General features: G+C 67.1%; 56 protein-coding genes and 1 tRNA gene. 36 read left to right on the top strand and 21 right to left on the bottom strand.

Annotation, left to right across the window (positions count from 1 at the left end; all coding sequences use genetic code 11):
- Positions 1-22 precede the first annotated feature (22 nt).
- Positions 23-217: a DUF1127 domain-containing protein gene (locus tag LX81_RS22035; RefSeq protein WP_170133804.1), complete on the top strand. Its 195-nt coding sequence runs from the start codon at positions 23-25 to the stop codon at positions 215-217.
- Positions 218-268: 51 nt separating this feature from the next.
- Here the strand turns inward: LX81_RS22035 and LX81_RS00545 are convergent, their stop codons facing one another.
- The 4 genes from LX81_RS00545 to msrA form a co-directional block, all read right to left on the bottom strand.
- Positions 269-1,138, bottom strand: coding sequence for a 50S ribosomal protein L11 methyltransferase (locus LX81_RS00545; RefSeq protein ID WP_111535630.1), 870 nt, complete (start codon positions 1,136-1,138; stop codon positions 269-271).
- Between the two features lie 67 nt (positions 1,139-1,205).
- Entirely contained in the window at positions 1,206-2,816 is a 1,611-nt protein-coding gene (locus LX81_RS00540) for a sodium:solute symporter (RefSeq protein WP_111535336.1), read from the bottom strand.
- Positions 2,817-2,947: 131 nt separating this feature from the next.
- The gene (locus LX81_RS00535) at positions 2,948-3,523 is read right to left on the bottom strand and encodes a DUF421 domain-containing protein (RefSeq protein WP_111535335.1); all 576 of its coding nucleotides are present in this window, start codon (positions 3,521-3,523) and stop codon (positions 2,948-2,950) included.
- Between the two features lie 186 nt (positions 3,524-3,709).
- On the bottom strand, positions 3,710-4,363 hold the full coding sequence (msrA, locus tag LX81_RS00530) for a peptide-methionine (S)-S-oxide reductase MsrA (RefSeq protein WP_111535334.1): 654 nt from the start codon (positions 4,361-4,363) through the stop codon (positions 3,710-3,712).
- Positions 4,364-4,753: 390 nt separating this feature from the next.
- Between msrA and LX81_RS00525 the strand changes: the two genes are divergently transcribed.
- The gene (locus LX81_RS00525) at positions 4,754-5,689 is read left to right on the top strand and encodes a SurA N-terminal domain-containing protein (protein WP_111535333.1); all 936 of its coding nucleotides are present in this window, start codon (positions 4,754-4,756) and stop codon (positions 5,687-5,689) included.
- 27 nt (positions 5,690-5,716) lie between these two features.
- On the opposite strand, the gene LX81_RS00520 is transcribed toward LX81_RS00525, so the two are convergent.
- Positions 5,717-7,912 (bottom strand): primosomal protein N', encoded by a 2,196-nt coding sequence (locus tag LX81_RS00520; protein ID WP_111535629.1) that lies wholly within the window; start codon positions 7,910-7,912, stop codon positions 5,717-5,719.
- A gap of 93 nt (positions 7,913-8,005) precedes the next feature.
- Here LX81_RS00520 and fsa point away from each other — a divergent pair, with 93 nt between their 5' ends.
- The 3 genes from fsa (at position 8,006) to LX81_RS00505 (ending at position 10,390) form a co-directional block, all read left to right on the top strand.
- Positions 8,006-8,659, top strand: a complete 654-nt coding sequence (fsa, locus tag LX81_RS00515) for a fructose-6-phosphate aldolase (RefSeq protein ID WP_111535332.1) — start codon at positions 8,006-8,008, stop codon at positions 8,657-8,659.
- A 121-nt stretch (positions 8,660-8,780) separates the two neighbouring features.
- Positions 8,781-9,479 (top strand): DUF484 family protein, encoded by a 699-nt coding sequence (locus LX81_RS00510; protein WP_111535331.1) that lies wholly within the window; start codon positions 8,781-8,783, stop codon positions 9,477-9,479.
- Positions 9,476-10,390 carry a tyrosine recombinase XerC gene (locus LX81_RS00505; protein WP_111535330.1) on the top strand — a complete coding sequence of 305 codons (915 nt, stop codon included), beginning with the start codon at positions 9,476-9,478 and terminating at the stop codon, positions 10,388-10,390. Before LX81_RS00510 ends, LX81_RS00505 begins: the two co-directional genes overlap by 4 nt.
- Positions 10,391-10,399: 9 nt before the next feature.
- Here the strand turns inward: LX81_RS00505 and LX81_RS00500 are convergent, their stop codons facing one another.
- Positions 10,400-11,233 carry a prephenate dehydratase gene (locus LX81_RS00500; protein ID WP_111535329.1) on the bottom strand — a complete coding sequence of 278 codons (834 nt, stop codon included), beginning with the start codon at positions 11,231-11,233 and terminating at the stop codon, positions 10,400-10,402.
- A gap of 113 nt (positions 11,234-11,346) precedes the next feature.
- Between LX81_RS00500 and LX81_RS00495 the strand changes: the two genes are divergently transcribed.
- From LX81_RS00495 to LX81_RS00465, 7 genes are all read left to right on the top strand, one after another.
- A complete protein-coding gene (locus LX81_RS00495; protein WP_111535328.1) occupies positions 11,347-11,874 on the top strand; it encodes a c-type cytochrome in 528 nt (175 codons plus the stop codon).
- A 148-nt stretch (positions 11,875-12,022) separates the two neighbouring features.
- A complete protein-coding gene (locus LX81_RS00490; RefSeq protein ID WP_111535327.1) occupies positions 12,023-13,930 on the top strand; it encodes an extracellular solute-binding protein in 1,908 nt (635 codons plus the stop codon).
- A 10-nt stretch (positions 13,931-13,940) separates the two neighbouring features.
- On the top strand, positions 13,941-15,035 hold the full coding sequence (locus LX81_RS00485) for a microcin C ABC transporter permease YejB (protein ID WP_111535326.1): 1,095 nt from the start codon (positions 13,941-13,943) through the stop codon (positions 15,033-15,035).
- A gap of 1 nt (position 15,036) precedes the next feature.
- Complete coding sequence (locus tag LX81_RS00480; RefSeq protein ID WP_111535325.1) at positions 15,037-16,257, top strand: ABC transporter permease; 1,221 nt, start codon at positions 15,037-15,039, stop codon at positions 16,255-16,257.
- Complete coding sequence (locus LX81_RS00475) at positions 16,257-17,870, top strand: ABC transporter ATP-binding protein (protein ID WP_111535324.1); 1,614 nt, start codon at positions 16,257-16,259, stop codon at positions 17,868-17,870. Before LX81_RS00480 ends, LX81_RS00475 begins: the two co-directional genes overlap by 1 nt.
- Before the next feature lie 78 nt (positions 17,871-17,948).
- On the top strand, positions 17,949-18,857 hold the full coding sequence (locus tag LX81_RS00470) for a diacylglycerol/lipid kinase family protein (RefSeq protein ID WP_111535323.1): 909 nt from the start codon (positions 17,949-17,951) through the stop codon (positions 18,855-18,857).
- Complete coding sequence (locus tag LX81_RS00465; protein WP_111535322.1) at positions 18,854-19,651, top strand: metallophosphoesterase family protein; 798 nt, start codon at positions 18,854-18,856, stop codon at positions 19,649-19,651. Before LX81_RS00470 ends, LX81_RS00465 begins: the two co-directional genes overlap by 4 nt.
- Here the strand turns inward: LX81_RS00465 and LX81_RS00460 are convergent.
- On the bottom strand, positions 19,648-20,925 hold the full coding sequence (locus LX81_RS00460) for a D-alanyl-D-alanine carboxypeptidase family protein (RefSeq protein WP_234822450.1): 1,278 nt from the start codon (positions 20,923-20,925) through the stop codon (positions 19,648-19,650). The genes LX81_RS00465 and LX81_RS00460 overlap by 4 nt on opposite strands.
- 649 nt (positions 20,926-21,574) lie before the next feature.
- Here LX81_RS00460 and clpS point away from each other — a divergent pair.
- The 3 genes from clpS to LX81_RS00445 are packed head-to-tail and all read left to right on the top strand — an operon-like array spanning position 21,575 to position 23,695.
- Positions 21,575-21,898 carry an ATP-dependent Clp protease adapter ClpS gene (gene clpS / locus LX81_RS00455; protein ID WP_373280257.1) on the top strand — a complete coding sequence of 108 codons (324 nt, stop codon included), beginning with the start codon at positions 21,575-21,577 and terminating at the stop codon, positions 21,896-21,898.
- Positions 21,899-21,914: 16 nt separating this feature from the next.
- Positions 21,915-22,889, top strand: coding sequence for a class I SAM-dependent methyltransferase (locus LX81_RS00450; RefSeq protein WP_111535320.1), 975 nt, complete (start codon positions 21,915-21,917; stop codon positions 22,887-22,889).
- Entirely contained in the window at positions 22,886-23,695 is an 810-nt protein-coding gene (locus tag LX81_RS00445; RefSeq protein WP_111535319.1) for an SDR family NAD(P)-dependent oxidoreductase, read from the top strand. Before LX81_RS00450 ends, LX81_RS00445 begins: the two co-directional genes overlap by 4 nt.
- A gap of 9 nt (positions 23,696-23,704) precedes the next feature.
- On the opposite strand, the gene LX81_RS00440 is transcribed toward LX81_RS00445, so the two are convergent.
- Positions 23,705-24,094 carry a putative periplasmic lipoprotein gene (locus tag LX81_RS00440; protein ID WP_111535318.1) on the bottom strand — a complete coding sequence of 130 codons (390 nt, stop codon included), beginning with the start codon at positions 24,092-24,094 and terminating at the stop codon, positions 23,705-23,707.
- Between the two features lie 95 nt (positions 24,095-24,189).
- On the opposite strand from LX81_RS00440, the gene hemF reads away from it, so the two are divergent.
- From hemF to LX81_RS00425, 3 genes are all read left to right on the top strand, one after another.
- Positions 24,190-25,086, top strand: coding sequence for an oxygen-dependent coproporphyrinogen oxidase (gene hemF, locus LX81_RS00435; RefSeq protein ID WP_111535317.1), 897 nt, complete (start codon positions 24,190-24,192; stop codon positions 25,084-25,086).
- Positions 25,077-25,514 carry a gamma-glutamylcyclotransferase family protein gene (locus LX81_RS00430; RefSeq protein WP_111535316.1) on the top strand — a complete coding sequence of 146 codons (438 nt, stop codon included), beginning with the start codon at positions 25,077-25,079 and terminating at the stop codon, positions 25,512-25,514. The genes hemF and LX81_RS00430 overlap by 10 nt, the downstream gene beginning before the upstream one ends.
- Positions 25,515-25,597: 83 nt before the next feature.
- On the top strand, positions 25,598-26,620 hold the full coding sequence (locus tag LX81_RS00425) for a sensor histidine kinase (RefSeq protein ID WP_111535315.1): 1,023 nt from the start codon (positions 25,598-25,600) through the stop codon (positions 26,618-26,620).
- 18 nt (positions 26,621-26,638) lie between these two features.
- Here the strand turns inward: LX81_RS00425 and hemE are convergent, their stop codons facing one another.
- Positions 26,639-27,670 (bottom strand): uroporphyrinogen decarboxylase, encoded by a 1,032-nt coding sequence (gene hemE / locus LX81_RS00420; RefSeq protein ID WP_111535314.1) that lies wholly within the window; start codon positions 27,668-27,670, stop codon positions 26,639-26,641.
- A gap of 100 nt (positions 27,671-27,770) precedes the next feature.
- On the opposite strand from hemE, the gene hemC reads away from it, so the two are divergent.
- Entirely contained in the window at positions 27,771-28,721 is a 951-nt protein-coding gene (gene hemC, locus LX81_RS00415; RefSeq protein ID WP_111535313.1) for a hydroxymethylbilane synthase, read from the top strand.
- Here the strand turns inward: hemC and LX81_RS00410 are convergent.
- The 3 genes from LX81_RS00410 to LX81_RS00400 are packed head-to-tail and all read right to left on the bottom strand — an operon-like array spanning position 28,712 to position 32,063.
- On the bottom strand, positions 28,712-29,917 hold the full coding sequence (locus tag LX81_RS00410; protein WP_111535312.1) for an MFS transporter: 1,206 nt from the start codon (positions 29,915-29,917) through the stop codon (positions 28,712-28,714). The genes hemC and LX81_RS00410 overlap by 10 nt on opposite strands.
- The gene (locus tag LX81_RS00405; protein ID WP_234822433.1) at positions 29,914-31,350 is read right to left on the bottom strand and encodes an FAD-binding oxidoreductase; all 1,437 of its coding nucleotides are present in this window, start codon (positions 31,348-31,350) and stop codon (positions 29,914-29,916) included. The genes LX81_RS00410 and LX81_RS00405 overlap by 4 nt, the downstream gene beginning before the upstream one ends.
- Before the next feature lie 32 nt (positions 31,351-31,382).
- Complete coding sequence (locus LX81_RS00400) at positions 31,383-32,063, bottom strand: arylesterase (protein WP_111535311.1); 681 nt, start codon at positions 32,061-32,063, stop codon at positions 31,383-31,385.
- Here LX81_RS00400 and LX81_RS00395 point away from each other — a divergent pair.
- The 6 genes from LX81_RS00395 to LX81_RS00370 all read left to right on the top strand — a co-directional run bounded on the left by LX81_RS00395 (position 32,062) and on the right by LX81_RS00370 (position 38,230).
- Positions 32,062-32,757 (top strand): ABC transporter ATP-binding protein, encoded by a 696-nt coding sequence (locus LX81_RS00395; RefSeq protein WP_111535310.1) that lies wholly within the window; start codon positions 32,062-32,064, stop codon positions 32,755-32,757. The genes LX81_RS00400 and LX81_RS00395 overlap by 2 nt on opposite strands.
- 4 nt (positions 32,758-32,761) lie before the next feature.
- Positions 32,762-35,275, top strand: coding sequence for an ABC transporter permease (locus LX81_RS00390; protein WP_111535309.1), 2,514 nt, complete (start codon positions 32,762-32,764; stop codon positions 35,273-35,275).
- A gap of 57 nt (positions 35,276-35,332) precedes the next feature.
- Positions 35,333-35,409: transfer RNA gene (locus LX81_RS00385), tRNA-Met, on the top strand.
- Positions 35,410-35,475: 66 nt separating this feature from the next.
- Complete coding sequence (gene rimO, locus LX81_RS00380; RefSeq protein ID WP_111535308.1) at positions 35,476-36,864, top strand: 30S ribosomal protein S12 methylthiotransferase RimO; 1,389 nt, start codon at positions 35,476-35,478, stop codon at positions 36,862-36,864.
- A gap of 211 nt (positions 36,865-37,075) precedes the next feature.
- Entirely contained in the window at positions 37,076-37,717 is a 642-nt protein-coding gene (locus LX81_RS00375) for a VPLPA-CTERM sorting domain-containing protein (RefSeq protein WP_111535307.1), read from the top strand.
- Between the two features lie 303 nt (positions 37,718-38,020).
- Entirely contained in the window at positions 38,021-38,230 is a 210-nt protein-coding gene (locus LX81_RS00370) for a hypothetical protein (RefSeq protein WP_111535306.1), read from the top strand.
- 19 nt (positions 38,231-38,249) lie between these two features.
- Here the strand turns inward: LX81_RS00370 and LX81_RS00365 are convergent, their stop codons facing one another.
- Positions 38,250-38,537 carry a hypothetical protein gene (locus tag LX81_RS00365; protein WP_111535305.1) on the bottom strand — a complete coding sequence of 96 codons (288 nt, stop codon included), beginning with the start codon at positions 38,535-38,537 and terminating at the stop codon, positions 38,250-38,252.
- Between the two features lie 167 nt (positions 38,538-38,704).
- Between LX81_RS00365 and LX81_RS00360 the strand changes: the two genes are divergently transcribed.
- Together LX81_RS00360 and LX81_RS00355 are read left to right on the top strand one after the other, a co-directional pair.
- Positions 38,705-39,292: a BglII/BstYI family type II restriction endonuclease gene (locus LX81_RS00360; RefSeq protein WP_111535304.1), complete on the top strand. Its 588-nt coding sequence runs from the start codon at positions 38,705-38,707 to the stop codon at positions 39,290-39,292.
- A 15-nt stretch (positions 39,293-39,307) separates the two neighbouring features.
- Positions 39,308-39,946: an MT-A70 family methyltransferase gene (locus LX81_RS00355; RefSeq protein WP_111535303.1), complete on the top strand. Its 639-nt coding sequence runs from the start codon at positions 39,308-39,310 to the stop codon at positions 39,944-39,946.
- A 1-nt stretch (position 39,947) separates the two neighbouring features.
- Here LX81_RS00355 and LX81_RS00350 read toward each other — a convergent pair whose 3' ends face one another.
- Positions 39,948-40,673 carry a M48 family metallopeptidase gene (locus LX81_RS00350; RefSeq protein WP_111535302.1) on the bottom strand — a complete coding sequence of 242 codons (726 nt, stop codon included), beginning with the start codon at positions 40,671-40,673 and terminating at the stop codon, positions 39,948-39,950.
- A 97-nt stretch (positions 40,674-40,770) separates the two neighbouring features.
- Between LX81_RS00350 and LX81_RS00345 the strand changes: the two genes are divergently transcribed.
- From LX81_RS00345 to LX81_RS00335, 3 genes are all read left to right on the top strand, one after another.
- Entirely contained in the window at positions 40,771-41,004 is a 234-nt protein-coding gene (locus LX81_RS00345; RefSeq protein ID WP_111535301.1) for a DUF8831 family protein, read from the top strand.
- A 69-nt stretch (positions 41,005-41,073) separates the two neighbouring features.
- Positions 41,074-41,652, top strand: a complete 579-nt coding sequence (locus LX81_RS00340) for a nitroreductase family protein (RefSeq protein WP_111535300.1) — start codon at positions 41,074-41,076, stop codon at positions 41,650-41,652.
- Positions 41,649-42,356, top strand: a complete 708-nt coding sequence (locus tag LX81_RS00335; RefSeq protein WP_111535299.1) for an EI24 domain-containing protein — start codon at positions 41,649-41,651, stop codon at positions 42,354-42,356. Before LX81_RS00340 ends, LX81_RS00335 begins: the two co-directional genes overlap by 4 nt.
- Here LX81_RS00335 and LX81_RS00330 read toward each other — a convergent pair.
- Together LX81_RS00330 and mce are read right to left on the bottom strand one after the other, a co-directional pair.
- Positions 42,307-42,606, bottom strand: a complete 300-nt coding sequence (locus LX81_RS00330) for a DUF1467 family protein (protein ID WP_111535298.1) — start codon at positions 42,604-42,606, stop codon at positions 42,307-42,309. The two genes, LX81_RS00335 and LX81_RS00330, sit on opposite strands and share 50 nt — an antisense overlap.
- Positions 42,606-43,010: a methylmalonyl-CoA epimerase gene (gene mce / locus LX81_RS00325; RefSeq protein ID WP_111535297.1), complete on the bottom strand. Its 405-nt coding sequence runs from the start codon at positions 43,008-43,010 to the stop codon at positions 42,606-42,608. Before mce ends, LX81_RS00330 begins: the two co-directional genes overlap by 1 nt.
- Positions 43,011-43,137: 127 nt before the next feature.
- Between mce and LX81_RS00320 the strand changes: the two genes are divergently transcribed.
- On the top strand, positions 43,138-43,860 hold the full coding sequence (locus LX81_RS00320; protein WP_111535626.1) for a response regulator: 723 nt from the start codon (positions 43,138-43,140) through the stop codon (positions 43,858-43,860).
- 12 nt (positions 43,861-43,872) lie between these two features.
- Here LX81_RS00320 and aspS read toward each other — a convergent pair whose 3' ends face one another.
- Entirely contained in the window at positions 43,873-45,648 is a 1,776-nt protein-coding gene (gene aspS, locus LX81_RS00315) for an aspartate--tRNA ligase (RefSeq protein ID WP_111535625.1), read from the bottom strand.
- A gap of 201 nt (positions 45,649-45,849) precedes the next feature.
- Here aspS and LX81_RS00310 point away from each other — a divergent pair, with 201 nt between their 5' ends.
- The 5 genes from LX81_RS00310 to LX81_RS00290 all read left to right on the top strand — a co-directional run bounded on the left by LX81_RS00310 (position 45,850) and on the right by LX81_RS00290 (position 52,480).
- Positions 45,850-47,106 carry an SAM-dependent methyltransferase gene (locus LX81_RS00310; RefSeq protein WP_111535296.1) on the top strand — a complete coding sequence of 419 codons (1,257 nt, stop codon included), beginning with the start codon at positions 45,850-45,852 and terminating at the stop codon, positions 47,104-47,106.
- A 57-nt stretch (positions 47,107-47,163) separates the two neighbouring features.
- Positions 47,164-50,508 carry a carbamoyl-phosphate synthase large subunit gene (gene carB, locus LX81_RS00305; protein WP_111535295.1) on the top strand — a complete coding sequence of 1,115 codons (3,345 nt, stop codon included), beginning with the start codon at positions 47,164-47,166 and terminating at the stop codon, positions 50,506-50,508.
- A 6-nt stretch (positions 50,509-50,514) separates the two neighbouring features.
- Complete coding sequence (locus LX81_RS00300) at positions 50,515-51,078, top strand: hypothetical protein (protein WP_111535294.1); 564 nt, start codon at positions 50,515-50,517, stop codon at positions 51,076-51,078.
- A gap of 93 nt (positions 51,079-51,171) precedes the next feature.
- Positions 51,172-51,441: a hypothetical protein gene (locus LX81_RS00295; protein WP_111535293.1), complete on the top strand. Its 270-nt coding sequence runs from the start codon at positions 51,172-51,174 to the stop codon at positions 51,439-51,441.
- A gap of 460 nt (positions 51,442-51,901) precedes the next feature.
- Positions 51,902-52,480: a thymidine kinase gene (locus LX81_RS00290; RefSeq protein WP_111535292.1), complete on the top strand. Its 579-nt coding sequence runs from the start codon at positions 51,902-51,904 to the stop codon at positions 52,478-52,480.
- 28 nt (positions 52,481-52,508) lie between these two features.
- Here LX81_RS00290 and LX81_RS00285 read toward each other — a convergent pair whose 3' ends face one another.
- The 4 genes from LX81_RS00285 to mscL form a co-directional block, all read right to left on the bottom strand.
- Entirely contained in the window at positions 52,509-52,844 is a 336-nt protein-coding gene (locus LX81_RS00285) for a tRNA-binding protein (protein ID WP_111535291.1), read from the bottom strand.
- Positions 52,841-53,653: a pyrroline-5-carboxylate reductase gene (gene proC / locus LX81_RS00280; protein ID WP_111535290.1), complete on the bottom strand. Its 813-nt coding sequence runs from the start codon at positions 53,651-53,653 to the stop codon at positions 52,841-52,843. The genes LX81_RS00285 and proC overlap by 4 nt, the downstream gene beginning before the upstream one ends.
- Positions 53,654-53,718: 65 nt before the next feature.
- A complete protein-coding gene (gene trhA / locus LX81_RS00275; protein ID WP_111535289.1) occupies positions 53,719-54,396 on the bottom strand; it encodes a PAQR family membrane homeostasis protein TrhA in 678 nt (225 codons plus the stop codon).
- A 342-nt stretch (positions 54,397-54,738) separates the two neighbouring features.
- Positions 54,739-55,131, bottom strand: coding sequence for a large conductance mechanosensitive channel protein MscL (gene mscL, locus LX81_RS00270; protein ID WP_111535288.1), 393 nt, complete (start codon positions 55,129-55,131; stop codon positions 54,739-54,741).
- Positions 55,132-55,286 lie beyond the last annotated feature (155 nt).

Raw genomic sequence — 55,286 nt, 5'->3', positions numbered from 1 at the left:
TTTTGTGAAAAGGTTCCGCGTCATGGCCCTCTACGATCTTCACCGCAGCAGCGCGCTGCCCCTCTCGACCCGCGCCTCCTCCGCGTTCGTCCGCCTCGTCGAGCGCGTCATCGAACGCCGCAACGCCCGCCGCACCTACGAGGCGCTTTCGCACCTCTCCGAGCACGAGCTGCGCGATATCGGCCTCCTGCCGGGCGATCTGGCGCGCTGGCGCTGAGCGGAAGACCGGTCCGGCCGGCGCGCCGCGCGTCCAGGCCGGGCCATCCGCTCACCCCGCGCGCCTCTGCAACGTGAGCGTCGTCCAATCGCCCAGCACATCACGCTGGACGAGATCCATTCCCTCCCGACCATAGACCGTGACGACTTCCTTGGCCTGCGGGTTCAGGATGCCCGAAAGGATGACGTGGCCACCCTCCGCCACGTGCCGCGCCATGTCGGGTGCGAGGGCGAGGAGCGGACCTTTCAGGATATTCGCGAAGACCAGGTCGAACGGACCCGTGAGGTCGGGATGGTCGAACCCCGCCGCCTCGACGCAGCGCACGCGTTCCGACAATCCGTTCAGCCGGACATTCGCCTCCGCCACCTCGACGGCCACGGCATCGATATCCGAGGCGATCACGGGATCGGGCCAGACCTTCGCCGCCGCCATGGCGAGCACCGCGGTGCCGCAACCGATATCGGCAACCCGCCGCGCTTGGATCCCGTTACCCAGCAACCTGTCGAGGGCGAGGAGACAGCCCTTCGTCGTGCCGTGATGACCGGTGCCGAAGGCCATCGAGGCGTCGACGAGGAGCGGCACGCAGTTTTCCGGCACACGTTCCGCATCGTGGCTCCCGTAGAGGAAGAAGCGCCCCGCCTCGACCGGGGAGAGTTCGCGCCGAACCTTGTCGACCCAGTCGATCTCCGGCAGTTCGCTCACCGTGAAGGGGCGCGCCCCGAAGGCCGCGGCGAGCAGCGCGAGGCCGGCCGCCTCGGGCTCCGCCTCGAAATAGCCGCCGACCTCCCAGAGACCCGATCCGTCCTCCATCTCGAAGACGCCCACGCCGGTCGGCTCGGGCTCCATCCGCTCCATCGCCTCGCTCATCGCGCGCGCGGGATCTTCCGCATCGCAAAGGGTCAATGCCGTGAAGGTGGCCATGATCGCGCGTCGCTCCTCGTAAAGACAGGCCCAACCGCATCCCATGCGCGCCCCGCGCGCGCAAGCCTCACCAGAAGACGACGAGGATCGTGAGCATCATGGCGACGAGGATCGCGCCGTGCAGGCGGACATCCTTGTACCATGCCTGGTCCCAAGCTGCGTCCTCGAGCGCCTTGCCGCGCTGCCAGATGACCGCGTCGTCGATCTCGTGGCTTTCCGTCACCGCGCTGACGGCGAGATAGAAGATCAGGCAGACGACCGTCATGATTGCCACATTGATGGTGAAGTGCACCGGATAGACCGGCTCCATCCCGACGAGCCCCATCACACCGGGATTGCCGAGGCAGAAGAGCACCGCGCCCACCGCATGCCCGAAGATGAGGGTATAGAAGCCCGCCTGCTCCGTCCCGCGCCGGCTGAGCGCGCCCATGACGAAGAGCACGACGAGCGGCGGGACGAGGACGGAGAACATCTGCTGGAGATAGTCCCAAAGCCCGCCCGCGAACTGGATGAGCGGTGCCCAGACGATGGCCAGCACCATGAAGCCGAGCGTGGCGAGCGTGCCGTAGCGCTTCATCGTCGAGGGATCGGTCTCCTCTTCGGGTCGCGTCACGAAGTCATGGATGAGGAGCGTCGAGGAGGAGTTGAGCGTCGAGTCGACGCTCGACATGATCGCCGCGATGAGGCCTGCCATGACGAGGCCGGTCAGACCGGCCGGTAGGAGCGTCGTGATCATGATCGGGAAAACTCGATCGGCCGTCTCGATATCCGGCAGGAGCGCGGTGGCCATCGCGCCCGGGAACACCATCACAAAGAGCGGCAGGATCTTCAGCATCCCGCCGAGGATCGCGCCCCATTGCGCATCCGGAAGCGACCGCGCACCGAGGATCCGCTGCACGATGTACTGGTTCGTCACCCAGTACCAGAACCCCAGCAGCGACACGCCGAAGAAGAGCCCCGGCCAAGGCAGCGTCTCGTCGTCGAGCGGCAGGACCATCGAAAGGTGGTTCTCGCCGTCCACGGAGTCGCGGATGTTGGCGAAGGAGAAGTCCAGATCGCTGAACATGACGAAGGCGAGGATGGCCGATCCGCCGATGAGCACGACCGCCTGAAGCACGTCGGTGTAGACCACGGCCTTGAGACCGCCCGTCGCCGTATAGATGCCCGCGAAAAGGCCGATCGCGAGCGCGCTCTGCCAAAGTGCCAGCGAGGGAAAGAACGTGTTCAGCACGAGGCCCCCCGCGTAGAGGCCCCCCGCGCAATCGACGACGATGGTGAAGAAGATCGTCAGCCCCGAGAAATAGAGGCGCGTGCGCCGGGAGTAGCGCCGGTCGAGGTATTCGGGCGTGGTCGTGATCCGCGACTTCAGAAAGATCGGAGCGAAGACGAAGGCCATGATCAGGAGCGGCACGCCCGCAAGCCATTCGTAGGCGGAAACCGCGATTCCCGTCGTATAGGCCGACCCGGTCAGCCCGATCAGGGTGGAGGAGGAGATGTTGGAGGCAAAGAGCGAGAAACCGATGGCCGCCCAACCCAGGGAGCGCCCTGCGAGGAACAGATCTTCTCCCGACGACGTCCGACGCGCGACCCAGATGCCGATGCCGATGATGATCGCGAAATATCCCGCGATCACCCAGAGATCGAGCGCCGTGATCGCGTTTTGGATGTCTTCTTGCATGTGGAGCCCCTCCTTTACCCGCGAGGGTAACGATCAGACTCCGAATGGCAATCGGGGGCCCCTTCGCGGCCCGTTTCGTCCGGAACCGCGCCGATTCCCGTCGCGGGCCCCTTTCGCCCACGCGGGGGAGGTCAGGCGGGATCCGGCTTTATCTTCTTCAGCCCAGGATCGACATTGATGTTCCGCATCAGCCCGGCATCGCTCAGCGGCATCTCCGGATTCATGTCGGGCACGACGGTTAATCGACCGTCGGTCTCGAGGATCACCCACTGGACCTCGGGGAGATTGGTGTAGCCCTGTCCCCGGAGGCGGCTGAAGAGCTCGTCCTCCGAAATGCGCTCGGCCCGCATAGCCGCCTCGACGATCTCGCCGTCATGCACGAGAAGCCGCGGCATGGGTTTGACGGCCCAAGCAAGCCAGGGAACCCTCAGAACCAGCCACGTCGTCATCCACTGGCAGAGGCCGAGGATCCCCATCGCCACGAGCGCATCGGCGATCGACACGTCCTTGAGCAGGATCCCCGAGGAGAGGAGGCTCCCCATCGCCACGGCGATGATCCAGTCGAAATTATTCATCTGCGCGGTGCTTCGCTTGCCCAGGAGCCGGGTAAGCAGGACCGCGAACGCGAAGAAGATTACCGCGCCGATGGTGACGGACGCGATCCGGTTCCAGTCGTTGAACCAGAGATGGATGTCTGGGTCGTTCAAAGGCTAAGGCCTCCAAGTCGGACGCGTCAAAATAACGTGCAGCGCAACGCGCCCGAGCCGCCCGCCATTCACACGTGACGAACGCAGCGTTCTATCATTCAACTGCGTGGTCTGGCCTTTCGGCCGCAACGACGATGGACGTAATTAAAAGATGGGCCGGCTACACTGTAGCCGACCCCGCCATCGTCACGCGACCGCGACACCCACCGGGCAGGTCACGCCGGTACCGCCGATACCACAATAGCCGCCGGGGTTCTTGGCGAGATATTGCTGGTGGTAATCCTCGGCGTAATAGAAGTCCGGCGCGTCGCGGATTTCCGTCGTGACCGGACCGTAGCCCGCCGCCTTCAGCTTCGGGGCGAAAGCGGCCATCGTCTCTTCCGCCGCGCGCCTCTGTGCATCGCTCGTCACGTAGATCCCCGACCGGTATTGCGTGCCGCGATCGTTCCCCTGCGCCATGCCCTGTGTCGGGTCGTGTCCTTCCCAGAACACCTTCAAAAGCTCCTCGTAGGAAATCGTGGAGGGATCGTAGACCACGCGGACGACCTCGTTATGGCCCGTCCGGCCGGAGCAGACCTCCTCATAGGACGGGTTGGGCGTATAGCCCCCCGCATAGCCCACGGCGGTCTGGTAGACCCCGTCGAGCTTCCAGAACATCCGCTCGACCCCCCAGAAGCAACCCATCCCGAAGATCGCGACCTCCATGCCGTCGGGCACCGCGGCACCGATGGGACGTCCGGTGACGAAATGGGCGGCGGCGGTCGGGATCGGATCGGCGCGGCCGGGCAGCGCGTCGTCCCGGTCCACCATCTCCGACTTGTTGCGCAGCAATCCAAACATGACCTGTCTCCTCATACGTTTCGAGGCTCATATAGGTGTCGTCGCGGCGAACGCTACTCCAGGGGCCTTCCGGAACACGGGCGCGGCAGTCGCTGCGCCATCGTGACGCGACGATACGCATGGCGGCCAGTGGACGTGACGATCCGTTCAGTCACCACATCGCAGAAATGTGGATCACGAGGACGTGCGGCAAGCTTGAAGCCGACGGAGGCGAGATGCCGCGCAAAACGCTCGATGCGTCGCGTCGATTGGCAGATCGGCACGCATGATCGCCGAAATCCGTCGCCGAATGGCCGTTTTCACACCGCTCATTCGGGCTCTTCGCGCAAGGCCGGACGGAACAGCCGGCGTCGGCACCCGTTGGGGCCGGCAAATTTACAGGAGAGACAGATGAAGCGCATCACGATGACATCGGCCGCGGCACTGCTCGCGCTGCCCCTGGCCACCCTGCCCGCAGCGGCGCAGGACACTTCCTCGTCCGACACCGGAACGACGCAACAGGACAATGGCAGCACCTCCGGAAACGAGGGCACGTCGGGATCCGGGCAGAGCGATGCGGGTGCCGCGGGAAGCGACAGCGGCGCACCCGATTCCACGGACAGCGACAGCGCTTCCGGGTCGAACGACGGCAGCGCCGCATCCGGGTCTGACAGCGCGGGCGACACGGCGGATGAGGACCAGGTGGTCGTCTCGGTCGAGGATGCGGAGATCACGGCGGGCGACGTTCGCGACGCGATCGCGTCCCTGCCGCCGCAGGTGCAGCAGAATCCTCCCGATGTCCTGATCCCCTTCGCGGTCGAACAACTCGTCCTGCGTGAACTGATCCTCGCGGAGGCGCAGTCGCAGAACCTCTCCGAAGATCCGGAAGTTCAGGAGATCGCCGGTGATGGCGGCGAGGAAGCCGTCGAAGCCGCGACGGTCCGGGTCTATGTCCAGCGCGCGATGGAGGAGGTCACCACGGACGAGGCGGTGCAATCCGCCTACGACGAGGCGGCCGAGGCCTCTCCGCAGCCCCTCCCGCCACTAGAGGAGGTCCGCCCGCAGATCGAGCAGCAAATCCAGCAGCAGCGCCTTCTCGAGATCCGCGACGAACTGCGCGGACAATACGAGGTCGTCTATTACGACGAGAACGGCGAGCCGCGCGAGGAGACCCCGGCCGGCGAATCCGATAGCGGCACCGACGGGGCGTCGAGCGATGGCAATGCCGAAGGCGCGATGAGCGGAAGCGGCGACACGTCGGGCAGCTCGGACACGCCGGATACCGGAGACACCGGCGGTGGCATGGACGGCAGCACCGACGGCTCCGGGTCCGCCGAGGAGGACTGAGGAGCCGTTCCCCGGCGCGGCGAGGCTTCAGTAGAAGCTCTGCGGATCGATATCGACGCTGATCCGCAGATCGCCGCGGACGGGAAATTGCAACAGCCAATCGGAGAGGGCGGCCTGCAACGGGGCCGCCTTCTCTGCTTTCACGAGGAGGCGCACGCGATGGCGTCCGCGGATCCGGGCGATGGGCGCGGGCGCGGGACCGTAGACCTGCGCGCCGATCCGGCGCAGTGGCCCGTCGCCGCGCGCCATCTTCGTGCCGAGATCGAACGCCGCCTGCACGTCCCGGGCCGACAGGACGATGCCGGCCATCCGGCCATAGGGCGGCACGCCCGCCGCGCGCCGCTCTGCCGCCTCGGCACGCCAGAACCCTTCCTCGTCGCCCGTGAGGATCGCGCGGATCACCGAATGTTCCGGCTGGAACGTCTGGAGGAGCGCTTCGCCGCGCCGTTCCGATCGACCGGCCCGACCCGCGACCTGTCGCATGAGCTGGAAGGTCCGCTCCGCCGCGCGCAGATCGGATCCCTGCAACCCGAGATCGGCGTCGATCACGCCCACGAGCGTGAGCAGCGGAAAGTTGTGGCCCTTCGCGACGAGCTGCGTTCCGACGATCACGTCGGCCTCCCCCTCGGCGATGGCCGCGATCCGAGCCTTCAGCGCGCGGGCTGAGCTGTACATGTCCGACGACAGGACCTCGATCCGCGCGTCGGGGAAGAGCTCTGCCGCCTCTTCCGCCATCCGCTCCACGCCCGGCCCCACGGCGGCGAGTTTGCCCTCGACGCCACAGGACGGACAGGCCTCGGGGACCGGTTTCGTCGCGCCGCATTGATGGCAGACGAGGCGCTTGAGAAAGCGATGCTCCACCATGCGCGCGTCGCACTGGTCGCAACCGATCTGGTTGCCGCAGGCCCGGCAGAGCGTCACCGGCGCGTAGCCGCGACGATTGAGGAATAGGAGCGACTGCTCGCCTTGTTCGAGACGCGCTTCCACCGCCGCCCGGAGCGTGGGAGAGATCCATCGGCCCGCCGGCAAAGTTTCGCCGCGCATGTCGATGGCCCGCATCTGGGGCATGTCTGCCTCCCCGAAGCGCGAGGTCAGCGTCAGCGCGGCATACTTTCCGGCCTCCACATTGGCCCAGGTCTCGAGCGAGGGCGTCGCGGAAGCGAGGATCACCTGCGCCCCCTCGATCGCGCCGCGCAGGACCGCCATGTCGCGGGCGGAATAGAGCACGCCGTCTTCCTGCTTGTAGGAGGTGTCATGCTCCTCGTCGACGACGACGAGCCCGAGATCACGGTAGGGCAGAAAAAGCGCGGAACGCGCGCCCACGACAAGCTGCGCACCACCCTCGCTCACCATCCGCCAGCAGCGTCGCCGTTCGGTCATCGTAACGCCCGAATGCCATTCGGCGGGCAGCGCTCCGAACCGCGCCTCCACCCGCGTGAGGAATTCCGCAGTGAGCGCGATCTCCGGCAGGAGCACGAGCGCCTGCCGCCCCGCGGCGAGGCAGGCCGCGACCGCCTCGAGATAGACCTCCGTCTTGCCCGAGCCGGTCACCCCCCTCAGCATCGTCGTGGCATATTCCCCCGATGCCGCACCCGCGCGGAGACGCGCCGCAGCAGCCTCTTGGTCCGGGGCCAGCGCCATACCGAGCAGGTCGGGATCGAGCCGCGGATAGGGCGTGTCGCGCGGGCTCTCGCGCTCCTCGACGGCACCTTGCGCGACGAGGCCCTTCACCACGCCGGTACCGGTACCCGCGAGCTCCGCGAGCTCCCTCAGCGTAAAGGAGAGCCCTCCATATTCCTCGAGCACCTCCAGAACCCGACGACGCGGCTCCGTCATCCGGTCGGGCGTGCCCATGCCCCGCGCGTAGACCCTTCGCATCGAGGGCGGATCGCCGAGGCCCGGGGAACGGGTGGCGAGCCGCAGCATGGCGGGCATCGGGGTGAGCGTGTATTCCGCTGCCCGCGAGAGGAAGGCGCGCATCTCCGCCCGCATCGGCGCCGCTTCGAGCACGCGATTGATCGGGCGGATCCGGGCGAGATCGTACTCCCCCTGCCCGTCGCCCCAGACGACACCCAGAACCCGCCGCGGCCCGAGCGGCACCTCGACGAAAGCACCCGTCGTGCAACCGCCCTCCGGCGCGCGGTAGTCGAGAAGCCGGTCGAGCGGCTGCACGGTCAGAACCGAGACGAGCGCCCCGGCGGCGAAGTGCTTTTCCTCGCTCATGTCGCGTCCGGACGGCCAGCCGGGCATCGGGGGGCTTTCTTAGCGTCGCGCGCGGCGGTAAACCCGGTTCCGATACGCATGAGGAGCGCTAACATGAAATTCTTCGTCGATACCGCCGATACGGACGCCATCCGCGAACTCCAGGAACTCGGGATGGTGGACGGCGTCACGACCAACCCGTCGCTGATCATGAAGTCGGGACGCGACATCAAGGAGGTGACGAAGGAGATCTGCAGCATCGTCTCCGGTCCGGTCAGCGCCGAGACGGTCGCCCTCGACGCCGAAGGCATGATCGCCGAGGGGCGGGTTCTGGCAAAGATCGCGGACAACATCACCATCAAGGTGCCCTTGACCTGGGACGGGTTGAAGGCCTGCAAGGTGCTGTCCGAGGAAGGCCGGATGGTCAATGTCACGTTGTGCTTCTCGGCCAATCAGGCGCTGCTCGCAGCGAAGGCGGGAGCGACGTTCATCTCTCCGTTCCTCGGGCGTCTTGACGATCTCAATCTCGACGGCATGGCGCTCATCCGCGATATTCGGACGATCTATGACAATTACGGGTTCGAGACGCAAATCCTCGCGGCCTCGATCCGGACCGTGAACCACATGAAGGAGGCGGCGCTGATCGGCTCGGACGTGGCGACCGCGCCCCCCGCCGTCATTCACCAGATGGCGAACCACGTGCTGACCGACAAGGGCCTCGACGCTTTCGTCGCCGACTGGAAGAGCACTGGCCAGTCGATCCTCTGAGGCCGGCACGGGGCGTCACGTGTCGCACGAATGCATCGAACGGGCCGGGCCGCGTCGCCCGGCCTAGGCCTGATCGCCCCCCGCTGCTACGTTTTGGAAGCGCAACGGCAAGGGTCCCGAGATGACGAGCAGTTCCACGATCGATACCGCGATCCGCGATCACCTCATGGCCGATCCGGCGCGCCTTCTCGACGATCCGGTCCTGATGCAGGCTCTCGTCGGGGCGAACGACGCCGCGCGGGGCGAGAACGTGATCGATCTGCGAGGAGTCGCGATGCGACGTCTCTCCGAACGCCTCGATCGGCTCGAGGAGACCCATCGGAGCGTCATCGCGGCCGCCTACGACAACATCACCGGGATCAAGGTCGTCCATCGTGCGGTCCTTGCCCTGCTCGAGCCATCGGATGCGACGTCGTTCTGGGCGCTTTTCGACGGGTCCCTCGCAAGGGAACTCCGCGTCGACGCCGTTCGGTTCTTCGCCGAAGCCGATGTCGGCGCCTCCTCCGCACCGCCTGACGGGGCGGTCGCGACCGCTGAGCCCGGCTTCTGCAGCCTCTATGCCGGACCGGGACCGGGCGGCGCGCCGCGACGTGTGACGTTGCGCCGGATCACGACGGGCGATCGCGACATGCACGGGCCGGATGCGGCGGACATGCGGTCGGAGGCCTGCCTGCTCCTCGCGCTCGGGGAGGGCGCGCCGCCGGCGATGCTCGTTCTCGCAAGCCGTGACGGCGAGCAATTCGCCCCCGGCCAGGGCGTGGACCTTCTGGAATTCCTCGCAGGCACCGTCGAGCGGGTCGCCCGCACCTGGCTCGCGTGATCTCTCCGGGGCTCGCCGACGCGCTGGGGCGCTGGCTCTCGCATCTGAGCGCGCTCGACGATTGCTCGGACGCGACCATCACAGCCTACCGCGCCGACGTGAGCGGCTTTCTTCTCTTCATGCAGGGTCATTTCGGCGAACAGGCTGGCCCTGCGGCGCTCGGCGAGGTCACCTTGCGCGACATGCGTGCGTGGATGGCGCATGTCCGCGGGCGCGGGATCGCCGCGCGCAGCCTCGCGAGAAAGCTGACCGCGGTCAAATCCTTCACCCGCTGGCTGGCGGAGCGGAACGGGTTCGACCCGACCGCGATCCTGTCCGCCCGCTCGCCGAAGTTCCAGCGCAAGCTGCCCCGCCCGCTGGATGTGGAGGCGGCCCACGCCATGCTGGACCGGGTGGAGCTGCAGGCGCGCGAGCCCTGGGTCGCGGCGCGCGACCTCGCCGTCGTCACGCTGCTCTGGGGCTGCGGGTTGCGCATTTCCGAGGCACTGGGCCTCAAGGGCATGGACGCCCCCCTGGGCCCGACGCTGCGGATCACCGGCAAGGGCCGCAAGGAACGGGTCGTGCCGGTCCTGCCGGCGGCGCGGGACGCGGTCGATCTGTATGTCCAGGCATGTCCCTTCGATCTCGCGCCGCCCCTGCCGCTCTTTCGCGGCGTCAAGGGCGGCGCCCTCAATCCACGGACGATCGCCAAGGTGATGGAGCACGCTCGTCTGGAACTCGGCCTGCCCTCGAGCGCGACCCCGCACGCGCTGCGCCATTCCTTCGCAACGCATCTCCTCAGCGCGGGCGGCGATCTCAGGACGATCCAGGAATTGCTGGGCCACGCCTCCCTCTCGACCACCCAGGCCTATACGGCCGTCGACACGGCCCGGCTGATGGCCGTCTACGACAAGGCCCATCCGCGCGGCTGAACTGATCGCTCAGTGCCGGCGCGGATCGGCCGGGTACGTCCCGAGAATTTTGAGGCTGTCGGTGAAGTAATCGAGCTCCTCCAGCGCGCGGGCGAGCGACGGATCGTCAGGGTGCCCCTCGACGTCGGCGTAGAACTGCGTCGCCGTGAAATTGCCCCCGACCATGTAGCTCTCGAGCTTCGTCATGTTGACGCCGTTCGTCGCGAAGCCGCCCATGGCCTTGTAGAGCGCGGCAGGAATGTTGCGCACGCGGAAGACGAAGGACGTGATCATCCCGTGCTCGCCCCGCCGATCGCGATCCGCCTCGCGCGACATCAGCAGGAACCGCGTCGTGTTCGTGTCCTGATCCTCGATATGGCGGGCGAGCGTCTCGAGCCCGTATATTTCCCCCGCCAGTTCGCCCGCGAGCGCGGCAAGCGTTGGATCGCCCGCCTCCGCGACCTGCCGCGCCGACCCGGCCGTGTCCGCGCCCGCGATCCGGTGGATGCCGTGCGTTCCGAGGAAATTCTTGCACTGTCCGAGAAGGACCGTGTGGCTCATCGCCCGCTCGATCCGCTCGAGCGGCGTGCCCGGGATCACGAGGAGATTGATATGAACCCGTACGAAGGCTTCTGCGACGATATGGAGGCCCGAGCCGGGCAAGAGCGAATGGATATCGGCGACGCGTCCGTAGGTCGAATTCTCCACGGGCAGCATCGCAAGCTCGGCCGCGCCGGTCCGCACCGCCTCGATCGCATCCTCGAACGTGCGGCAGGGCATCGGGTCGAGATCGGGCCGCGTCTCGACGCAGGCCTGGTGCGAATACGCGCCGAGTTCGCCCTGAAACGAGATGCGGAGCACCATGGTCAAAATCCTTCGGGTTCCGGTCTGACGTTTCGCCGCGTCTCATAGCGCTTGAAAGCTGCGCGGTGAAGGGGATAGAGAGTGCCGACACTTCTGGCCGCACGGGACGCGACATGTTCGACACGATGACCCTGACGAAGATTGTTGGTGCCTTTTGTGGCTCTCTCCTGATTTTCCTGCTCGGCGGATGGGCCGGCGAGTTGATCTACAATACCGGCGAGGAAGTCCCCCACGAGGGCGAAGAGGTGCATCAGGCCTACACGATCGACACCGGCGAGGACGAAAACGCGGAGCCGGAGGAAGAAGGCCCGCCTTTCGAGGAGGTGCTGGCCTCCGCCGATCCGGCCGCGGGCGAGCGCGTCTTCGGCAAGTGTCGCGCCTGCCATCAGGTCGAGGAAGGCGCAAATGCCGTTGGCCCGACCCTTTACGGCGTCGTCGGCCGGGAGGTCGATACGGTGGCGGGCTATTCCTATTCCGGCGCGCTCGAGGAGCATGCGGATGTCTGGTCGCCCGAGAACCTGAACGCGTTCCTCGAGGATCCGCAGGGCTACGCACCGGGCACCAAGATGAGCTTCAACGGATTGCCGAGTGTCGAGGATCGCGCGGCCGTCATCGCCTATCTCCAGACGCTCGGCGGGTGAATTGCGATCGGCGCCGCGACGGAAACCCGCTGCGCCGACGCATCACGGGGGCCCACGGCCTCACGAGAATTCAACTTGAACATCCTCCGCGCCCGGCCTTAGCGTCGGCACTTGATCCAGAATGGCTCATCAAGACGGAGTGTTCCGCATGATCCACGCCCTCCCCGCCGCACGGACGATTTCCCTCGGCAGAACGGGCGGCGTCCTCGCATGCTGCCTCCTGATCCTCGCACCGGGCATCGAGGCCGGGGCGCAGGAAGCGTCCGACGAGACGCTGAACACCTCGCACGGCTATTCGAATTTCGGCGAGCTGAAATACGGGCCCGACGCGGTACTCGACTACGTCAATCCAGACGCGCCGAAGGGTGGCGAGTTCTCCACCTGGTCGATCGGCAATTTCGACACGTTCAACCCCTATGCGCGTGCGGGACGATACGAAACCTACTCGGCGAGCGTCGGCGCGGGCGAATACATCATGACGTCCACGGCGGACGATCCCTACGCGGCCTATTGCTATCTCTGCACGACCGTCGAATGGCCTGACGACCTCTCCTACGTGATCTTCAACCTGCGCGAGGACGTGACCTTCCAGGACGGCACGCCGATGACGGCGGAGGACATCGCCTTCAGCCACAAGTTGATCCTCGAACAAGCAATCCCGGAATACCGCGAACGGGTCGGCGCCTATTTCGAGAGCGTAGAGGTGCTGGGCCCTTACCGCATCCGGTTCGACTTCACCGACAGCGCGCCGATGCGCGATCGGGTGACGATGGCCGGGGGCACGCCCGCCTGGTCCAAGACCTGGTTCGAGGAGACGGAGACCCGCCTCGACGAGAGCAGCACCGCCCCCTTCATGTCCACCGGGCCCTACGTTCTCGACAGCGTCGACTGGAACCGGCAGGTCGTCTACGCGAAGAACCCGGATTACTGGGGAGAGGATCTTCCCATCAACACCGGACGCAACAATTTCGACCGCATCCGCGTTGAGTATTTCGCCGACAGCTCCGCCGCGCTCGAGGCCTTCAAGGCCGGCGAATACCTCTTCCGGATCGAGAGCGACCCGGCCGACTGGAACACCAACTACAATTTCCGCGCATTGAACCAGGGCTACGTCGTGCGCGAGGAGATCCCCGACGGATCCGTCGCACCCCGCCTCTCTTGGGTCTTCAATCTCAATCGCGAGAAATGGCAGGATCCCCGCGTGCGCCGGGCGATCTCGATGATGTTCAACTTCGCCTGGTCGAACCAGACCCTCTATTATGGCGCCTATGCCCAGCCGGTGAGCTTCTGGACCGGGACCGACCTCGCGGCAGAGGGGTTGCCGTCAGAGGAAGAACGCGTGCTTCTCGACCCCCTCGTGGAGCAGGGCCTGCTCGAGGAGAGCGTCGTCGCGGACCCGGTTCCCCTGCCCGTCGAGCATGACGCGTCGACGAGCCGCCCCTCCCGCAAGATCCTGCGCGAGGCCACGGCGCTCCTCGAGGAAGCGGGCTGGGAAATCGGTCCGAACGGGACGCGTCAGAAGGACGGCCGCCCCCTCGACCTGACCATTCTCCAGTTCGATCCGCGCTACGACAAGGTGATCCTTCCCTTCATCGAGAATCTCGGCCTTCTCGGCATTTCCGGCAAGCTCGAGCGCGTCGACACGACGCAATACGTGCAGCGTCGGCAGGACGATGCCTTCGATCTCACCACGCAGGGGTTCCAGATGGATTTCGAGCCGTCGGATGCGCTCCGGCAATGGTACGGATCGCAGACCGCCGATACCAGTTCGCGGAACCTGATGCGTCTGAAATCAGAGGCGGTCGACGACCTGATCACCGACATCGTCGCGGCCGATACGCTCGATACGCTGCGTCCGGGGGTGAAGGCCCTCGACCGGGTGCTGCGCCATATCGGTTTCGACATTCCGCTCTACTACAACCCGGTGACCTGGCTCGCCTATTACGACGTCTACTCCCACCCCGAGGAGCTTCCTCCGCTCGCCGTCGGCGCGCTCGATTTCTGGTGGTACGACGAAGAACGGGCGCAGGAATTGCGGTCGGCCGGCGCGTTCTGAGGAACCGGCTTTGGGCGGATATCTCCTCCGGCGGGTGCTGCTGATCATCCCGACCCTCATCGGGATCATGGTCATCAATTTCGTCTTGACCCAGTTCGTCCCCGGCGGGCCGATCGAGCAGATCATCGCCAGGATGGAGGGGTCAGGCGACGTGATGCAGGGCATCTCCGGCTCGTCCGGCCCGAGCGTCGGCGATACCGGGGGCGGCGGCGTGACGAGCTCCGACTATGCCGGCGCGCGCGGGCTTCCCGCCGATTTCATCGCCGATCTCGAGCGGGAATTCGGCTTCGACAAGCCGCCGCTCGAACGCTTCCTCACGATGATGTGGAACTACGTCCGCTTCGATTTCGGGGAGAGCTATTTCCGCTCGATCTCCGTGCTCGATCTCGTGCTGGAGAAGATGCCCGTCTCGATCTCTCTCGGGCTCTGGTCGACGGTGATCGCCTATGTCATCTCGATCCCGCTCGGCATCCGCAAGGCCGTCTCCGACGGGTCGAGCTTCGACACATGGACGAGCGCGCTCATCATCGTGGCCTACGCGATCCCCGGATTTCTGTTCGCGATCCTGCTGATCGTTCTCTTCGCTGGCGGGTCGTATTTCCAGATCTTCCCGCTGCGCGGACTGACCTCCGACAATTGGGACCAGCTGAGCCTGTTGGGAAAGATCGGCGACTATTTCTGGCACATCGCGCTTCCGGTCACGGCATCGACGATCAGCGCCTTCGCCACGCTGACGCTCCTGACGAAGAACAGCTTCCTCGACGAGATCAAGAAGCAGTATGTCGTCACGGCGCGCGCGAAGGGCGTTAAGGAGAGCCGGGTCCTCTATGGACATGTCTTCCGGAACGCGATGCTCATCATCATCGCGGGCTTTCCGTCGGTGTTCATCGGCGTCTTCTTCACCGGCTCGCTCCTGATCGAAGTGCTCTTCTCGCTCGACGGGCTCGGGCGTCTGGGCTTCGAGGCCGCGTTGCAGCGCGACTATCCGGTGATCTTCGGCACGCTCTTCTTCTTCGGGCTGATCGGGCTCCTCGTGGGGATCGTCTCCGATCTCATGTATGTCTTCGTCGATCCCCGGATCGACTTCGAGACGCGGGAGGGCTGAGATGGCTTATCCGGACACCCGCCCCGATCCCGCGGAACCGACGGAGCCCGGCATCGCCACGCCGCCGCCCAACCCCGGCGCGGGCGGCCTCGACGCGCCGCCCCCCGTCACGCCCGCGCGGCGCAGACGGTTCCTGAGCCCGCTTAACGAACGGCGCTGGCGCAACTTTCGCCGCAACGGGCGCGCCTTTTGGTCGCTCGTTCTCTTCGCGATCCTCTTCGGCCTCTCGCTCTGCGCCGAATTCATCGCCAACGACCAGCCGATCCTTGTGAGCTACGACGGCGGCCTCTACACCCCGATCTTCAACTTCTATCCCGAGACGGAGTTCGGCGGCGATTTCCGGACCGAGGCGGTCTATACCGATATCGAGGTGAAGTGCCTTATCCGCACCGGCGGCATGGAGGAATGCTTCGACGATCCCGCGACGCTCATCGCCGACGGGGCCGTAGCTGAGGGCGCGGAGGCGGGCTGGCTTCTCTGGCCGCCCATCCCCTATTCCTACAACACGATCAGCGATCTCGGGACCGCCGCGCCGTCGGCGCCGGACGCAACCCACATCCTCGGAACGGACGACACCGCGCGCGACGTGGCAGCGCGGGTCATCTACGGCTTCCGGCTGTCGATCCTCTTCACGCTCATCGTCACGGTCCTGACCTCCCTGATCGGTATCGCCGCGGGCGCGGTACAGGGGTTCTTCGGCGGCTGGACCGACCTCATCTTCCAGCGGGTGATCGAGATCTGGGTCTCCACGCCGTCGCTCTACGTCATCATCATCCTCTTCGCGATCCTCGGGAGGGGGTTCTGGCTTCTCGTCTTCGTCACCGTGCTTTTCGGCTGGCCGGCGCTCGTGGGGGTCGTCCGCGCGGAGTTTCTCAGGGCGCGGAACTTCGAGTATATCCGCGCGGCGCGCGCGCTCGGCGTCTCGAACTGGACGATCATGTACCGCCACATGCTTCCCAATGCGATGGTCGCGACGGTGACCATGCTCCCCTTCCTCATCACCGGCACGATCTCCACCCTCGCCTCGCTCGACTTCCTGGGTTTCGGCCTGCCCTCCTCCGCCCCCTCGCTGGGTGAGCTCACGCTCCAGGCCAAGCAGAACCTGCAGGCGCCATGGCTCGGCTTCACGGCGTTCTTCACCTTCGCGATCATGCTCTCGCTCCTCGTCTTCATCTTCGAGGGCGTGCGCGACGCGTTCGATCCGAGAAAGACCTTCCAGTAATGCCCGATGACGTCCCCGTCCTTACCGTGCGCGACCTCAACGTGCGGTTCCGGCAGGACGGCGCGGAGACGCATGCCGTCCGTCACGTCTCCTTCGAGGTCGGGCGCGGAGAGACCGTGGCGCTCGTCGGGGAATCGGGCTCCGGCAAGTCGGTGACGGCCCTTTCGACGGTCGACCTTCTCCCGGGCGCCGCACAGATCGAGGGGTCGATCTCCTACGAGGGACAGGAGCTCGTCGGCGCGCCGGAGCGGACCCTGCGCAAGATCCGCGGCAACGACATCAGCTTCATCTTCCAGGAGCCGATGACGTCGCTGAACCCGCTCCACACGCTCGAGAAGCAGTTGCGCGAGTCGCTGGAACTCCACCAGGGCCTCAAGGGCAAGGCAACGCGGGCGCGGATCGTCGAGCTTATGACGGAGGTGGGCATCAACGATCCCGAGAGCCGCCTTTCCGCCTACCCGCATCAGTTGTCGGGCGGTCAGAGACAGCGGGTGATGATCGCCATGGCGCTCGCCAACGGGCCGGACCTCCTGATCGCGGACGAGCCGACCACGGCGCTCGACGTCACCATCCAGGCGCAGATCCTCGACCTCCTCGCGGAGCTGAAGGTGCGCGAAGGACTCTCGATGCTCTTCATCACCCACGATCTCACCATCGTGCGCCAGATCGCCGACCGGGTCTGCGTCATGAAGGACGGGGAGATCGTGGAGCACGGCCCGACCGCACAGATTTTCGACCGCCCCGGACATCCCTATACCCGCATGCTGCTCGAGGCGGAGAGCACGGGCCGGCCGGCCCCCGTCCCCGAAGGCGCACCGGTGATCGCCGAGACGGAAGATCTGCGGATCTGGTTTCCGATCCAGTCGGGGCTCCTCCGCCGCACCACGGGCCATGTGAAGGCGGTGAACGAGGCCAGTTTCTCCGTCCGGGCGGGCGAGACCGTCGGCATCGTCGGCGAATCGGGGTCCGGCAAGACCACGCTCGCGCTTGCGGTGATGCGGCTCATCGCGTCCGAAGGTCCGATCGTCTTCCTAGGCCGTGACATTCAGGGCCTGCGCGGGCGGGCCATGCGCCCCTTGCGCGCAGACATGCAGATCGTGTTCCAGGATCCGTTCGGGTCGCTTTCGCCCCGGATGACGGTCGAGGAGATCATCGCAGAAGGCCTCGGCATCCACGGTACCGCGAAGGGCCGGGAGAGGCGCGATATGGTGGCGCGCATGATGCGCGAGGTCGGCCTCGATCCGGCGACCATGCACCGCTATCCGCACGAATTCTCAGGCGGTCAACGGCAGCGCATCGCCATCGCCCGCGCGATGATCCTCCGCCCGAAACTCGTGGTCCTCGACGAGCCGACCTCCGCGCTCGACATGACCGTGCAGGTCCAGATCGTGGAGCTCTTGCGCGACCTGCAGCAGAAATACGGGCTCGCCTATCTTTTCATCTCGCACGATCTCAAGGTGGTCCGGGCGCTGTCGCACAAGGTGATCGTGATGAAGCGCGGCGACGTGGTCGAAGCGGGTCCGGCGGAGGAGATCTTCGATGCGCCGCAGACCGCCTATACCCGCGCGTTGATGCAGGCCGCCTTCGGCCCCCGGACCGACGACGCCGCCTGATCTGGCCGTATATCGTGATGGGCAAAGCAACAATCGAATGACCGGCGCGTTAGGGGTCCAGCCCGAACGAGGACATCCATGACCGCGCATCGCATCTGCGTCATCGCCAACGAGAAATCCGGACAGAATTCGCGCGATCAGGAGGCGATCACGCGCGCCATGGACGTTTTCGGCGACGGTGCCTGGCGAGAGGAATGGTCCCCCGGTTCCGATCCGAGCGACACGATCGATCTCGCGATCGAGAAGAACGCGGATCTCGTCGTCGCGGCCGGTGGCGACGGAACCGCGATGGCGGTTGCCGCCGCGATGGTCGGGCGGGACATCCCGTTCGCCGTCCTGCCCCTCGGGACGTTCAACTTCTTCACAAGAGGCCTCGGGCTCAGCGAGGTTCCGGAAGAGGCGGCCGAGCAGATCCTCGGCGGCGAGAGCCACGATATCCATGTCGGCATGGTCAACGGGCAGGTCTTCCTCAACAATGCCAGCCTGGGCATCTATCCCGCGATCCTGAAGGAGCGCGAGAGCGTCTATAAGCATTGGGGTCGGCGGCGCATCGCGGCACATTGGTCTGTCCTGAAGACGTTTCTCAGGTTCCGCCGCCCGATGAAGCTCACGATGACGTCCGACGACGAAACCCGGACGCTGCGGACCGCGCTCGTCTTCGTGGCGCGCTCCGCCTACCAGCTCGAGATGTTCGGCATCGAAGGCCGTCTCGCGATCGAGAACGACGCCTTCGCGGTCCTCGTGGCCCGAGCCTCGACCCGACGGACCCTGTTTCAGCTCGTCTGGCGGCTCACGACGGGATCGATCAAGGAAGGCCGCGATTACGACCTGATAAAGACCCGACGTCTCGAGATCGACGTCGCACGCCGAAAGACCCTTCTCGCCTTCGACGGCGAAAAGCGCCGTGAGAAGAGCCCTTTCAAGTTCCGCATGTCCGAAAAACCGCTGCGGATCATCCTTCCCAAGACAGAAGACACGACCGAATGATCCGAATTCTGCACCTGTCCGATCTGCATTACGGCCGCGACCGCGCGGAGCTCGAGACGCCACTCGTGGAACTCTGCAACGATCTCGCGCCCGACCTCGTGGTGATCTCCGGCGACTTCACGCAGCGCGCCCGCATATCCCAATTCGACCGCGCGGAGGCGTTCCTCGAGCGGATCGAACCACCGACACTTTCCGTTCCCGGCAATCACGACACGCCGCTCGACAACATATTCGTGCGCTTCTTCGCCCCTTGGCGCCGTTACAAGGCCGCGATCGACCGCAATCTCGAGCCCGTCTGGGAGAACGACCTCGCGGTCGTGGTGGGGGTGAACACGGTCAACCGTTTCTCGTGGCAGCGCGGCCGGATCTCCGGTCGAACGGTGCGCCGGGTCTGCCGGGGGTTCGCCAATGCCGGCGAGCGCGCCCGGATCCTCGTTCTGCATCATCCCCTGGAACACGGTCCCGAAGTGGAGAAGCGCCTGATGCGGGGCGCCATGGACGCACTGTCCGATCTGGAGGCCTGTGGCGCGGACGTGGTTCTCTCCGGCCATCTCCACAACACGGTGACGACGCCGTTCGAGGCCGCACCCGGTCTTCTGTTCGTTCAGGCCGGAACCGGCCTCTCGAACCGCCTGCGCGGCGAGCCGAATACCGTGAACCTCGTCGAGGCGACGCGGGACCAGATCGCAATCACCACCTGGAGCGCGGAGGAAGCGGCCTTCACAGCCGAGCCGGAGGTGCGTTTCCGGCGTGTGGACCGGGAATGGCGGCGCGCCGAAAGCGACGCGGCCTAGCCTTGCGGTCCCAGCGTCTGGCATTCCACATCGCGCGCGGCAAGCCTGCGGCAGGCGAGCGCCGCGCGATCCTGCGTCATGCCAACGAAATTCGCCTCGTAGCCGCTCCGGCCGGCGACGACCTTGCGCAAGGCATCGTCGAGCGTGCCGATCTCCACGAGCGCGGTCTTGAGGAGCACCCGCTCCGCCTGGTGCCGTGAATTGTAGGAGCCGAGATTGATGCCCCAGTGCCGTCCGCCCGACGTGGAGATCCGCGTCACGACCTCGAGTTCCGCCGACGAAATGGCCGAATCGGGGACGGTCACCTCGGGGACGGCCGTAGCGGAGGCGAGATGGGTCGCGGGCCGCGGGACGGGCGGGGTCGCGACGGCCAGTGCCACGGCCGCATCGACCGACCGCGAGACGTCCTCCGCCACCGCGGAGGCGAGCGCCACGTCGAGTGCGGGCGCTTCCGCCGGAAGCGGGCGTGATTGCGGGCGGAGCGATCGCGCGAGGGCGACGGCCACGCCGCCCTGCCCGGCATAGGCGGGACGGGCGGGACGCACGACCGCCACTCGGCTCGGGGCGCGATCGAAGCCCATATCGAGAAGTTCCGCCACCCGTGCGTTACGCGAGGCCGTCGACCGACCGCCGAAGACCGTTGCGATGATCCGTTCGCCGCCACGCTCCGCGGAAGCCACGAGATTGAATCCCGCCGCACTCGTATAGCCCGTCTTGATCCCGTCCGCGCCCCGATACGCCCCGAGAAGCCGCCGGTTGGTGTTGTTGACCATCGTCATGCCGGCATCGGTGCTGCGCCGAGAGAAGATGTTGTAGTAATCGGGATAGTCGTAGAAGAGATGCCGCCCCAGCGTGGTCATGTCTCGCGCGGTGCTCAGATGGCCCGATTGCGTAAGGCCATGCGCATTGCGGAACGTCGTCCGCGTCATGCCGAGGGCCTGCGCCGTTCGGGTCATGCGCTCCGCGAAGGCCGTCTCGGACCCGGAGATCGCCTCGCCGATCGCGGTCGCGGCATCGTTCGCCGATTTGACGGCGGCCGCGCGGACGAGATAGCGCAGGGCGATCTTCTGACCCGCCCGAAGGCCCAGCTTCGAAGGCGGCTCGGACGCCGCGTTGTGGGAAATCGTAACCATCGTGTCCATCGAGATCTCGCCGTGCTCGGCGGCTTGGAACGCGATGTAGAGCGTCATCATCTTCGTGAGCGACGCCGGGTGAAGACGCGCGTCGGCGTTGCGGGAATGAAGCACTTCGCCGGACCGGGCGTCGATGACCATCGCGGCGTAGGGCGCGGCCGAAGCCGCGCCCGCGCCGATCCCCAAACACAGGAATGCCACCGCCCAGCAACGGACGATATTCCACCTCTGGTTGATCACTGATACTGCCTCTGTCTGCCTCTGACGTCCGAATCTTCTTGCCCGGTCCGTCGTCGAGAACCGTATCACGGCCGCTTCGGTCCGCAAGCACCCGATTTCGGAAGCGCCCATGCGTGGCCCTCGGGCAACGCCGGGAAAGCCAAGTATACCGAACGGTTATGCCGCATAAGATATTCTCCTTGTCAAAAAGGAGGGCGGGGGGTTGCGCGCCGGAGGCCCGACGTTGTTCCGGCGGGCATCGACCTACCTCCAGCCTCCTCAGGATAACGAAACCGTGATCGACACGCTGGCCATAATTGAAAAATAATTCAACTTTGGGTTGATAGCTCCAAGCGCATCATTCGGTGCGGCTGACGGTCGAATTGCCCTCATGGGAAGCCGGGCGATGACCTCACGGATTCTGTCCCAAACCCGGCCGACGAAGTGGATTTCGAGCGGGTGCGACGATCACCTCGACGACCGCCCCTTTTCACGAAGCCCCCTCCCCTTATATAATCGCCCTGATCCAGCCATCCGATCCGAAAGGCGAGACGTGATCGAGAACCCCACGATCCTGTCCGGCAGACCCACGCCCGACGACGGCGACACGAATGTCGTGCTCGAGACGAAGCCGAAAACGAAGCGGCCGCCGCTCTACAAGGTGATGCTGCTGAATGATGATTACACGCCGATGGAGTTCGTCGTGCATGTCCTCGAGCGGTTCTTCGGCCTCAATCACGCGCAGGCGTTCGAGATCATGCTGACCGTGCACAAGAAGGGCCTGGCTGTCGTCGGCGTCTTCTCTTTCGAGGTGGCCGAGACGAAGGTGACGCAGGTGATGGATTTCGCACGTCGCCATCAGCATCCCCTGCAATGCACCATGGAGAAGGAATAGGGTCCGCCCTGAGACCATGTTCCATGTCCGCCTGACACAGGCTCTCGAAGCGGGGCTGCTGACCCCACCGCTCCTCGTGATCGGCGCCCCGATGGACGTCGCCGAGGTTGGCCTGCCCGATCCGACGATCCTGATCCAGACGCATCAGCCCGATCACGACCGCCTGCGTGCGCGAGGACTCGATGTCGAGATCGCGCCCCGGGGCGCGGCGGCGACGGCGCTCGTCTGTCTCCCGCGGGAACGCCGCCTCGCGCGGGACCGGATCGCGCGGGCGGCCCGGGTCGCGCCCGTGGTCGTCGTGGACGGACAGAAGACCGATGGCATCGATGCGATCCTCAAGGAGTGCCGCGCCCGAGCGGACGTGGGCGAGGTCATCTCCAAGGCGCATGGCAAGGTCTTCTCCATGACGGGCGGGACGTTCGACGACTGGATCGCCCCGCCGTCGCGAAACGCGGACGGGTACCTGACCGCCCCCGGAACCTTCTCCGCCGATGGGGTCGACCCTGCCTCCGCTCTTCTCGCCCGGACCTTGCCGCCCCTGAACGGACGGGTGGTCGATCTCGGCGCGGGCTGGGGTTATCTCGCGTCGAAAGTGCTCGAGACGGAAGCCGTTACCGAGTGTCATCTCGTCGAGGCGGATCTTGCCGCACTCGATTGCGCCCGCGAGAACGTCGACGATCCGCGCGCGCGCTTCCACTGGGCCGATGCGACCGCCTTCCGTCCGGAGGCTGCCGCCGATCACGTGGTGTGCAACCCGCCATTCCACCGCGGTCGAACTGGCGATCCCGATCTCGGCCGTGCCTTCCTCTCCTCCGCGGCGACCGCGCTCGCGCCGCGCGGAACGCTATGGCTGGTCGCGAACCGGCATCTTCCCTATGAGGCTGCCCTGCGGGACCTCTTCTCCGAGATCGAGGAACGCGAGGGCACTCCGGCCTTCAAACTCTACCGTGCTGCGAGACCGCGGCGCGCCCGCCGAAAGGTCGCTTCATGAGCTTCTCCATAGCCGGCAAGACCGCAATCGTCACCGGGGCCGCTTCGGGCGTCGGTCTCGCGATCGCCCGCCATTTCCTCGACCGGGATGCGAACGTCATGCTCGTCGATTCCGACGAGGACGCACTCGACGCGGAGATCGGAGGCCGCAGCGAGGATGACAGCGGCGCCGCTCGCGCCTTCACGGGCGACCTGCGCGAGAAGCTGACGATCGCGAACCTGTTGTCGGCGACGATCGACGCGTTCGACCGGATCGACATCCTCGTCAACGGCGCGCGTGAGCTGAGGCTCTCCGACCCGCTCGATCCGTCAGACGATTCGGTTCGTGCGCTACTCGATTTGAACCTTATGACCTCGCTGAGGCTCAGCCAACATGTCGCGCGCCGGATGATCCGTCAGGGCGAAGAGGCGGGTGGCGAAGGGCCTGCGGGCTCGATCATCAATCTGAGCTCCATCGCCGCGCGGCGCACGCAGCCCGACCTCCTGGCCTATTCGGTCAGTTCCGCCGCGCTCGATCAGGCCACGCGCGGCCTCGCCGTGGCCCTCGCGCCGCATCGCATCCGGGTCAATGGCGTGGCCTTCGGCAGCGTTATGAGCGCGTCCCTCAAGGGCGCGATCAAGAAGCATTCCGGGATCCGGACGGAGATCATCGAGAACACCCCCCTCAACCGCATCGCGGGGGCGAGCGAGGTCGCGGAGACGGTGCAGTTCCTCGCCGCCGACGGGTCGGGCTTCATGACGGGGCAGATCCTGACGATCGACGGCGGGCGGACGCTCGTCGACGTGGTCGACAGCCCCGCCCACTGAAGTCACGAGTTATTCGGGATAAAGCGAGGCGCACTGGTTCACCGCGCTGCCCGCCTGCCGCGCCAGGGAAATTCGCGCCGATCCGAATTCCGCGAGCTTGCGGCGCTCGTCGGTCACGTCGATCGCGACCGGCTCCTCCCGCGTGACGCGCACGGGTTTGGTACACGGGTAATAGAACCTGTCGCCGTTGTTGCGCAGTCCCGAGCAGGTCTGCGTCACGAACCGGGTGTCGCGCACTTCGGCGACGGCGTAGCCGCGGGCGATGTTGCCCCGTGCGACCGCGATCCGCCGGTCGAGTTCCGCGAGGGGCTCGCGGGCCTGGGAGACGCAGCGCTCCCTCGGCGTGGCACAGGCGGTCAGAAGGACGAGCGGGATCAGACAGAAAAGGGAATGTCTCACATGATACCTCTTGGCTGGGGCAGGCGCGCCTGCCCGTGGATCTCCGCACATCCTGATGATACGTCCCTCCGGAACGATTGGACAGGAGGATCGCGATGGATGCTGCCCCCTTCGCGACGGAAAGATCCCGCGCCGCCGCCTGGTTCGGCGAGCTTCGCGACGCGATCGTCGCGGCCTTCGAAGCGCTCGAGGCCAGCCATGCCGAGGGACCCTTCGCAGATGCGCCCCCCGGCACGTTCGAGGTGACGCAGACCCGTCGCCGCGGCGAGGACGGGGAGGATGCGGGCGGCGGTCTCATGAGCGTGATGCGCGGCGGCCGCGTGTTCGAGAAGGTCGGCGTCAACGTCTCCACCGTGTACGGGACGCTTGCCCCCCGCGCGCAGGCCGCAATGGCGGCGCGGAAGGGTATTCCGGGAATGGCCGACGATCCGCGGTTCTGGGCCTCCGGGATCAGCCTCGTCGCCCATATGCAGAACCCCCACGTGCCGGCCGTCCACATGAACACGCGGATGTTCTGGACGCCCCATGCCTGGTGGTTCGGCGGCGGCGCCGATCTGAATCCCTGCCTCGAATACGAGGAGGACACGGCCCATTTCCACGATCAGCTTCGTCGCCATCTCGACCCGCACGGGGCGGAACACTATCCGCGCCTGAAGGCCTGGGCGGACGAGTATTTCTTCATCCCCCATCGCGGTCGCGCCCGCGGCGTGGGTGGCGCCTTCATGGACGATCATGCGACCGGCGACTGGGATGCCGACTTCACGCTCACCCGCGATATCGGCCGGGCCTTCCTGCCCGCCTACCTGCCACTCGTGGAACGTCGGCGGACGCAGTCCTTCACCGACGCCGACCGCGACGCGCAACTTGTCCATCGCGGCCTCTACGCCGAGTACAACCTCGTCTACGACCGCGGGACCAAGTTCGGGCTCGAGACCGGGCACGATCCCGACGCCGTCCTCATGTCGCTGCCGCCGCTGGCCAAATGGCGCTGATCGCGAACCTCGTCCCGGGCGTCGACCCGTTCGTGGGTGACCACGTCTTCGTCTACGGCACGCTACGACGCGGTTTCATCAACAACGAAGCAACCATCGCCTTCCGCGCCGGAGCGAGCTTCGTCTCGATGGGCACGCTCACGGGCACGATGTACCACACGGGCTGGTATCCCGCCTGGGTCGAGGACGGTCCGGGCTGCGTCACGGGGGAGGTGTGGCGGATCGAGGAAAAGGGCATCATGCATCTCCTCGACGATTACGAGGGCCTCTTCGACGACGACCCCGACGAATACGAACGCGTCCGCCGCACGGTCGAGACCGAGCACGGCCCGATCGAGGCTTGGGCGTATCTCTACACCGACCGCGTCGATCCGGCGCAACTCATCGCGAGCGGCGATTGGGCGGACGCTTTCGGCGCATTCGATTGACGGATCACTGAACGCTTGCGCCGCGCGCGCACCCTGACCAATCTGCTACGGCGAAAAGGGACGAGCGGGGGGTGAACTGCCAGATGAACGCTTCAAACGACGATGGCGGCCGGGACCAGGCCGGCGCCATTCGCAGCTTCCGCAAGTCGAACATCTCGATCGTGCTGACCGATCCCCGACGCGACGACAATCCGATCGTTTTCGCCAACGAGGCTTTCCTCGAATTGACCGGCTACGCGAAATCGTCCGTCCTCGGACGCAATTGCCGCTTCCTCCAGGGCGATCTGGACAACGAAGAGGAGCGCAAGCGCATCCGCGCCGCGCTCGCCGCCGAGGAGGAGCTCACCATCGAGCTCCAGAACGTCCGCGCCGACGGAACGCGGTTCCTCAATCGGTTGATGATCGCGCCGATCATCCACGAAGGTGAATGCATCCAGTTCCTGGGCGTTCAGACGCCGGTCGACATGGACGAGGGACAGATCGTCGCGGATCGCCAGCTCAAGGAGTTGCAGCATCGGGTGAAGAACCATCTCTCGATGATCATCGGGCTGATCCGGCAGCAGACGCGTACGAGCGGCAATCCGCATGAATTTTCGTCCCTCGCGCGGCGGATCGAAAGCCTGCAGCTGCTTTACGAGGAACTGACCAACGGCGTCGACGACGGCACGGTCCCGATGGGCAGCTACCTGTCGCGCATCGCCTCGACCATCGGCCATATCGATGGACGTGCGGGCATCCGGCTGCAGGTCGAGGTGGAGTCCATCTCGATGCCCGTGACCAAGGCCACCTCCATCGGCTTGATCCTGTCGGAACTCCTGACGAATGCCTTCCAGCATGCCTTCGAGGGACGCAGTTCGGGCCTGATCGACGTCAAGGCCATGCGCCTGTCGAACGATGCCTTCCGGATGACGGTTTCCGACGACGGCGTCGGCTTGCCGGGCGGGACGGATTGGCCGAGCAACGAAAGCCTCGGCGGCCGGCTGCTCCAGGCCTTCGTGACGAGCCTCGAGGCATCTCTGGACATCCAGCGCGTCGGGACCGGCACGATCGTGATCCTGGACGTCCCGGCCAGCCCTGACGATCAGGGCATACACGTCTCGCCCTGACGACCTGCCTGCGCGCGATCAGCCTGCGCGCAGCGTCTCTAGCATCAGCGCCACGTTCTCGGGATCCGCGTCGGGCGTGATACCGTGGCCCAGGTTGAAGACGTGCGGGCCGCCGGAGAACGCGTCGCGGATATGGCGCACCTCGTCCACGAGCGCCTGCCCCCCGGTCACCATGTGCGTGGGCGCGAGATTACCCTGCACGCAGCCGTCGACCTGCACGTGCTCCGCGCCCCATTCCGGCGTGACGGAATTGTCGAGCGCGACGCAATCGGCTCCCGTCGCCTTGGCGAACCCCACGTAGCCTTCCCCCGCCTCCCGCGGGAAGGCGATGACGGGCAGTTCCGGATGGCGCGCCTTCAGCTCCGCGATGATCCGCTTGGCCGGATCGACCGCGTAGCGCTGGAAGTCGTCGCCCTTGAGCGAACCCGCCCAGCTGTCGAAAAGCTTGACCACCTCCGCGCCCGCCTCGACCTGCGCGGAGAGGTATTCGATCGTGGCCTCCGTGATCCGCGCCATCAGCATCTCGAAGGCGGCGCTGTCGCCGTCCTTGAAGGCGTGCGCAGGCCCCTGGTCGGGCGTGCCGCGCCCCGCGATCATGTAGGTCGCGACCGTCCAGGGCGCGCCCGCGAACCCGATGAGGGCCACGTCGGAGGGCAGCTCGCGCGAGAGGATCCGCACCGTCTCGTAGATCGGAGAGAGGGTCTCGTGCACGTCCTCCCCGCGCTTGAGGAGCGCGACCTTCCGGTGATCGTCCACCGGCTCGAGCCGCGGCCCCTCGCCGGTGACGAACCAGAGATCGGCGCCGAGCGCCTGCGGCACCAGCAGGATGTCCGCGAAGAGGATCGCCGCGTCGAAGCCGAACCGGCGGATCGGCTGCAGCGTCACCTCCGCGGCGAGATCGGGGGTGTAGCAGAGCGAGAGGAAGTCGCCCGCTTTCTCCCGCGTCGCGCGATACTCCGGAAGGTAACGCCCGGCCTGCCGCATCATCCAGGCAGGCGGTACGGGCAGGGTTTCTCCGGCCAGCGCGCGCATCAGCAGTTTCTCGGCCATCGGGCTCCCCTCGTCAGGTGACGCAGGGGTCGCGGGGGAGCCTCCTGATGTCAAGGCGCTTTCGGTTGCCCCGGCCCGCGCCCGGCCTTAAGCCTGCCTCATGGATCTGCCCACGCCCGACGCCCCGCTCAAGATCGGCACCCGCGGCTCGCCGCTCGCTTTGGCCCAGGCCAACGAGACGCGCGACCGGCTTGCCCGCGCCTTCACCCTGCCGTCTGAGGCCTTCACGATCGTCGTGATCAAGACCACCGGCGACCGTGTCCTCGACCGGCCGCTGAAGGAGATCGGCGGCAAGGGTCTCTTCACGAAGGAGATCGAGGAGGCGATGCTCGCGGGCGACATCGACATCGCCGTGCATTCGATGAAGGACATGCCGGTGGAGCAGCCCGCGGGCCTCCTCCTCGACACGTACCTGCCGCGCGAGGATCCGCGCGACGCCTTCGTCACGCTCGACGGACAGGCTTTCGCCGACCTGCCCGAGGGACGCATCGTCGGGACGTCCTCCCTCCGCCGCCGGGCGCAACTCCTCCATCGCCGCCCCGACCTGCAGGTCGTGGAGTTTCGCGGCAACGTGCAGACCCGGCTGAGAAAGCTCGAGGACGGCGTGGCCCATGCCACCTTTCTCGCGATTGCCGGGCTGAACCGCCTTCGGGTGGATGCGGAGGTGCCGCACGCGCCCGTCGCCGACGACGACATGCTGCCCGCCATCGCCCAGGGCGCCATCGGGGTGGAGCGGCGCGCCGACGACGACCGTGCCGGCGCCATGCTTTCCGAGATCCACGACCGGGAGACCGGGCAGCGATTGGCGGCGGAGCGCGCCCTCCTCGCCCGGCTCGACGGCTCCTGCGAGACGCCCATCGCGGGGCTCGCGACCCTCGACGGCGACCATCTCACGCTCCGGGGCGAGATCCTGCGCACCGACGGGTCGGAGGCGCTCGCCGATACGATCACCGGCGCCGTCGCGGACGGACCGGATCTCGGCCGGCGGCTCGCCGACAGCCTGCTCGGGCGCGCGGGGCCCGATTTCTTCGACTGGCGGGCTCAGGCGTAGACGGGACGGCCTGCGCGGTCGAGCCAGGCGATGGCGATCCCGGAGGCCGCAACGACCCCTGCCCCGATCCATGCGGCAAGGGCGTAGCCGCCGAGGGCCGTTCCCGCGGCGAAGATCGCCGCCCCGATGAGCTGCGCCCCGAGATTGCAGAGCGCGATGAGCGATCCGCCCGCGCCGGGGCGACGATGCAGCAGGTCCTGCAGGTAGAGCATCGGCACCGTGAGGATCACGGAGGCCGCCGATCCCGCGACGATCGCGAGAAGCCAGACGACCGGCGTCGCTCCGAGGAGCGGAAAGGCGGTGAGGAAGGCCGCGTGGAGGAGCGCCGCGCCCGCGATCAGGCGCACCGGTCCCCAGCGCAGGATCGGGCGCCCCATCACGAGCATGAACGGGATCTCCGTCCCCGCGACGAGCGCCGCGAAGAGCGCGACATCGCCCGTCCCGCGCCCCGTCGCGGTGAGGATCAGCCCCGAAAGGATCATGTAGATCTGGATCCCCGCCATCACGCCCGCCAGCGCCGCCACGCGCACGAGGACCGAGGGCGCCGAGATCTCCCGCAAAGCCGCGCCGAGGCCGAGACCCGAACCGGGATCCGGCCAGCGCGTCTGCCCGTCCCGTGGCCAGCGGAAGACGAAGATGGCAAGCGTCGCGCCGGCCGCCACGGCGCAGGCCGCATAGACCCAGAGGAGGTCCGCGCCCGCGCCGAGGATCACCGCCCAGAGAGGCAGCACGACGATGAAGGGCACGGCGAAGGCGGCCCGGACGACGGTCTGGATCCCCGCCCGCTCCTCTGCCGGGTGGATGGAGCCGGCAAGCCGCGAGAGCGTGAAGAGCTGCGCGAAGAGCGTAGCGGAGATGGGGAAGAAAAGGAGATGCGCGACGAGATAGCCCCAGCGCGCGTCGGCGAGGAAGGCGAGAAGCGCGCCCGCCATGCCCGCACCCGCGGCCAGCCGCGCGGCGTTCCTCCGCCGCCCCGTGCGGTCGTTCATCGCGCCGACCCCCAGCGCGCAGAGCAGCGAGAGCCCCGCGCCGGTAGTGAAGATCACGGCGTACTGCGCGTCCGAGAAGCCGAACCATTCGACCGCGAGGAGCGACTGGTAGGGAGAGATCGAGGCGATGAACGTTCCGAAGAAGAGGATCGCCAGCGTCACGAGGCGCAAAGCGCCATCGCCCGCGACCCGCGCGATGGGGTTCAAGGCAGGACCTTGCCCGGGTTCATGATACCCTGCGGATCGAGCGCGTCCTTGATCGCGCGCATCACCCCGAGCGCAACCTTGTCCTTCCGCCGGGCCATCGAGGCGCGCTTGCCAAGGCCGATCCCGTGCTCGGCGGAGAAGGATCCGCCGAGATCGGCGACGATATCCTCCACGATTTCCATCACCGCGTCGTAGAGTTTATCGGTATCCTGCGACGGATTGACCGTGAAATGCACGTTCCCGTCGCCGAGATGCGACACCACGAAGAAGCGGGCGCCGGGATCACGGGCGGAGACCTCGGCATAGCCGCGGTCGAGGAAGTCCGACACGCGATCGAGCGGGACGGAGACATCCGCGATGATCGCGGGTCCGGCGGCGAAGGTCAGCTCCGCCGCAGCCTCGCGCCGCGCCCAGATCTCGCGCCTCTGCGCCTCCGATCGCGCCACGACCGCGTCGAGCACGCGCCCCGCCTCGATCATCTCGCCGAGGACGCCCTCGAGATGGGCCACGATCGGCACCTCCCCGGCCTCGTCCGGCGTGGCGTCGCGGGGGGCCGTCGCGCCGACCTCCACCATGATGTTGTGCTCGTGGCGCTCTTCGAAGGGCGGGCGGGCGGACTTGTCGTGGGCGAGATGGGCGTCGATGTAATGGCCCGGCATGTATTCGAACGCCTCCACCGCGCCGCCCGTCGCGCGCTGCAGGCGGTTGAGGAGATCGAGACCGCCGGCGAGATCCGGGACCGCGACCATGCCCGTCGCGTAGGCCGCGGGCTTCGGATGCAGCCGCAGCACGGCGGCCGTGACCACGCCGAGCGTTCCCTCGGACCCGATGAAGAGATCGCGCAGATCGTAGCCGGAATTGTCCTTCAGAAGCTCGCTCATCGTGTCGAGCACCTCGCCCGAAGGCAGCACCACCTCGATCCCGAGGCAGAGCGCGCGGGTATTTCCGTAACGCAGCACGTTCGAGCCGCCCGCATTGGTGCCGAGCACGCCGCCGATCCGTGCCGATCCCTTCGCCCCGAAGGTCAGCGGGAATACGAGCCCCTCCGCCTCCGCGGCCTCGTGCAGTTGCGAGAGGACCACGCCCGCCTCGACGATGGCGATCCGCGCGCCGGGCCGGATCGCCCGTATGGCGTTCATCCGCTCGAGGCTAAGCGCGAGCTTGCCCTCGGCATGGGTCCCGCCCATGAGCCCGGTATTGCCCGCCATCGGCACCACGCCCACGCCCGCCTCCGACGCCGCGCGCATCACGGCGGCGACCTCCGCCGTCGAGGCGGGGCGCGCCACGGCGAGCGGGCGGAACCGGTACTTGCCGGTCCAGTCGCTGTCGTATCCGGCCATGTCGTCGCCCGTCAGGACGTATTTCGCCCCGATCGCGTCGCGCAATCTCTCCACGAATCCCATCGCGATCCCTCTCGTGTCGTCGCGCCGCATCCTCGCGGATCCGGCGCAAAGAGACCAGCGCGTCACTCGGCGCGGGCCCGCTTCAGCAAGCTCAGCACCTCGGGGCCCAGCTCGTCGACGATCCGCGTCACGCCCTCGGCATTGGGATGGATCCCGTCTGGCTGCATGAAGCGCGCCATCGCCGCCTCCCGGTCGGGAAGCCGCGAGAGTGCGCCCAGGAAGTCCGGCACGAGGAGCGTGTCGTGCTCCTCGGCGAGGTCGGTGTACATGCCGTCGAAGGCGGCCTTGTATTCCGGCCCGTAATTGGGCGGCGCGTCGATCCCCACGAGAAGGACGGGCACGCCCGCTTCCTCCGCCGCCGCGAGGATGCCGTCGAGGTTCTCCCGCGAGGTGGCCGGGTCGATGCCGCGCAGCAGATCGTTGCCGCCGAGCGCGACGATCATCGCGTCGACGTCAGGCGTGAGCGTCCAATCGACGCGGGAGAGACCTCCGGCCGTGGTGTCGCCCGAGACGCCCGCGTTCAGCACCTCCGCATCCGCCCCTTCCGCGTCGAGCCACTCCTGGAGCTGCGGCACGAAACCCTCGGACGGCGGCAGGCCGTAGCCCTGCGTGAGCGAATCGCCCAGGGCGGCGACCTGCAGCGTCTCCGCCGCCACTGGTCCCGCGAGCACGAAAACGAGCGCGAGCTTGGCAAGCCCGCGCCATGGCCCATATCCCAACCGATCCCCCAAGGAGCCCAGCATGGCAGATCCGATCCTGACACTCGACGATGTCCGCCTCGATCTCGACGGCAATGCCGGGCGGGTCGAGATATTGAAAGGCATTACCCTCGATGTCGCGGCGGGCGAGAGCGTGGGGCTGGTGGGGCCGTCGGGATCGGGCAAATCGTCGCTCCTCATGGTCATGGGCGGGCTCGAACGCGCCACGAGCGGAGGGATCCATGCGCTTGGCCACGATCTCACCGCGATGGGGGAGGACGCGCTCGCCCGCTTTCGCCGCCATCATATGGGGGTGGTCTTCCAGTCCTTCCACCTGATCCCGACGATGACCGCGCTCGAGAACGTGGCGACGCCGCTGGAACTCGCCGGCCACCGCGACGCCTTCGACCGCGCGGCCGCCGAACTCGAGGCCGTGGGCCTCGGACATCGCACCGGGCATTACCCCTCGCAGCTCTCCGGCGGCGAGCAGCAGCGCGTGGCCCTCGCCCGCGCCGCGGCGCCGGAGCCTGAGATTCTCCTCGCGGACGAGCCCACCGGCAATCTCGACGGGCCGACCGGAGAGGCGATCGTGGAGCTTCTCTTCGGGCTCAACGCGCGCAAGGGCGCAACGCTCGTCCTCGTTACCCACGATCCGGGCCTCGCCGCGCGCTGCGGCCGCACGATCCGGCTCGAGGACGGACGCCTCGCCGCCCCCGCGCGGTCCGAGGCGGCGGAGTGATCGGATGAGCCCTGCCCTTCGCATCGCCCGGCGCGAACTTCGCGGCGGGATCCGCGGCTTCCGGGTCTTTCTCGCCTGCCTCACGCTCGGGATCGCGGCCATCGCCGCCGTGGGCTCCGTGCGGGAAGCGATCTCCGACGGGCTCGACCGGGAGGGCGCGACGCTTCTCGGCGGCGATGCCTCCGTCGAACTGGCATACCGCTTCGCCGGACCGGAGGAACGCGCGGCGCTCGAAAGTCTCGGCACGGTGGCCGAGATCGTCGAGTTCCGCTCGATGGCGAGCGTGTCGCGCGCGGGCGAAACCGACCGAACGCTGACGGAGATAAAGGGCGTCGACGGGGTCTATCCGCTCTACGGCAGCGTCCGGCTCGAGCCCGACATGCCGCTTGCCGATGCGATCGCCGGGGACGGCGCGGTGATGGACCCGATCCTCATCGACCGCCTGGGCCTTGCGCCCGGCGACACGTTCCGCCTCGGGACCAAGACCTACACGCTCAATGCCGCCCTCGTCCGGGAACCCGACAACGCGGGCGGCGGCTTCGATCTCGGCCCGCGCACCCTGCTTCGGACCGAGGCGCTCGACGGTGCGGGGCTGATCACGCCCGGCACGCTCTACGAGACCGAATACCGCCTCCGCCTGCCCGAGGGGACCGATCTCGACGCCGCGGAGGCGCGCCTCGCGGAAGCGATGCCCGAACGGGGCTATCGCTGGCGCGACCGCCGCAACGGCGCGCCGGGCATCCAGCGATTCGTCGACCGGCTGTCGTCCTTCCTCGTCCTCGTGGGCCTCGCGGGGCTCGCGGTGGGGGGCGTGGGTGTCGCCGCCGCGGTGCGCGCGCACATGGTCGAGAAGACCGCCACGATCGCCACGCTCAAGACGCTCGGGGCGGAAGGCCGCACGATCTTCACCGTCTACGCGATCCAGATCGGCACGCTCACGCTTCTCGGGATCGTGCTGGGCCTGGCGCTCGGCGCGGCGCTCCCGCTCGTCTTCGCGCCGATCATCGCAGCGAACCTGCCCGTCCCCGCGACCTTCACGCTCTACGTCGAGCCGCTCGCCGAAGCCGCGCTCTACGGCGCGCTGGCGGCCGCGCTCTTCACGCTCTGGCCGCTCGCCAAGGCGCAGGACATCCGCGCGGCCTCCCTCTTCCGGGAAGCCGGGTCGATCCCCTCAGGCCTGCCCCGCCCGATCTTTCTCGCCTGTCTCGCGGGACTGCTCGCGGCGCTCGTCGGTGCCGCCGCGCTCCTGTCGGGCCTGCCGTGGCTCAGCCTCTACGCCGCCGGCGGGCTCGCCGCGGCCTTCGTGGCGCTTCTCCTCATGGCGGCGGCGCTGCGCCTTGCCGCGCGGCGCCTGTCGCGGCTCGAGGCCCTGCGCGGTCGCTCCGCGCTCCGCCTCGCGCTCGGCGCCATCGGCGGGCCGGGCGGCGAGGCCACGTCCGTCGTCCTGTCGCTCGGCCTCGGTCTCACCGTGCTCGCGGCCGTGGGCCAGATCGACACCAACCTGCGCGGCGCCATCGCCCGCGACCTGCCCGAGATCGCGCCCGCCTATTTCATGGTCGACATCCAGCCCGGCCAGATCGACGGCTTCAGGTCCATGCTCGCCGAGGATCCGAGCGTCGAGAGCGTGGAGACCGCGCCGATGCTCCGCGGCATCGTCACGGAGATCAACGGGGAGGACGCGGAAAGCGTGGCGGGCGAGCACTGGGTGCTGCGCGGCGATCGCGGCGTGACCTATTCCGAGACGCCCGGCCCCGATACGGTGATCACCGCGGGAGAGTTCTGGCCGGAGGACTACACCGGCCCGAACCAGATCAGCTTCGCCGCGGAGGAGGCCGAGGAGCTGGGTCTCTCGCTTGGCGACCGGCTCACGGTCAACATCCTCGGCCGCGACATCGAGGGGGAGATTACCTCCTTCCGCGAGGTCGATTTCTCGACCGCCGGGATCGGGTTCGTGCTCGCCATGAACCCCGCCGCACTCGAAGGGGCGCCGCATACGTTCATCGCCACGATCTACGCCGACGAGGACGCGGAGGCGCGGATCCTGCGCGAGGTGTCTGACGCCTATCCCAACATCACCGCGATCCGGGTGCGCGACGCCATCGACCGGGTGTCGGAGATCCTCGCGGGCGTCGCGGCCGCGGTGACCTACGGCGCCTCGGCCACGCTCGCCACCGGCGCCATCGTGCTGCTCGGCGCGTCTGCGGCCGGCGTGCGCGCGCGCACGTTCGAGGCCGCGGTCCTCAAGACCCTCGGCGCCTCCCGCGCAACGATCCTCTCGAGCTTCGCGCTGCGCTGGGCGCTCCTCGGCCTCGCGGCGGGCCTCGTCGCCGTTGCCGCGGGCGCCGGGGCGGGCTGGGGCGTGAGCCGATTCGTGATGGAGACGGAGTTCCGGTTCGCGCCCCTCTCCGCGCTCACGATCGTGGGCCTCGGCATCCTCGGCACGCTTCTGGCGGGCCTCGCCTTCGCCTGGCCGCCGCTCGCCGCGCGCCCCGCCCGGATCCTGCGCGCGCGGGAATGACCGGCGATACGGCTTGACACCTCACCGCCCCCGCTTTACCTGCGGCCACGGATGCGCGGCGTGATAGCTCAGCTGGTTAGAGCACAGCACTCATAATGCTGGGGTCGGCGGTTCAAGTCCGCCTCACGCTACCATCCCCGCCCGCTCATCCCACCGCGCCCGCCGACGCTTCTGGCCCGCGCCCACCGCAGGATCGACGCATGGCCTCGAACCCCCCGAACCTCCGCCCCGACATCTCCAATCCGCGCCTCGAGCGCGACATGTCCCGCGTGCGGCCCGCCTCGCAGCCCACGATCGGCATGGTCTCGCTCGGCTGCCCCAAGGCGCTCGTCGACAGCGAGCGGATCCTGACGCGGCTGCGCGCGGAGGGCTACGGCATCTCTCCCGAGTATTCCGGCGCCGACGCGGTGATCGTGAACACCTGCGGGTTCCTCGATTCTGCCAAGGCGGAGAGCCTCGAGGCGATCGGCGAGGCGCTGGCCGAGAACGGCCGCGTCATCGTCACCGGCTGCCTCGGTGCGGAGCCCGACTACATCACCGGTGCGCATCCGAAGGTCCTCGCGGTCACCGGCCCGCACCAGTACGAGCAGGTCCTCGATGCGGTTCACCGAGCAGTGCCGCCCGACCCCGATCCCTTCGTCGATCTCCTGCCCGCCCGCGGCGTCTCGCTCACGCCGCGCCATTACAGCTATCTCAAGATCTCCGAGGGCTGTAACCACGCCTGCCGGTTCTGCATCATCCCCGACATGCGCGGGAAGCTCGCCTCGCGGCCCCACCGGGCGGTGATGCGCGAGGCAGAGAAGCTCGTCGAAGGCGGCGTGCGCGAGCTTCTGGTGATCTCGCAGGACACTTCGGCCTACGGCACCGACTGGAAGGATCGCGGATCGAAGGCGCCGATCACCGATCTGGCCCGCGATCTCGGAAGCCTCGGGGCCTGGGTGCGGCTGCACTACGTCTATCCCTATCCTCATGTGCGCGACCTGGTGCCCCTGATGGAGACCGGCGGCGTGCTGCCCTATCTCGACATCCCGTTCCAGCATGCCCATCCCGACACGCTGCGCCGCATGGCCCGTCCCGCCGCCGCGGCGCGAACGCTCGACGAGATCGCGGCCTGGCGGGCGGCCTGTCCCGACATCACGCTGCGCTCGACCTTCATCGTGGGCTATCCGGGCGAGACGGAGGAGGAGTTCCAGACGCTCCTCGACTGGCTCGACGAGGCGCAGCTCGACCGTGTCGGCTGCTTCCAGTACGAGAACGTCGCCGGCGCCCGGTCGAACGCGCTCCCGGATCACGTCGCGCCGGAGGTGAAGCAGGACCGCTGGGACCGCTTCATGGCCAAGGCCCAGGAGATCTCGGAGGCAAAGCTCGCGGCCAAGGTCGGACGGAGCCTCGAGGTCATTGTCGATCTGGTGGAGGAGGACGCCGCCACCTGCCGCACGCGGGGCGACGCGCCGGAAATCGACGGCCATCTCTATATCGACGAGGGCCACGAGGGGCTTTCGCCCGGCGACATCGTCACCGTGACCGTGGACGAGGCGGGCGAATACGACCTCTGGGGTACGCTCGCGAAGACCCCGGCGCGGACTTGATCTCCTCTAGGGCGATACCGCTCGGACATTAACCCAACATTCATCTTCAGATAGACGAAACTTGGTCTCATCCGCTAAGAACTGATGCATCGAGCGCGCCGCTCCAGAACGGAGCAGAGCCCGGGTCAGAAACAATCCGACACGCTTCGACGATTGATTGCCGCTCCTGCCCGGAGCCGGCTCCACCCATTTCGCGTCTCGGAGTTTCACGATGAAAGCCATGTTCCGTACTCTCGCCGCCGCCGCCGCGCTCTGCCTCGCCGGTGGGATCGCCTCCGCCGCCACGTCCACCTTCGACTTCACGGGCGCCGACAAGGGCTACGCCTCCTCCTACATTTTCAGCGACAACGGCCTCGACCTGACGGTGACGGCCTATGCCGATCTTTTCGGCACGTTTCCCGCAAAGAATCCGAAGGTCGGCCAATGGAAGCACGGGCTTGGGGTGAAAAGCACCCGCATCGACAACAGCCACATGGTCGACGGGTTCGGCTACCGCGAATTTCTCGTTTTCTCGTTCTCTAAGGATATCGAGCGTCTGAACACGATCAGCTTCTCCTTCGCCGATTGCGACGACACGTTCGAGCTCTGGACGAGCAACGGTTCCACCTGGACGAAGCAGGGCTCTGCCCATGTGCCCTACGACAGCGATCCGTCGACCTACACGTTCAAGCAGGACTGGACCGGCACGCTCTTCGCGATCGGCGCGACGAAGCTGCACGACGATTACAAGATCGCCGGTCTTTCCGCGGACTGGGACAGCCCGGCGCCCGTCCCGCTGCCCGCCGGTGGCATTCTGCTTGTGAGCGGTCTGCTGGGCCTCGGCATCGCCCGCGCCCGTCGCAAATCCGCCTGATATCGTTAACGAAATGCCCGGCGCAGAAATCGCCGGGCCGATACCTGCCTTCATCTATCAAAACCTTGTTTAAATTACGAAAATTTGCACGCTGCCCTTTCACGAAGGGGCTGCGTTACCACTTCGAGGAAGGGCCAGGCGGCGGATTTGAGTATGGGTCTCGGCGAAAAACCCCGCAGGCCGGCAAGTTCATGCTGACGTCGGGGGAGGCCGAATATCATCAATGCATCGTCAACGGTTCGTCGGCTATCTAGTTCCGGAACGGCCCGTCATCCGGGCCATGGAACAATACGGAGCGTAACGATGAAGATCTCGAGCATCCCGTTCGCCGGCCTTGAAGTCCGCCTTCCCAACGCACACGGCCGCGGCGCCGGTCTGGGTCTCGATCGCCGTCTCCTGCCGCAGGGGCGCCTGATGTCCCGTGCGCTTTCCGCCTCGCGCTCGGGCATGTCGCGCCTCTTCGCGATCTCCGACCGGGACGATAGCCGCTCGCGCGTCCTGAGCAGATCCTGATCCCGACCGCCGCGACCCTCTAGCGTCGCGGTACGGAATAGAGGACGTATCCGCCCGCGCGGGCGACCTCGATCGCTCCGGTCTCGGTGACGAAGACGCCGAGATTCTCGACACCTTCGGGACAGGCCACCAGATCGGCGGCATCGTCGAGATAGCGCAGCGTCGAGGCGCTCTCGCCGGCCATTCGACAGCGATCGGCCGGATCGCGGTAGCCCGCGCCGAGCGGGATTTCCACCGGCGCCGACCGGGTCGGAACGCAGGCCGCCAGCGCCGCGGCCGCCATCGATAGCGCAATCGTCGTCTTCATCGGTCGATCTCCTTCCCTCTCTCACCACGACAGAGCTTAGGCCCGTTCGCCCGCGCGGGTACAGGCATCCAACGGACGCTGTCCGCCCGGTGATGCGCCGTTGCATCCGTCGCCCGCGATCCGGCGGCAATTGTCTCCGGCGCGCGACGAGGCCATTGTGGCGCCCCATGACCGTTTCGAACCGATTGCCCCTCTTTCTGCGCGAGCATTACGAATGCCACGAATGGCGGCACGCCTCCGCCATCCTGCGCCATGACTTCCCCGACGAATGGGACGACATCGTCGCGGTGCTGACGGGATTTCGCCTCCGCCGCGACTGGATCGACCGGGGCGGCGGGTCGAAGAGCCAGGTCTCGGGCTCCATCGACCGCTTCCTCTACGAACGCGGCTGGCGAGAGACACAGTTCGACACCGCCGTGACGATCGACGGCCGGACCTTTCCCTCCCCCACCCACAAGGTCGATTGCTTTCGCAACCGCATCGCGGTGGAAATCGAATGGAACAACAAGGACCCGTTCTTCGACCGCGATCTCAACAATTTCCGCCTTCTCTTCGAATTGCGCGCGATCTCCGTGGGCATCATCATCACGCGGGCCGACGGGCTGCAGCGGATCTTCAACGAACTCGGCCGCGGCTCCTCCTACGGGATGTCGACGACCCACATGTCGAAGTTGCTGCCCCGGATCGAGGGTGGCGGCGCGGCCGGTTGTCCGCTATTGGTGTTCGGGATCACCGAGCGGCTCTATGTCGAATGAAGGCGAGAACGAAAGATGAACCCTAGCGAAGATTTCCTCGCCTCCATGAAGGGCAGGCGCTACGGCACCATCCTCGCCGACCCGCCCTGGCAGTTCCAGAACCGCACCGGAAAGATGGCGCCGGAGCATCGCCGCCTCTCACGCTATCCCACGATGAAGCTCGACGAGATCTGCGCCCTGCCCGTCGATGCCGCGACGGCGGAACGGGCGCATCTCTATCTCTGGGTGCCGAACGCGCTCCTGCCCGAAGGGCTCAAGGTGATGGAACGGTGGGGTTTCACCTACAAGTCCAACGTCATCTGGTACAAGATCCGCAAGGATGGCGGCCCCGACCGCCGCGGGGTCGGCTTCTACTTCCGCAACGTCACGGAAATCCTGCTCTTCGGCGTGCGCGGCAAGGATGTCCGCACCATGCCCCCCGCCCGCAGCCAGGAGAACATCCTGTCGACCCAGAAACGCGAGCATTCGCGCAAGCCCGACGAGCAGTACGACCTCATCGAGCGCTGCTCCTGGGGGCCCTATCTCGAGATGTTCGCGCGCGGGCCGCGCAGCGGATGGGATGTCTGGGGCAATCAGGCGGAGAGTTACACCCCCACCTGGAAGACCTACGCCAACCATTCCCAGGCCAACGTCATCCCCCTGAAGAAGCGCTAGGTCAGCGGCCCGCGGCGACGCGCCTCACCGTCGCGATCCGCGCCGCGTTCGGGGGATGCGACCCGAGGAAACGGTCGCCCGGATCGGGGGCGCGGAAGAAGAACTCCACCCCGCGCAGCGGATCGTAGCCCGCCCGCCGGGTAAGCCGCGTGGCGAGCGCATCGGCCTCGAGCTCGAAATCCTGCGAGTAGCGCCGCGAGCCGTAGAAGGCGCCGAAATTCTGCGCCCGCTGCACCGTCGTCTGGTCCGCGCCGCCGAGCGCCACGATCGCGCCCGCGAGCACCGCGCCCGTGGCCGCGTTCACCCGCCCGCGATCGATATGCCCCTCGATATGGTGCGCCGCCTCGTGGCTCAGGATGAAGGCCATCTCGTCCGGGTTGCGCGCATCCGCGATGAGCGCGAGCGTGAAGCCCACGATGGGCTGACCGTCGGGCGCGAGCGTCTGGAAGGCGTTCGCGGGCAGGCCGGGGCGGTCGTCGACCACCACGGCATAATCGCAGCGCACGCCGGGCCGCCGGGCACGGCATTCCCGCTGGGCGATCGGCATGACGCGGTCTACGACCGAGATGAAGGTGCGCGCCCGCGCGGAGGGCGGCATCGCCGTCGGCGCCGGTCGCACGGGGGCCGCCCGCGTGGGGACGGGCTGCGGGGCCATGGGTGTCGCGACAACGACCTGGTTGCAGGCGCCGAGCGCCACGAGACAGACGATCGCCAACCACTTGCGCATCTCAACTCTCCTTCTCGACCGCGCCCCGCGATCGGGCCTCACGCCCACGCGGTCATGGCCACTGGTTCCGGCTGCCGCAATCCCATAGACTTCTTTCATGTTTACTATCGAACACGATTTCGACGCCACGATCATCACGATCGTCGACGAGCCGGCGATCCACCGGCAGGAGGATGTGACGATCAACGCGTTCGAGGATTGCGTGACGGTCGAGCAGCTCGATCCCCGTACCGACCGCGTGCAGAAAATCTCGCTGTCGCTCGCGCAGGTCCGCGACCTCGCCGCCGCGCTCGACCTGCCGGAAGGCGCCTACCAGCTCAAGCCTGTCTGAGCCGGGCGGCCGGGCCGGGCGCTTGACGCCGATCACCGTCGCGACGACATGAGGGCAAAGGAGTTCCCCATGCCCGATCCCAATCCCGCCGCGCTCAATTTCCTGCTGTCGCGCCGGTCGCGCCCGGCCAAGACGCTCGGGCTGCCGGTGCCCACGCGAGAGGAGTTGCGCCCCATCCTCGAGGCAGCGCTGCGCAGCCCGGATCACGGCAAGCTCGAGCCGTGGCGGCTCATCGTGCTCACCCGTCCCGCCCTCGAACGCCTCGCGACGCTCGTGGAGGAACGCGGCGCCGCGCTCGAACGCGCGCCGGAGGACATCGCCAAGCAACGCTCTCAATACGCCGACGCGCATCTCGCGGTGGCCGTGATCGCGACGCCGCAGCAATCCGACAAGGTCCCGGAGATCGAGCAGACGCTTTCGGCCGGCGCGGTCTGCACGGCGCTCCTCAACGCGGCGCTCGCGGCGGGATGGGGCGCGAACTGGCTTACGGGCTGGGCGAGCCATGACCCGGATTTCGTCCGCGACGGGCTGCGCCTCGCGCCCGGGGAATGGATCGCGGGGTTCATCCATATCGGCACGGAGGGCGCCGCCCCGCCGGAACGGCCACGGCCCGACATGGACGCGAAGGTCGCCTGGATCGAGGCATGAGCATCCTCGCCTGCGTCCTCAAGGCGCTGGGACAGATCGGCGATCCGAAGTTCCGCCGGGTGCTCTTCACGGGGATCGCGCTGACCGTCGCCCTCCTCGTCGCGGCCTATGCGCTCTTCCTGGGGCTTCTGAACTGGCTCGTCCCGGACGAGCTGACGCTGCCGCTCCTAGGTCCCGTCACGTGGATCGACGACCTTCTTTCCGGCGCGTCGATCCTGCTGATGCTGGTGCTCTCGGTCTTCCTGATGATCCCGGTCGCCTCCGCCTTCACCTCGTTCTTCCTCGACGACGTGACCGACGCGGTGGAGGCGCGGCATTACCCGCATCTGCCGCCCGCCCGGCGGCTCGGTTTCTTGGAGGGGCTGGGCGATGCCCTCAACTTCCTGGGCGTCCTCGTTCTCGCGAATCTCGCGGCCTTCGCGCTCTATCTGATGATACCTCCCGCCGCGCCGTTCATCTTCCTCGCGATGAACGGCTACCTGCTCGGTCGGGAATACTTCCAGCTCATCGCCGCCCGGCGTCTGGGCAGGGAGGGGGCGCGGGCGCTCCGCCGCGTCCACATGCCGCGCATCTGGCTCGCGGGCTGCGTCATGGCGCTACCGCTCGTGGTGCCGATCCTGAACCTCGTGGTGCCGGTGATCGGCGCCGCGACCTTCACCCATCTCTATCACCGATTGCCTCGGGCGGCGGTCCCATCCGGTTGAACCAGTCGAAATCGCGCACGCCGATCCAGCCCGACACGATCACCCCCGCGATCACCAGCCAGAGGATCGTGGTGATGAGCGTCGTCCAGAGCGCCTTGCGCTTCATCGCGATCCGCGCGGGAGAGCCCGCATGGGTGCCCGGCACGATCTCCCCCTCGTCGCCCTGCGTCGAGAGGCCGATCGGCAGCAGAACGAAAAGCACCATGAACCAGATCACGGCAAAGAGCACGATGGCCGACGTGATCGTCATCAGGCCTCCTCGAGCTCGACGAGGCAGCCGTTGAAATCCTTCGGGTGCAGGAAGAGGACGGGCTTGCCATGCGCCCCGATCCTCGGCTCCCCGTCGCCCAGCACGCGCGCGCCTTCCGTCACGAGCCGGTCGCGGGCCGCCTCGATATCCGCCACCTCGTAGCAGATGTGATGGATCCCGCCCGCCGGGCTCCGCGCGAGGAAGGCCGCGACCGGGGAGGTCTCGCCCAGGGGATGCAGGAGCTCGATCTTTGTGTTCGGCAGGTCGATGAAGACGACCGTGACCCCGTGATCGGGCTGCGCGACCGGCGCGCCGACATCCGCGCCCAGCGTGTCGCGATACTGCGCCGCGGCGGCATCGAGATCCGGCACGGCGATGGCGATGTGGTTGAGACGCCCGATCATCCAGCACTCCTTCGGCAACGAGGCGTGGGGATAAAGCTGCAAATCGCGCGACGCAAGGGTGGCCCGCTTAACGAAACGTTAGGCATGTTGAAAGCTAATGATCGGGATTGATGCGCCGGAGGCGATAATGACCGACATATTCGACGACTTTCTCTTCCCTCGCCGTCCCACGGCGGAACGGCCGCTCTTGGGCCAGACCGTCCTCGTGGTCGAGGACAGCCGCGTCGCGGGCGAGACGATGCGGCTCATGTGCCTGCGGGGCGGCGCACGGATCCGTCGCGCGGACAGCCTGCGCTCCGCCGCGCGCCATCTCACGAATTACCGCCCCACGGTGGTCGTGATCGATCTCGGACTGCCCGACGGGTCGGGGTTGAACCTGATCCGCAAGCTCTCCGCGAGCCTTCCGCGCGTTCCGGTCCTGCTCGCGCTCTCGGGTGATTCGAGCCTCGAATCGGCGGCCATCGAGGCGGGCGCCGACGATTTCCTGCCCAAGCCCTTCGGTTCGGTGTCGGAATTCCACAACGCGATCCTGCGCCGCCTGCCGCTCGAGGAGCGCCCGCGCGGCCCGCGCGAGATCACCAACGAGATCGTGGCCGCCGACGAGGACGCGCTGCTCGACGACCTCGCGCTCCTGGCCGATCTGCTCGAGCGCTCCACCGATCGCGCGACGCTGAGCTACGCGACGAACTTCGCGGTCGGCGTCGGGCGCTCCGTCCATGACGAGGATCTCGCGACCGCCGCCGCCAGCCTCGCGCTCCAGATCAATGCCGGGCGCTCCTGCGAATCGGAGATCGCGCTCCTTGCCGCGATGATCCAGGACCGCGTGCGCAGCGCCGCGCTCGCCGTCTGAACCCAAGCCGCCCTACTTCGCGGGCGGCAGTACCCTCAGTCCCAGCTCGCGCAGCTGCGTGGCCGTGGGCTCGGACGGGGCGCCCATCATCAGGTCCTGCGCCTGCTGGTTCATCGGGAACATGATGACCTCGCGGATGTTCTGCTCGTCCGCGAGCAGCATCACCATCCGGTCGATCCCCGCGGCGCAGCCCCCGTGCGGCGGCGCGCCGTAGGTGAAGGCGTTGACCATGCCCCCGAACCGCGCGCGCACCTCCGCCTCGTCGTAGCCCGCCAGCGCGAAGGCCTTGAACATGATCTCCGGCCGGTGGTTCCGGATCGCGCCCGAAACGAGCTCGTAGCCGTTGCAGGCTAGGTCGTACTGGTAGCCCTTCACCTCCAGCGGATCGCCCTCGAGTGCCTCCATCTCCCCCTGCGGCATCGAGAACGGGTTGTGCGAGAAATCGATGCGCCCCTCGTCGTCACGCTCGTACATCGGGAAATCGACGATCCAGGCGAAGGCGAAGCAGTCCTTGTCGGTCAGCCCCAGCTCCTCGCCGATCACGGTCCGCGCCCGGCCCGCGACGCCCTCGAACTCCGACGGCCGCCCGCCGAGGAAGAACGCGGCGTCGCCCTTGCCGAGCGAGAGCTGCTGGCGGATCGCCTCCGTCCGCTCCGGCCCGATGTTCTTGGCGAGCGGGCCTGCGGCCTCCACGCCATCCTCGCCGTCGCGCCAAAAGATATACCCCATCCCCGGCAGGCCCTCACCTTGGGCAAACTTGTTCATCCGGTCGCAGAACTTGCGGCTGCCACCCTTGGGCGCGGGGATGGCGCGCACTTCCGTCCCGTCCTTCTCCAGCAACTCGGCGAAGATCTTGAAGCCCGACCCCGCGAAATGCTCGGAGACGACCTGCATCTCGATCGGGTTGCGGAGGTCGGGCTTGTCGGTGCCGTATTTCAGCGCCGCCTCGGCATAGCTGATCCGCGGGAAGACCTGATCGACCTTGCGCCCGCCGCCGAACCGCTCGAAGCAGCCGCGCACCACGGGTTCGATCGTGGCGAAGACGTCCTCCTGCTCGACGAAGGACATCTCCATGTCGAGCTGGTAGAAATCGGTGGGCGAGCGGTCGGCGCGCGGATCCTCGTCGCGGAAGCAGGGCGCGATCTGGAAATACCTGTCGAAGCCCGACACCATGATGAGCTGCTTGAACTGCTGCGGCGCCTGCGGCAGCGCGTAGAACTTGCCGGGATGGAGCCGCGACGGCACGAGGAAGTCGCGCGCGCCCTCGGGGCTCGACGCGGTCAGGATCGGCGTCTGGTACTCGTTGAACCCCTGCCCCCACATCCGCTCGCGCAGGTCGCGCACCACGTCGGAGCGCAGCACCATGTTGTCGTGCAGCCCCTGCCGGCGCAGATCGAGGAACCGGTAGCGCAGCCGCGTCTCCTCGGGGTAGTCCTGCTCCCCGAAGACCGGCAGCGGCAGCTCGCCCGCCCGGCCCAGTACCTCGAGATCGCGGATATAGACCTCGATCTCGCCCGTGGGCAGCTTCGGATTGACGAGGCTCGCATCGCGCGCCTTCACGCTGCCGTCGATGCGGATGCACCATTCCGACCGGACCGCCTCGACCTCCTTGAAGACCGGCGAATCAGGGTCGCAGATCACCTGCGTCATCCCGTAATGATCGCGCAAATCGATGAAGAGCACGCCGCCGTGGTCGCGCACGCGATGCACCCAGCCCGCGAGGCGCACCTCCGTTCCGACGTCGCTCGGGCGCAGATCGGCGCAAGTATGGCTGCGATAGGCGTGCATGGAAGCGTCCTTCTTCGTGGTGGGGGCGACAAACCCGTTGCCATACCCGAAGTCAAGCATCGCGCGCGGATCGACGGAGGCCGCCGGCCCTCCCCTTGCAATCGGGATCAATTGTCGCAGTCTGCCGTTAACTTTTCAGTGAGCGCCGGGCAATGCGCGGAAGGCGGGACGTCTGGCGAAAGACCGACGCGAGGTGACGCCATGTGGAACGGAATTTTCGAGGGACTGGCCCGGAGGGTCGTCCGGGACGGGACGCTCAATGTCACGATGCCCGACGGGCACCGCTTCACGACGGGGACCGGCGCGCCCGAATTCGCCATCCGGCTCACCGATCCCGCGCTGCCCCGCCGCATCGTCATGACGCCCGAACTGGCCCTCGGGGAGGGCTATACCGAGGGCGGTCTCGTGATCGAGGGCGACGACCTGCGCGGCTTCATGGGGCTCATCCTGCGCAATCTCTGGGCCGGGCATCGGCCCCGGATGCAGCTTCTCGACAACTGGATCCGCGGCCATGCGCGCCGGCTCGGACAATGGAACCCGGCCCCCCGCGCGCGCCGCAACGTCGCCCACCATTACGACCTCTCGGGCGAGCTCTACGACCTCTTTCTCGACGCGGACAAGCAGTATAGCTGCGCCTATTTCCGCTCCGACGAGGACAGCCTCGAACGCGCGCAGGAACAGAAGAAGGCGCATATCGCCCGCAAACTGCGGCTTCGGCCCGGAATGCGGGTGCTCGACATCGGCTGCGGCTGGGGCGGCATGGCCCTCACGCTCGCCCGCGATCACGGCGCCCGCGTCCTCGGCGTCACCCTCTCGCGGGAACAGCACGCGGTCGCGACCGCACGTGCGCGGGAGGCGGGGCTCGAGGACCGGGTGGAATTCCGGCTCCTCGATTACCGCCGGGTTGAGGAGCGGTTCGACAGGATCGTCTCCGTCGGCATGTTCGAGCATGTCGGCGCGCCGCATTACGACGAGTATTTCGGCAAGATCCACGAGATACTAGAACCGGAGGGCGTCGCCCTCGTCCACACGATCGGGCGCACCGGACCGCCGGGCGTCACCTCGTCGTGGATCTCGAAATACATCTTTCCGGGCGGCTATATCCCCGCATTGTCGGAGATGAGCGCGGCGATCGAGCGGTCGGAGCTCGTCTCCACGGATATCGAGGTCTGGCGACTGCACTACGCCAAAACGCTGCGCCACTGGGAGGAGCGGTTCACGGCCAGGATCGACCGCGCTCGCGAACTCTACGACGAGCGGTTCTGCCGGATGTGGCGCTACTACCTCGTGACCTCGGAGCTGGCCTTCGTCTTCGGCGGCCAGGTCGTCTTCCAGGCGCAGATCGCGCATCGCAAGGATGCCGTGCCGATCACCCGGGATTATCTCTACCCCGCGCGCCCCGAACGGGCCCGCGTCGTGGGCGCCGCGCCCGCCACTGAAGTCGCCGCCGCGCCTTAGCGCTTGCGCCGCGCGGACCCATGTCTATAACCCCGGGCGATTTGCCCGGGGGACATCATGCCGAAGCGTACCGACATCCGTTCGATCATGATCATCGGCGCCGGGCCGATCATCATCGGGCAGGCCTGCGAGTTCGACTATTCCGGCGCGCAGGCGTGCAAGGCGCTGAAGGAGGAAGGCTACCGCGTCATCCTCGTCAATTCGAACCCGGCCACGATCATGACCGATCCGGGCCTCGCCGACGCCACCTATATCGAGCCGATCACGCCCGAGATCGTCGCCAAGATCGTCGCCAAGGAAAAGCCCGACGCGCTCCTGCCCACGATGGGCGGACAGACCGCGCTCAACACCGCGCTCAAGCTCGAGGAGATGGGCGTCCTCGCCGAGCACGGGGTGCAGATGATCGGCGCGCGCCGCGAGGCGATCGAGATGGCGGAGGACCGCAAGCTCTTCCGCGAGGCGATGGAGCGGATCGGGCTCGAGAACCCCAAGGCCACCATCGCGGAGACGATGGACGAATGCATGGCCGCGCTCGAGCATGTCGGCCTGCCCGCGATCATCCGCCCCGCCTACACGCTCGGGGGCACCGGCGGCGGCGTGGCCTATAACCGTGATGACTATGCCCGCATCTGCAAGTCCGGCCTCGACGCCTCGCCCGTGAGCCAGATCCTCATCGACGAGAGCCTTCTCGGCTGGAAGGAATACGAGATGGAGGTCGTGCGCGACCGCGCCGACAACGCCATCATCGTCTGCGCCATCGAGAACGTCGACCCGATGGGCGTGCATACGGGCGATTCGATCACCGTCGCCCCGGCGCTGACGCTGACGGACAAGGAATACCAGATGATGCGCTCGGCCTCGATCGCGGTCCTGCGCGAGATCGGGGTGGAGACGGGCGGCTCGAACGTGCAATGGGCCGTGAACCCCGAGGACGGCCGCATGGTCGTGATCGAGATGAACCCCCGCGTCTCGCGCTCCTCCGCGCTCGCGTCCAAGGCCACCGGCTTCCCGATCGCCAAGATCGCCGCGAAGCTCGCCGTGGGCTACACGCTCGACGAGCTCGACAACGACATCACCGGCGTCACCCCCGCCTCCTTCGAGCCCTCGATCGACTACGTAGTCACCAAGATCCCGCGCTTCGCCTTCGAGAAGTTCCCGGGCGCCAAGGCAGAGCTTACCACCGCGATGAAATCTGTGGGCGAGGTGATGGCGATCGGCCGCACGATCCACGAATCGCTGCAAAAGGCCCTCGCCGGGCTCGAGACGGGTCTTTCGGGCTTCGACGAGATCGCCATTCCGGGCCTCGCCAGGGACGACGCCCCCGCCGGAGCCCCGGCGCAGACGACGCTCTCCTCCGCAGACCGCGCCGCCATCACCGCGGCGCTCGCGAGCCAGAGCCCCGACCGGATCCGAGTCATCGCGCAGGCCATGCGGCACGGGCTCACCGACGACGACATCAACGCCATCACCCATTACGATCCGTGGTTCCTCGCCCGCATCCGCGAGATCGTGGAGGCGGAGGCCCGGATCCGCGAGACCGGCCTGCCCACGGACGCGGACGAGCTGCGCGCGCTCAAGATGATGGGCTTCACCGATGCGCGCCTCGCCACGCTCACCGGCCGGGCGGAGACGGAGATTCGCCGCGCCCGCCACCAGAAGGGCGTCACCGCCGTCTTCAAGCGCATCGACACCTGCGCCGCGGAGTTCGAGGCGCAGACGCCCTACATGTACTCCACCTACGAGCATCCGGTGATGGGCGAGGTCGAGGACGAGGCGCGGCCCAGCGCGGCGAAGAAGGTCGTCATCCTCGGCGGCGGTCCGAACCGGATCGGCCAGGGGATCGAGTTCGACTATTGCTGCTGTCACGCCTGCTTCGCGCTCTCGGGCGCGGGCTACGAGACGATCATGGTCAATTGCAATCCCGAGACCGTCTCCACCGATTACGACACCTCCGACCGCCTCTATTTCGAGCCGCTGACCTTCGAGCACGTGATGGAGATCCTGCGCGTCGAGCAGGAGAACGGCACGCTGCACGGCGTCATCGTCCAGTTCGGCGGCCAGACGCCCCTGAAGATCGCGGCCGACCTCGCGGCGGCGGGGATCCCGATCCTCGGCACCTCGCCCGACGCGATCGACCTCGCGGAGGATCGCGAGCGGTTCCAGGCGATGCTGAACGAGCTCGGCCTGCGCCAGCCGAAGAACGGCCTCGCCCGCTCCGACGAGGAGGCGCTCGCGATAGCGGGCGAGGTGGGCTACCCGCTCGTCATCCGCCCCTCCTACGTCCTCGGCGGCCGCGCGATGGAGATCGTGCGCGACGAGGATCACCTCAAGCGCTACATCCGCGACGCGGTGGACGTGTCGGGCAAGAACCCCGTCCTTCTCGACAGCTACCTCTCGGGCGCGGTGGAAGTGGACGTGGACGCGCTCTCGGACGGCAGGTCGGTCCATATCGCGGGCGTCATGCAACATATCGAGGAGGCGGGCGTCCATTCCGGCGACAGCGCCTGCTCGCTGCCGCCCTACACGCTCGACGCGGAGCTCGTGGCCGAGATGGAACGGCAGGCGGAGGCGATGGCGCTTAAGCTGGGCGTCGTGGGCCTGATGAACGTGCAGTTCGCGATCAAGGACAACGAGATCTACGTCCTCGAGGTGAACCCCCGCGCGAGCCGCACCGTGCCCTTCGTAGCCAAGGCCACCGACAGCGCCATCGCGTCGATCGCGGCACGTCTCATGGCGGGCGAGACGCTCGCCGATTTCCCAAGCCGCGATCCCTATCCCGACGGGACCGGTCCGGGGGAGACGGTGCCGATCGCCGATCCGATGACGCTCGCCGATCCGCACATGCCCTGGTTCTCGGTCAAGGAATCCGTCCTGCCCTTCGCGCGCTTCCCCGGCGTCGACACGCTCCTCGGCCCCGAGATGCGATCGACGGGCGAGGTCATGGGCTGGGACCGCGACTTCCCCACGGCCTTCCTCAAGGCACAGATGGGCGCGGGCGTGGATCTTCCCGACGAGGGCACGGTGTTCCTGTCGATCAAGGATGCCGACAAGACGCCGGAGCTTCTCGAGACGGCGCGGCTCCTCACCGAGCTCGGCTTCGAGATCATGGCCACGAGCGGCACGGCGTCCTTCCTCGCGGAGGCGGGCATCGACTCGCGCAAGGTCAACAAGGTCTACGAGGGCGGGCGCACGATCGTCGACATCATCAAGGACGGGGACATCGCGCTCGTCATGAACACCACCGAGGGCGCGCAGGCGGTGGAGGACAGCCGCTCGCTCCGCGCCGTGGCGCTCACCGACCGCATCCCCTACTACACCACCCTCGCCGGCTGCCACGCCGCCACGCGGGCCGTCGCGGCACGGCGCGACGGGGAGATCGAGGTCCGAAGCTTGCAGGGATAGGGTCGGATGGACGTGCGGCGCTTCCTCGAGCTCGAGTTCCAGGCCGTCAGGCAGCTCTATGACGGGGAGAAGTCGCGGCGGGAGACGGTCCGCACCTCCCTCGCCATCCCCTTCGCCGCCGTGGCCTTCATAGTCTCCTCGATGGGAACACTCGTCCGCGTCGCGCGCGCCGATACCCTGCCGGAGCCCACGACCCCGGTCGAATGGCTCTCGGTCGGCTCGGCCGTGCTCGCGATCGCCCTCCTCGTCTATGCCCTCTCGCTGATCTGGCGGATCGACTATGCCGCCAACGACACCGACGGCGTGCTGCTCGACCTCTCGAGCCAGGCCGCGTCGGCCGAACGGGAGCTCGCCGAGGCCATCCCCGACCCCGAAAGGCGCCAGGCGGAGGCGGAGATCGCGGCGATCCGCGGCGCGATCCGGGCCTATGGCGCCTCCCTCTTCAATCTCAGGGCCAGCAACGACGCCAATCTCGCCCTCCAGGGCCGCGTCCTGCGCGCGCTCCTGCTCTGCGTGGGCGCGACGGTTCTCGCCGTCGGCTTGGCGCTTGGGGATGCGATCCTATATTGACATCAGGGGATCCGGCAGGGACCGGCTCGCGCGGAATCGTTGCACGACGGCATCGTTTGCGCTACGCTCGGTGAACCGAGAAGGGGAGATACGATGTATTCTGTCACGTCCGGCCCGATCTCTGGCACCCGCATCATGCCGATGAGCGTCACCGACCTCACGGGGCTGAGCCCACGAGAACAGGGCGACCGCCTGTCGGACGTCCAGGCGGAGATCGACAGGATCGTCGGCAGCTGGAACGGACGAGGTTTCGACGCGGAGACCTCCACGCGCTTCGCCCTACTCATCGCCGAGAAGCGCAAGCTCGAGATGGCCCGCGCCGCCCAGATCGACCCGGAAATCGCCTTCCGCCACGCCGGCTGATCGCAGCCCTTACTTTTCTACCAAATCTCTTTCGCGCCCCCACGGCAAGCCGGATGACCGGCCCGACCGTCCGAGGGCAGGACGCCCGCTCCGGAACATGCCCCGGACCTCCGCGCCACCCCCAGCTTCCTCCCCTCTCCGTCGACCCCCGACCGATCGCGCCCGTCCGGCCCGATGCGCACTTCGCCGTTCGCGACGAACCCGGTGAAGGCACCTCGCGGCCCGACGCGTTTCCGACCGACCCACCCTCGCGAACGTTGCGTCTCCCGGCCATCGTATGACGATCGGCAGACGTTCCGTGCACGACGTATGTACGTCCGGCACCGGAAGTCCGACGCGGGGTGCACGTGCGCTGCACGGCCCGTGCACGCCTGCCGCACGCCCGGTGTACGTTCGCTGCACGTACCGTGTACGCCCGGTGTACGCTTGATCCGCCCCGCGCCGGACGCTACCGCGTGCCATGGCCAAGCTCTACTTCCACTACTCGACGATGAACGCGGGCAAGTCGACGCTGCTCCTGCAGGCTTCGCACAATTACCGCGAACGCGGCATGGAGACCCGCCTCCTGACCGCCGCCCTAGATGCCCGCGCGGGTCCGGGCCGCATCGGATCGCGCATCGGCATCGGCGCCCCCGCCGACACGTTCACCGAAGGCGACGACCTTTTTGGCCTTCTCGAACAATGGCTTGCGGAAGGCCCCGTGGCCTGCCTCTTCGTCGACGAGGCGCAGTTCCTGACCGAGGCGCAGGTATGGCAGCTCGCCCGCGCGGTCGATGACCTGAACGTGCCCGTCATGTGCTACGGCCTCCGGGTCGACTTCATGGGCAAGCTCTTCCCCGGCTCCGCCTCCCTCCTCGCCTGGGCCGACGAGATCCGCGAGGTCCGCACCATCTGCCATTGCGGCCGAAAGGCCACGATGGTCGTCCGCCAGGACGAATCCGGCCAGGTCCTGACCGAAGGCGCCCAGATCCAGATCGGCGGAAACGAGACCTATATCTCGCTCTGTCGGCGCCATTGGCGGGAGAAGATGGGGCAGTGATTCCAGCGGCTTGCTGGATCGGACCGGTCTAGAAGAGCCGCCCCCCGAGCGGCACGTCCTGGTCGGGCCCGATCAGCACCACCTCCCCGTCCGCGTCCGGCACGCCCAGGACCAGCACCTCCGACAGGACCTTGCCGATCTGGCGCGGCGGAAAGTTCACCACTGCCAGTACCTGCCGCCCCACGAGCTCCTCGGGCGCGTAATGCGCCGTGATCTGCGCGCTCGACCGTTTCTCGCCGAGCTCGCCGCCGAAATCGACCCAGAGCCGGATCGCGGGCTTGCGAGCCTCGGGGAACGGCTCCGCACGGGTGATCCGTCCGACCCGGATGTCAAGCTTCTGAAAATCCTCGATCGACGCACTCATCGCCCGAGCTCCCGCGCCCGTGCCGCCGCCGCCGCGACGGTCTTCCGGATCAGGGGCGGCAGCCCGGTCTCCATGTCCATCAGGACGTCGAGCCCGGCTTTCGTCGTCCCGCCGGGAGAGGTCACGTCGCGACGCAGTTCCTCGGGAGATTTCGGACTGTTTTCCGCAAGTTGCCCGGCACCACCGACCGTAGCCTTCGCGAGCCGCATGGCCAGTTCGGGCGGCAAGCCCTCGGCCTCACCCGCCTTCGCGAGGCAATCGATGAGGTGGAAGACGTAGGCCGGACCGGAGCCCGAGACACCTGTGACGGCATCCATCTGATCCTCCGTCTCGAGCCTCACCGTCTGTCCGACCGCGGACAGCAACGTCTCGGCAAGGTCGAGCGCGGGCGCCCCTTCGGCGTTCGCGGCAAGCGCCGTGATCCCGCGGCCGATCGCGGCCGGCGTGTTGGGCATGGCGCGGATCACCGGTGTCCCGTCACCCAGCATCCGCTCGTAGCGTTCGATCGTCGTCCCCGCCGCGACGGAGAGAAACACCGTCCCCCCACCGCCGAGCGTCTTCACCTGCGGCAGCGCATCTTCCATCATCTGCGGCTTCACGGCGACGAGGACGAGCGCAGGACGTTCGGGCAGATCGGCGTTCAGGTTCAAACCGTCGATCGAGCGCAGCCAGTCCGACGGCTGCGGGTCGATGACCCAGACGTCACGTGGCTCCAGAGCCCCCTTCAGCCACCCTTCGAGCATCGCGGAGCCCATCTTTCCGCATCCGAGGAGGACGAGCCCCCTTTCGCGCAGGTCGTTCACGTTCATGCCGTTCTCCCGGTATCGTCCTTCCGACGAGTACGCGGGTTGTCCGGGGATTGGCAATCAGGCGATCAGACCTCGATCAGGACCTCAAGCAGGATCGCGCAGTAGAGAAGCGCGGTCGCGACGAGCACGAAGACGTGCCAGATCGTCGTGTGATAGGGCAGCGTCTCCCACAGGAAGAAGACGACACCCATCGTGTAGAGCAGCCCTCCGATCAGGACGAGCCACCATGCCGCCGGAGAAAGCGCGGCGATGATCGGAGCGCCGGCCCAGACACCGATCCACCCCATTCCGAGATAGAGCGCGAGCCCCGTCCATCGCATGCCGTCGGGGGCGATGATCTTCAGGGATGTGCCGCCGAGCGCCGCGCCCCATAGCCCGGCGAGGAGCGGGAAGCCCGCCATGCCCGTGAGCGCGATGAGCGGCGTGAAGGTGGCCGCGATCTTGAGGTAGATCGCGGAGTGATCCATCCGCTTGAAGATCGGGGTCCAGCGCCCACCGTGAGTGATGTTGTAGAGGGCGGAACAGCCGAGCATACCGACGAGACAGGCACCATAAACCGAGATCGCGGTGACGGACGCCCAATCCCCCCGCCTCACGACCGAGAGCGCGATCAGCGTCGGGACGGCCCCGACCGCCAGGAGCAAACCGAGATAGTGCACGATGGCGTCCGACCGCCGCTCCGCGGCGCTGGCGATCCCCTTGGGCGTGGGGCGGGTCGTGGCGAGGTTTCCATGACTGTCCATAGATCGAAAGTATCGTCGATCTTCTGTCAAAGAAGTCTTGAAACCACCGTGCGGCGCTCCGCTCGAAAAAAATCTTGGTGATCGCCAGTCCCCCGGATTTGACGATCACCGGAGATCGTCGTCCTTGGCGATCTGCTGCGGCAATTTCCTCCTGTTAATGGTCGGTTAGGAAATCAGTTGTGCCGAACGCACTTGGGCGGCGCATCCTGCCTTCGAATAGCGCACGAAACCGGCTTTCAGTACAATTCTGAAACAGTGTGACCGTGTGGCGCGGATCGTCCCGTACAGAAGCCGGGCGCCGTCGAAGCGCCCGGATGAATTCACACACCGTCGTCGCGGAACTCACTTGAGCGGGCGTTCGACGAGCGCATCCCGGATGTCCATGAGGAGGTCCTTCTCCGACGGCCCCGTGGGGACCTCGGGCGCCACGTCGTCGTCGCGGATCGCAGCGGACTTGATCCGGTTCACCGCCTTGACGAGGAGAAAGACCACGAAGGCGATGATCAGGAAATTTATGATCGCGGTGATGAAGTTGCCATACATGAACTGCGCATCACCGACGCCGACGCTGAGGCCGGAGAAGTCGAGGCCGCCCACGAAAAGACCGATCAACGGGTTTATCAGATCCTCCACCAGAGAAGTCACGATGGCGGTGAACGCCGCGCCGATGATGATCCCCACGGCCAAGTCCATCACGTTGCCCTTGGCGATGAAGTCACGAAATTCACTGAGCATCCTGTTCCCTCGCTCCTGTCAGACCCCGGTCGTTCACCGGAACACCGTGTCCCTAGCATGACCATGGCGCATCCCGCATCCGATCTCGGCTGATCGGCCGACCTCGTGGGTTGTCGAATGCAGGCGGGGACCATCGCGAATTCTCCGATCCTTTG

The organism is Palleronia aestuarii (assembly GCF_003253995.1).
GTDB lineage: Bacteria > Pseudomonadota > Alphaproteobacteria > Rhodobacterales > Rhodobacteraceae > Palleronia > Palleronia aestuarii.
The sequence above is the reverse complement of the archived record's forward strand: the minus strand, read 5'-3'. Positions and strand labels throughout refer to the sequence as shown.

Bases quoted from the DNA above. Each gene is read 5' to 3' on its own strand.
- fsa (WP_111535332.1), top strand. From the start codon at position 8,006: ATGAAATTCTTCGTCGATACCGCCGATACGGACGCCATCCGCGAACTC.
- LX81_RS00470 (WP_111535323.1), top strand. From the start codon at position 17,949: ATGACCGCGCATCGCATCTGCGTCATCGCCAACGAGAAATCCGGACAG.
- LX81_RS00310 (WP_111535296.1), top strand. From the start codon at position 45,850: ATGTGGAACGGAATTTTCGAGGGACTGGCCCGGAGGGTCGTCCGGGAC.
- LX81_RS00495 (WP_111535328.1), top strand. From the start codon at position 11,347: ATGTTCGACACGATGACCCTGACGAAGATTGTTGGTGCCTTTTGTGGC.
- LX81_RS00425 (WP_111535315.1), top strand. From the start codon at position 25,598: ATGAACGCTTCAAACGACGATGGCGGCCGGGACCAGGCCGGCGCCATT.
- LX81_RS00340 (WP_111535300.1), top strand. From the start codon at position 41,074: ATGCCCGATCCCAATCCCGCCGCGCTCAATTTCCTGCTGTCGCGCCGG.
- LX81_RS00285 (WP_111535291.1), bottom strand. From the start codon at position 52,844: ATGAGTGCGTCGATCGAGGATTTTCAGAAGCTTGACATCCGGGTCGGA.
- LX81_RS00545 (WP_111535630.1), bottom strand. From the start codon at position 1,138: ATGGCCACCTTCACGGCATTGACCCTTTGCGATGCGGAAGATCCCGCG.
- LX81_RS00465 (WP_111535322.1), top strand. From the start codon at position 18,854: ATGATCCGAATTCTGCACCTGTCCGATCTGCATTACGGCCGCGACCGC.
- LX81_RS00405 (WP_234822433.1), bottom strand. From the start codon at position 31,350: ATGCGGCGCGACGACACGAGAGGGATCGCGATGGGATTCGTGGAGAGA.
- proC (WP_111535290.1), bottom strand. From the start codon at position 53,653: ATGAACGTGAACGACCTGCGCGAAAGGGGGCTCGTCCTCCTCGGATGC.
- LX81_RS00520 (WP_111535629.1), bottom strand. From the start codon at position 7,912: ATGAGCGAGGAAAAGCACTTCGCCGCCGGGGCGCTCGTCTCGGTTCTG.
- aspS (WP_111535625.1), bottom strand. From the start codon at position 45,648: ATGCACGCCTATCGCAGCCATACTTGCGCCGATCTGCGCCCGAGCGAC.
- LX81_RS00365 (WP_111535305.1), bottom strand. From the start codon at position 38,537: ATGAAGACGACGATTGCGCTATCGATGGCGGCCGCGGCGCTGGCGGCC.
- LX81_RS00290 (WP_111535292.1), top strand. From the start codon at position 51,902: ATGGCCAAGCTCTACTTCCACTACTCGACGATGAACGCGGGCAAGTCG.
- LX81_RS00390 (WP_111535309.1), top strand. From the start codon at position 32,762: ATGAGCCCTGCCCTTCGCATCGCCCGGCGCGAACTTCGCGGCGGGATC.
- rimO (WP_111535308.1), top strand. From the start codon at position 35,476: ATGGCCTCGAACCCCCCGAACCTCCGCCCCGACATCTCCAATCCGCGC.
- LX81_RS00430 (WP_111535316.1), top strand. From the start codon at position 25,077: ATGGCGCTGATCGCGAACCTCGTCCCGGGCGTCGACCCGTTCGTGGGT.
- LX81_RS00450 (WP_111535320.1), top strand. From the start codon at position 21,915: ATGTTCCATGTCCGCCTGACACAGGCTCTCGAAGCGGGGCTGCTGACC.
- mscL (WP_111535288.1), bottom strand. From the start codon at position 55,131: ATGCTCAGTGAATTTCGTGACTTCATCGCCAAGGGCAACGTGATGGAC.
- LX81_RS00475 (WP_111535324.1), top strand. From the start codon at position 16,257: ATGCCCGATGACGTCCCCGTCCTTACCGTGCGCGACCTCAACGTGCGG.
- msrA (WP_111535334.1), bottom strand. From the start codon at position 4,363: ATGTTTGGATTGCTGCGCAACAAGTCGGAGATGGTGGACCGGGACGAC.
- carB (WP_111535295.1), top strand. From the start codon at position 47,164: ATGCCGAAGCGTACCGACATCCGTTCGATCATGATCATCGGCGCCGGG.
- LX81_RS00525 (WP_111535333.1), top strand. From the start codon at position 4,754: ATGAAGCGCATCACGATGACATCGGCCGCGGCACTGCTCGCGCTGCCC.
- LX81_RS00375 (WP_111535307.1), top strand. From the start codon at position 37,076: ATGAAAGCCATGTTCCGTACTCTCGCCGCCGCCGCCGCGCTCTGCCTC.
- LX81_RS00295 (WP_111535293.1), top strand. From the start codon at position 51,172: ATGTATTCTGTCACGTCCGGCCCGATCTCTGGCACCCGCATCATGCCG.
- trhA (WP_111535289.1), bottom strand. From the start codon at position 54,396: ATGGACAGTCATGGAAACCTCGCCACGACCCGCCCCACGCCCAAGGGG.
- LX81_RS00480 (WP_111535325.1), top strand. From the start codon at position 15,037: ATGGCTTATCCGGACACCCGCCCCGATCCCGCGGAACCGACGGAGCCC.
- LX81_RS00360 (WP_111535304.1), top strand. From the start codon at position 38,705: ATGACCGTTTCGAACCGATTGCCCCTCTTTCTGCGCGAGCATTACGAA.
- mce (WP_111535297.1), bottom strand. From the start codon at position 43,010: ATGATCGGGCGTCTCAACCACATCGCCATCGCCGTGCCGGATCTCGAT.
- LX81_RS00400 (WP_111535311.1), bottom strand. From the start codon at position 32,063: ATGCTGGGCTCCTTGGGGGATCGGTTGGGATATGGGCCATGGCGCGGG.
- LX81_RS00300 (WP_111535294.1), top strand. From the start codon at position 50,515: ATGGACGTGCGGCGCTTCCTCGAGCTCGAGTTCCAGGCCGTCAGGCAG.
- LX81_RS00510 (WP_111535331.1), top strand. From the start codon at position 8,781: ATGACGAGCAGTTCCACGATCGATACCGCGATCCGCGATCACCTCATG.
- LX81_RS00350 (WP_111535302.1), bottom strand. From the start codon at position 40,673: ATGCGCAAGTGGTTGGCGATCGTCTGTCTCGTGGCGCTCGGCGCCTGC.
- LX81_RS00345 (WP_111535301.1), top strand. From the start codon at position 40,771: ATGTTTACTATCGAACACGATTTCGACGCCACGATCATCACGATCGTC.
- LX81_RS00355 (WP_111535303.1), top strand. From the start codon at position 39,308: ATGAACCCTAGCGAAGATTTCCTCGCCTCCATGAAGGGCAGGCGCTAC.
- LX81_RS00335 (WP_111535299.1), top strand. From the start codon at position 41,649: ATGAGCATCCTCGCCTGCGTCCTCAAGGCGCTGGGACAGATCGGCGAT.
- LX81_RS00445 (WP_111535319.1), top strand. From the start codon at position 22,886: ATGAGCTTCTCCATAGCCGGCAAGACCGCAATCGTCACCGGGGCCGCT.
- LX81_RS00370 (WP_111535306.1), top strand. From the start codon at position 38,021: ATGAAGATCTCGAGCATCCCGTTCGCCGGCCTTGAAGTCCGCCTTCCC.
- LX81_RS00330 (WP_111535298.1), bottom strand. From the start codon at position 42,606: ATGACGATCACGTCGGCCATCGTGCTCTTTGCCGTGATCTGGTTCATG.
- LX81_RS00490 (WP_111535327.1), top strand. From the start codon at position 12,023: ATGATCCACGCCCTCCCCGCCGCACGGACGATTTCCCTCGGCAGAACG.
- hemC (WP_111535313.1), top strand. From the start codon at position 27,771: ATGGATCTGCCCACGCCCGACGCCCCGCTCAAGATCGGCACCCGCGGC.
- LX81_RS22035 (WP_170133804.1), top strand. From the start codon at position 23: ATGGCCCTCTACGATCTTCACCGCAGCAGCGCGCTGCCCCTCTCGACC.
- LX81_RS00460 (WP_234822450.1), bottom strand. From the start codon at position 20,925: ATGGTCATCGACGCCCGGTCCGGCGAAGTGCTTCATTCCCGCAACGCC.
- LX81_RS00500 (WP_111535329.1), bottom strand. From the start codon at position 11,233: ATGGTGCTCCGCATCTCGTTTCAGGGCGAACTCGGCGCGTATTCGCAC.
- LX81_RS00320 (WP_111535626.1), top strand. From the start codon at position 43,138: ATGACCGACATATTCGACGACTTTCTCTTCCCTCGCCGTCCCACGGCG.
- hemE (WP_111535314.1), bottom strand. From the start codon at position 27,670: ATGGCCGAGAAACTGCTGATGCGCGCGCTGGCCGGAGAAACCCTGCCC.
- LX81_RS00540 (WP_111535336.1), bottom strand. From the start codon at position 2,816: ATGCAAGAAGACATCCAAAACGCGATCACGGCGCTCGATCTCTGGGTG.
- LX81_RS00395 (WP_111535310.1), top strand. From the start codon at position 32,062: ATGGCAGATCCGATCCTGACACTCGACGATGTCCGCCTCGATCTCGAC.
- hemF (WP_111535317.1), top strand. From the start codon at position 24,190: ATGGATGCTGCCCCCTTCGCGACGGAAAGATCCCGCGCCGCCGCCTGG.